The 57,671-nt window shown below is 45.3% G+C and carries 36 protein-coding genes (1 of these 36 only partly in view); 19 read left to right on the forward strand and 17 right to left on the reverse strand.

The window, feature by feature from the left end:
- The first annotated feature begins 360 nt into the window (after positions 1-360).
- From QUA27_RS11745 to QUA27_RS11775, 7 genes are all read left to right on the forward strand, one after another.
- Positions 361-2,376: a DICT sensory domain-containing protein gene (locus QUA27_RS11745; protein WP_333068141.1), complete on the forward strand. Its 2,016-nt coding sequence runs from the start codon at positions 361-363 to the stop codon at positions 2,374-2,376.
- 1,106 nt (positions 2,377-3,482) lie between these two features.
- Entirely contained in the window at positions 3,483-3,983 is a 501-nt protein-coding gene (locus QUA27_RS11750) for a peptidoglycan-binding domain-containing protein (RefSeq protein WP_333068142.1), read from the forward strand.
- A gap of 300 nt (positions 3,984-4,283) precedes the next feature.
- Complete coding sequence (locus tag QUA27_RS11755) at positions 4,284-4,709, forward strand: photosystem I reaction center subunit II PsaD (protein WP_332949173.1); 426 nt, start codon at positions 4,284-4,286, stop codon at positions 4,707-4,709.
- A 163-nt stretch (positions 4,710-4,872) separates the two neighbouring features.
- Positions 4,873-5,733, forward strand: a complete 861-nt coding sequence (locus QUA27_RS11760) for a GNAT family N-acetyltransferase (RefSeq protein WP_333068143.1) — start codon at positions 4,873-4,875, stop codon at positions 5,731-5,733.
- Positions 5,734-5,858: 125 nt separating this feature from the next.
- Complete coding sequence (gene trpE, locus QUA27_RS11765; protein WP_333068144.1) at positions 5,859-7,406, forward strand: anthranilate synthase component I; 1,548 nt, start codon at positions 5,859-5,861, stop codon at positions 7,404-7,406.
- A 76-nt stretch (positions 7,407-7,482) separates the two neighbouring features.
- The gene (locus tag QUA27_RS11770; protein WP_333068196.1) at positions 7,483-8,367 is read left to right on the forward strand and encodes a PhzF family protein; all 885 of its coding nucleotides are present in this window, start codon (positions 7,483-7,485) and stop codon (positions 8,365-8,367) included.
- A 160-nt stretch (positions 8,368-8,527) separates the two neighbouring features.
- A complete protein-coding gene (locus tag QUA27_RS11775) occupies positions 8,528-9,004 on the forward strand; it encodes a hypothetical protein (RefSeq protein WP_333068145.1) in 477 nt (158 codons plus the stop codon).
- Positions 9,005-9,021: 17 nt separating this feature from the next.
- Here QUA27_RS11775 and QUA27_RS11780 read toward each other — a convergent pair whose 3' ends face one another.
- From QUA27_RS11780 to cpcD/petH, 3 genes are all read right to left on the reverse strand, one after another.
- Positions 9,022-9,873 (reverse strand): dienelactone hydrolase family protein, encoded by an 852-nt coding sequence (locus tag QUA27_RS11780; protein WP_333068146.1) that lies wholly within the window; start codon positions 9,871-9,873, stop codon positions 9,022-9,024.
- A 213-nt stretch (positions 9,874-10,086) separates the two neighbouring features.
- Entirely contained in the window at positions 10,087-11,403 is a 1,317-nt protein-coding gene (locus QUA27_RS11785) for a homoserine dehydrogenase (RefSeq protein WP_333068197.1), read from the reverse strand.
- Between the two features lie 182 nt (positions 11,404-11,585).
- Positions 11,586-12,791, reverse strand: a complete 1,206-nt coding sequence (cpcD/petH, locus tag QUA27_RS11790; RefSeq protein WP_333068147.1) for a bifunctional rod-capping linker CpcD/ferredoxin--NADP reductase PetH — start codon at positions 12,789-12,791, stop codon at positions 11,586-11,588.
- Between the two features lie 587 nt (positions 12,792-13,378).
- On the opposite strand from cpcD/petH, the gene QUA27_RS11795 reads away from it, so the two are divergent.
- Positions 13,379-14,383 carry a phosphoribulokinase gene (locus tag QUA27_RS11795; protein WP_333068148.1) on the forward strand — a complete coding sequence of 335 codons (1,005 nt, stop codon included), beginning with the start codon at positions 13,379-13,381 and terminating at the stop codon, positions 14,381-14,383.
- Positions 14,384-14,474: 91 nt separating this feature from the next.
- On the opposite strand, the gene QUA27_RS11800 is transcribed toward QUA27_RS11795, so the two are convergent.
- The 4 genes from QUA27_RS11800 to QUA27_RS11815 all read right to left on the reverse strand — a co-directional run bounded on the left by QUA27_RS11800 (position 14,475) and on the right by QUA27_RS11815 (position 18,159).
- Positions 14,475-15,668: an McrC family protein gene (locus tag QUA27_RS11800; RefSeq protein WP_333068149.1), complete on the reverse strand. Its 1,194-nt coding sequence runs from the start codon at positions 15,666-15,668 to the stop codon at positions 14,475-14,477.
- Between the two features lie 46 nt (positions 15,669-15,714).
- Positions 15,715-17,331: an McrB family protein gene (locus QUA27_RS11805; protein ID WP_333068150.1), complete on the reverse strand. Its 1,617-nt coding sequence runs from the start codon at positions 17,329-17,331 to the stop codon at positions 15,715-15,717.
- Positions 17,332-17,529: 198 nt separating this feature from the next.
- Positions 17,530-17,865, reverse strand: coding sequence for a type II toxin-antitoxin system VapC family toxin (locus tag QUA27_RS11810; RefSeq protein WP_333068151.1), 336 nt, complete (start codon positions 17,863-17,865; stop codon positions 17,530-17,532).
- A gap of 66 nt (positions 17,866-17,931) precedes the next feature.
- The gene (locus QUA27_RS11815) at positions 17,932-18,159 is read right to left on the reverse strand and encodes a hypothetical protein (protein WP_333068152.1); all 228 of its coding nucleotides are present in this window, start codon (positions 18,157-18,159) and stop codon (positions 17,932-17,934) included.
- Between the two features lie 208 nt (positions 18,160-18,367).
- Here QUA27_RS11815 and QUA27_RS11820 point away from each other — a divergent pair, with 208 nt between their 5' ends.
- Positions 18,368-20,020 (forward strand): FAD-dependent oxidoreductase, encoded by a 1,653-nt coding sequence (locus QUA27_RS11820; protein ID WP_333068153.1) that lies wholly within the window; start codon positions 18,368-18,370, stop codon positions 20,018-20,020.
- A gap of 253 nt (positions 20,021-20,273) precedes the next feature.
- Here the strand turns inward: QUA27_RS11820 and QUA27_RS11825 are convergent, their stop codons facing one another.
- Positions 20,274-20,636: a hypothetical protein gene (locus tag QUA27_RS11825; protein ID WP_333068154.1), complete on the reverse strand. Its 363-nt coding sequence runs from the start codon at positions 20,634-20,636 to the stop codon at positions 20,274-20,276.
- A 157-nt stretch (positions 20,637-20,793) separates the two neighbouring features.
- On the opposite strand from QUA27_RS11825, the gene QUA27_RS11830 reads away from it, so the two are divergent.
- Complete coding sequence (locus QUA27_RS11830; protein WP_333068155.1) at positions 20,794-23,517, forward strand: valine--tRNA ligase; 2,724 nt, start codon at positions 20,794-20,796, stop codon at positions 23,515-23,517.
- 267 nt (positions 23,518-23,784) lie between these two features.
- Here QUA27_RS11830 and QUA27_RS11835 read toward each other — a convergent pair whose 3' ends face one another.
- Together QUA27_RS11835 and QUA27_RS11840 are read right to left on the reverse strand one after the other, a co-directional pair.
- Entirely contained in the window at positions 23,785-25,176 is a 1,392-nt protein-coding gene (locus QUA27_RS11835; RefSeq protein WP_333068156.1) for a serine/threonine protein kinase, read from the reverse strand.
- Between the two features lie 29 nt (positions 25,177-25,205).
- Positions 25,206-27,719, reverse strand: coding sequence for an ankyrin repeat domain-containing protein (locus QUA27_RS11840; RefSeq protein WP_333068158.1), 2,514 nt, complete (start codon positions 27,717-27,719; stop codon positions 25,206-25,208).
- A gap of 629 nt (positions 27,720-28,348) precedes the next feature.
- Between QUA27_RS11840 and QUA27_RS11845 the strand changes: the two genes are divergently transcribed.
- Positions 28,349-28,846, forward strand: coding sequence for an HmpF-related protein (locus QUA27_RS11845; RefSeq protein WP_333068159.1), 498 nt, complete (start codon positions 28,349-28,351; stop codon positions 28,844-28,846).
- Between the two features lie 142 nt (positions 28,847-28,988).
- Here the strand turns inward: QUA27_RS11845 and crtB are convergent, their stop codons facing one another.
- The 6 genes from crtB to QUA27_RS11875 all read right to left on the reverse strand — a co-directional run bounded on the left by crtB (position 28,989) and on the right by QUA27_RS11875 (position 40,526).
- Positions 28,989-29,918 carry a 15-cis-phytoene synthase CrtB gene (crtB, locus tag QUA27_RS11850; RefSeq protein WP_242722403.1) on the reverse strand — a complete coding sequence of 310 codons (930 nt, stop codon included), beginning with the start codon at positions 29,916-29,918 and terminating at the stop codon, positions 28,989-28,991.
- Between the two features lie 91 nt (positions 29,919-30,009).
- Positions 30,010-31,383 (reverse strand): 15-cis-phytoene desaturase, encoded by a 1,374-nt coding sequence (gene pds, locus QUA27_RS11855; protein ID WP_333068161.1) that lies wholly within the window; start codon positions 31,381-31,383, stop codon positions 30,010-30,012.
- Between the two features lie 464 nt (positions 31,384-31,847).
- Positions 31,848-35,276: an Eco57I restriction-modification methylase domain-containing protein gene (locus QUA27_RS11860; RefSeq protein ID WP_333068163.1), complete on the reverse strand. Its 3,429-nt coding sequence runs from the start codon at positions 35,274-35,276 to the stop codon at positions 31,848-31,850.
- 229 nt (positions 35,277-35,505) lie between these two features.
- Positions 35,506-38,904, reverse strand: coding sequence for a helicase-related protein (locus QUA27_RS11865; protein WP_333068164.1), 3,399 nt, complete (start codon positions 38,902-38,904; stop codon positions 35,506-35,508).
- 111 nt (positions 38,905-39,015) lie between these two features.
- A complete protein-coding gene (locus QUA27_RS11870; protein ID WP_333068165.1) occupies positions 39,016-40,266 on the reverse strand; it encodes an FAD-dependent oxidoreductase in 1,251 nt (416 codons plus the stop codon).
- Between the two features lie 131 nt (positions 40,267-40,397).
- Positions 40,398-40,526 carry a hypothetical protein gene (locus tag QUA27_RS11875; protein WP_333068166.1) on the reverse strand — a complete coding sequence of 43 codons (129 nt, stop codon included), beginning with the start codon at positions 40,524-40,526 and terminating at the stop codon, positions 40,398-40,400.
- Positions 40,527-40,581: 55 nt separating this feature from the next.
- Here QUA27_RS11875 and dnaK point away from each other — a divergent pair, with 55 nt between their 5' ends.
- The 7 genes from dnaK (at position 40,582) to QUA27_RS11910 (ending at position 48,475) form a co-directional block, all read left to right on the forward strand.
- Positions 40,582-42,702 carry a molecular chaperone DnaK gene (dnaK, locus tag QUA27_RS11880; RefSeq protein ID WP_333068168.1) on the forward strand — a complete coding sequence of 707 codons (2,121 nt, stop codon included), beginning with the start codon at positions 40,582-40,584 and terminating at the stop codon, positions 42,700-42,702.
- A gap of 182 nt (positions 42,703-42,884) precedes the next feature.
- Positions 42,885-43,235, forward strand: a complete 351-nt coding sequence (locus QUA27_RS11885; RefSeq protein WP_333068169.1) for a four helix bundle protein — start codon at positions 42,885-42,887, stop codon at positions 43,233-43,235.
- Between the two features lie 111 nt (positions 43,236-43,346).
- On the forward strand, positions 43,347-44,570 hold the full coding sequence (locus QUA27_RS11890) for a DnaJ C-terminal domain-containing protein (RefSeq protein ID WP_333068170.1): 1,224 nt from the start codon (positions 43,347-43,349) through the stop codon (positions 44,568-44,570).
- Between the two features lie 384 nt (positions 44,571-44,954).
- A complete protein-coding gene (locus QUA27_RS11895) occupies positions 44,955-47,390 on the forward strand; it encodes a dynamin family protein (RefSeq protein WP_333068171.1) in 2,436 nt (811 codons plus the stop codon).
- Positions 47,391-47,475: 85 nt separating this feature from the next.
- Positions 47,476-47,664, forward strand: coding sequence for a hypothetical protein (locus QUA27_RS11900; protein WP_333068173.1), 189 nt, complete (start codon positions 47,476-47,478; stop codon positions 47,662-47,664).
- Positions 47,665-47,744: 80 nt separating this feature from the next.
- Entirely contained in the window at positions 47,745-48,179 is a 435-nt protein-coding gene (locus QUA27_RS11905) for a KGK domain-containing protein (RefSeq protein WP_333068174.1), read from the forward strand.
- Positions 48,180-48,229: 50 nt separating this feature from the next.
- Complete coding sequence (locus tag QUA27_RS11910; RefSeq protein ID WP_015179287.1) at positions 48,230-48,475, forward strand: HNH endonuclease; 246 nt, start codon at positions 48,230-48,232, stop codon at positions 48,473-48,475.
- 51 nt (positions 48,476-48,526) lie between these two features.
- On the opposite strand, the gene QUA27_RS11915 is transcribed toward QUA27_RS11910, so the two are convergent.
- Positions 48,527-52,339: a glycoside hydrolase family 2 protein gene (locus QUA27_RS11915; RefSeq protein ID WP_333068175.1), complete on the reverse strand. Its 3,813-nt coding sequence runs from the start codon at positions 52,337-52,339 to the stop codon at positions 48,527-48,529.
- Between the two features lie 229 nt (positions 52,340-52,568).
- Between QUA27_RS11915 and QUA27_RS11920 the strand changes: the two genes are divergently transcribed.
- Positions 52,569-57,671, forward strand: the 5' portion of a protein-coding gene (locus QUA27_RS11920; protein WP_333068176.1) for a PAS domain S-box protein. Its footprint extends 423 nt past the window's final position; only the first 5,103 of its 5,526 coding nucleotides appear in the window; it begins with the start codon at positions 52,569-52,571; the stop codon falls past the right edge of the window.

Raw genomic sequence — 57,671 nt, forward strand, 5'->3', positions numbered from 1 at the left:
CCGGTTCGCCAAAAACCGATACTGATGGCACTGATATCAAATAGCTCAAGAATAGTATAATGCAAGAGATCAGCAAGCGGTGCCTAACAAGTCTGAATGGTGAGAGTGCTAACGCCCGAATCGAAGCCTGAATAGATGAGTTAGCGTCAAAACCTAGAGGTAAAAACAGGTGACTTTGGGATGAACTCAAGGTCTTGGAGGGATACCTCTGCTTAGATTCGTCTAAGTGCTATTGCTAGCATGATATGACTTAAACAGTCGTGTTATGCCGCATAAATGTATCAGATACTGAAAAGGGATCGCTCTAAACCTCCTATCGATCCTGTGTTGTCATCGGCAAAAATGCACGTTTAAGGCTAGATGATCGTCCCTATTTCGCTACTGGCAGAACTTCTGCAAGCTTTGCCCCAACTGCGGGCACAAATTTATTTCAAATCTTCCATGACAGCTTTGTCTCACGCTATGGAAGACTTGGTTTTGGCGGGTTCAGACGACGAACCGCTAGTCATTGCAAGCTTTCAGCGAGAGCGCTTCTACCGCCAGGAAGCTCACCGCTACCGGCGAATTGCCTCACGCTCGTCTCAGGTATACGTGCTGGCAGCACCGGAAACAGACTTTAAAAATGCTTCAGAGTGTCACGAAACTGTCGCGTTTGCACCGGAAGACGGATTAAGTAAAGAGTGGCACTTAGTGGTGCTGGGGCAAAACTACTCAACTTGCCTGATTTGTCAAGAAAAAATTGTGCCGATCGACAATCAGGACGATCGCGGGCAGCAGTTGATGGATCAAGCTCGCAGATTTGAAGGAATTTGGACGTTCGATCGCGAGGTAAGCTCCAAAGCTGCCGCATTGTTGCTCGATAGAATTGTCAAATATCGCCCGGAATTGGCCGAAAAGATTGATCGAGCCCGAACTGCTTACAAGCTCAAAACACCGAAAAAAACGAGGAAATCCGCCACTTCCAAAGCCACCAAACCCGACATAAGTACGGCAAAAAGCTCAAAAATTCCCAATCCCAAATTGAGCGATGCTTTTACCGAACGCTTAGTAACCTACTTGCAAGCAGGCCAGCACAAACTGCTCAAAGCATACAGCGCCATCGCCGCTCAGGAACGCAAAGAACGCCTGGTAAACTTAATTACCACGGCAATGCGGCAGTCTCTCAACCCACAAGAAATTGTCGAAGTCGCAGTGCAAGAACTGGGCACTGCCCTGTCGGCAAGCCGCTGTTTGATTTATCGGTGCAAGGCCACAGATGTGGCGGCCAAAATCGATCGCGAGTTTTTGGGACCCGGCGCTAGTTCCATGCTGGAGCAGACTTGGCTGTTGCAGGAAAATCAAATATGGAGCGACGCGGTGGCGCGGCAAGAGCGAGTTTACATTCAAGACACAGCACAACACCCGCTGATTGTCAATACACAATTCCTGGAAAAAACTGTAAAAAATTGGCAAATAGTCTCTTGGTTAATGGTGCCAGTGCTTTATCAGGGGCGGGTTTTGGGAATGGTGGAAATGCACCAGTGCCGATCGGTTTTGCCTTGGGAAGAAGACGAAATTGCATTAGTAGAGGCGATCGCCACCCAACTCGGAGCCGCCTTAATTCAAGCAGAAACTTACGCTCATTTAGAAGAACTCAACCAACAATTAGAAGCATTAGACCGCACTCGCAGCAATCTAATTGCCATCACCGGACACGAACTCCGCACTCCGCTTTCTACGATTCAAGTTTGTTTGGAAAGTTTGAACTCCGAACCTGATATGCCCGCAGAATTGCGGCAAATCATGTTAGAAACTGCCCTCGGTGATGCCGATAGAATGCGGAAACTCGTGCAGGATTTCTTAACTCTTTCTCACTTAGAAAGCGGGCGAGTTCAATGGAATGTAGAATCGCTGACGCTGCAAGAATGCGTTGATTTGGCCCTCAGCAGCGTGCGATCGCGCACTGTCGATCAACAGTTACCGGAAATTATCGCCGAAGTGTCCGCAGATTTGCCTTTAGTACAAGCTGACGGAGAGTGGTTGGTGGAGGTGCTCTCCAAACTGCTAGACAACGCTTGCAAATTCACCACACCTCAAGGAAGCGTGACAGTGCGAGCCAAATGCAACGGTTCTCGGATGGTGGAAGTGCTCGTAGCTGATACGGGGAGGGGAATAGAGGCTAATAGTTTAAAAGTAGTGTTCGATCGATTTTATCAAGAAGAAGGAGCTTTGCGCCGCAGCGCCGGGGGTACCGGTTTGGGATTGGCAATTTGCAAGCAGATTGTTGCTGGCTGGGGCGGTAAAATTTGGGTAGATTCCGCAGGGAAAGACCGAGGAAGTGAATTTCACTTTACTATTCCCACTGTTGAGAATCAATTGACAAGTGTTAACTCATGACTAATCACTAATGATTAATTACTAATGACTGGAAACTACCCCTCAGTCTATCCTACATTGGAATACCGATCGCAAACTCTATTCCACCTTCTAGCGATGACAAACATTTCCAAGTTCCCCAATGTTTTTGAGTTACTATCTGATAGCCAATAGACAGTCCCAATCCCGTACCTTGGCCTTCTGCTTTAGTTATAAAAAATGCTGTAAATAATTTTTATATGACTAATATCAAATCTGTTACCAGCGGAATTATTTCTATCTCTCTTCTCGATTTTTGCGTTAATATGCGTCAATCCCTTGTCATCTGCGGTTAATACATTCTCTTTTTATGAACCGCAGATGAGGGCATATCAACACAGATTAACGCAGATGAATTAGATCGATTTCGGTTGCCCCATCCGTGATTGTTGACCGTTGACTGGATTATACAATTCCGATGCTACCGGGATTGATATGATTCCGGTATTTCCCGTCCGCTGTCAGCAATGCGAATCAAAATTGTGTGTATTATTTCCGGTTTTTTCAGGTAACGAAAATACTTGCTTAAAGCCCTGGGACAAAGTTAAAAAACCGGGTTTGTGAGTGTCAGATCGCGTAAGTATCGATCGAGTTAATCGATCGACCGAGACACGATAGCACAGAAAAGTTTTCACAAAACCAGCCTCGGCTGCTACACCCTTTCTCACCCTCAATCCTCACCCTGTGAGATCAGCCTTAAAGGTGATGTGACCACGCGGTGTTCAGCTTTAAAATCAAAAGTATCAAAGCAGATTCAGGATGCGCTTGCCGTCTTAAAGCCGGTTTGGCGACAGAATAGCTAGGGAGGCTGCCGAAAATTAATATCAGTTTAAAAAAAGAATCCAACTGTAGGTAAGCTACCAACCCCGATAGTAATCAGTCATGCCGAATCTAAAATCTAAAATCTAAAATCTAAAATGGTATAAGTCTCCTGTCCACAAGTCGTGAGATGGTAAAAGTCGCTCGAATCTGTTGAGGCACTGCCGACGCCAGTGTTGATTCGTGAAAATTTGAGAATGCAAATGTTTCGCCCGGAAAAACTTTTTTTCCAGAAGAATACTCAAACCTAGAGGTTAGGAAAATCGATTATGTCACCTACAACCCAGATGAAATCTACTCAACCTATGGCCAAAAAGCCACAACTACAATTAGGTTCTGAAGGTAAAGCGGTATTGGAACTAGAACAACTGCTAACCAAGTTGCAACTTTATCGGCATCCTGCTAAAGGAATTTTTAACAAAGCAGTTGAATTTTCTGTGAAACTGTTTCAGTTTCGGGTTTTCTTGTCGCCGGACGGTATTGTCGGGCCGCTGACTTGGGAGGCGCTTTATACTGGTGCTCCAGTTAATATGCCGGTACTCAGATTGGGCAGTTCTGGAGAAGCAGTCGCTACTGTTCAGGAAGTTCTCAAAATTTCCAAGCATTATGGCGGTAAAATTGACGGCGACTTTGCTACTTTGACGGACAAAGCTGTTCGGGCATTTCAAAAAAGCTTTGGGATTGAGGCCGACGGGATTGTCAATCAAGAAACTTGGACTGCTTTGAGCCAAATTCCGCGTGGCTATGACCCTAATTGGTTCTTGACTTAGGGTTGGCGCGGTAAATTGTTCGATCGTGTGTGGGGGGAAAGAGGGGGAATGTGCGATTATTCGGGTGCCCCACAAGCACCAGAATAATTGCTGTTTTTTTTTTGATTATTTTTTCGGGATTCGTGCTACCTAATTCTGTTTTCTAGCTTTGGTGAAAATTACCAATTATCAATTATTAATTACTAATTATCAATTATCAGAAAAGATCGATCGCCAAAAAACTGTTAATTTTCCTTACAATTTCGAGAACAGCGTGCAGTCTCAATGATACGATGCCGTAAAAATCCTTTGGATATATCTATGGCCGAACAACTTACTGGACAACCCCCAATCTTCGGCGGCAGCACAGGCGGCTTGCTGACCAAGGCGCTAGTTGAAGAGAAGTACGCTATCACTTGGACTAGCCCCAAGGAGCAGGTGTTTGAAATGCCTACGGGTGGCGCTGCGATTATGCGTCAAGGCGACAACTTGCTGCATCTGCCCCGGAAGGAGCAGTGCATCGCTTTGGGCGGCCAGCAACTGCGGGCTAAATTCAAAATCACCAACTACAAAATTTACCGCGTGTTTCCAGACGGTACTACTGAGTACCTGCATCCCAAGGATGGCGTGTTCCCTGAGAAGGTGAACGAAGGTCGTCCCTACAACGGTAAGATTGACCGCAATATTGGCAGCAATCCAAATCCGGCTAAGCTGAAGTTCAGCGGTAAGAAGACTTTCGATCCTTAGACCATGACTGCATGGCTGAGCAAAACATAGGTAATATTCCCTGTAAGGCTCAGCTTGTAAACTTGTTTTTGCAGTAGTATTCTGACGCAGCAGGCTAAGCCCGCAGCGCCAAAATACTACTGCAAACTTCTAATCTTATTAAAAGTTAATCGTTAAATTAAAAATGAATGTCGTAATCAGGCGAGCGCAGCCTTCTGATATCGATGTTTGCGCTGGCATTACTTATGAAGCTTTTAAAGATATTTCCGATCGCCACTTGTTCCCTACAGATTTTCCGACGCTGGAGTTTGCAACCGAAATAACGGGCTTGCTAATCGAAAGTCCGTTGTTTTTTGGCATCGTAGCCGAGAACTCCGATGCCGTTGTCGGCTGCGGGTTTATGGACGAACGCAACCAAATTCGCGGTATCGGGCCCGTCAGTGTAGATCGAACTTTTCAAGGTCGTGGCACGGGACGGGAAATCATGAAAGCTTTGCTGGAACACGGACACGACGCTGTGGGCATCCGTTTGGTTCATGAATCTTTTAATATGGCGTCGCTGTCGCTGTACGCTTCTTTGGGTTTTGAGGTGAAGGAACCTTTCGTGTTAATGGAGGGGAAGTTTCGCAGCCAGCCACAGAATGGGTTTGAGGTGCGACCGATGGCTAGTGAGGATGTTGGTGAATGTGCGGCTTTGTGCGAAAAAGTATGCGGGTGCGATCGAACTTCGGAGATTGAATACGCCCTGAATGACTTTTCTCCCTTCGTTGCCTGCCGGCAAGGTCAGATTGTGGCTTATACTTGTGCGGTGTCTGCTTTGGGCCACAGCGTCGCCCAAACCGAGGCGGATATGCAGGCTTTGCTCTTGGGTGCTGCTGCGTATAGTCCCGGGGAATTGCTGGCTTTTCACTTGCCGCTGAGGTACGCAAGTTTGTTTCGCTGGTGCTTGAAAGAGGGGCTGCGCGCCCTCAAGCCGATGGCGGTGATGGCAGTTGGCGAGTATCGGCCGCCGGAGGGATGTTGGTTTCCGTCTTTTGTTTATTGAACCCAAGACGGTTAGGACGCTTTTAATCGCTGAAATTATTGCCAGGATTGCATTTTCCTTCTTCTTTCTTTCTTCTTCCCTCTTCCTTCTTCCTTCTTCCTTCTTCCTTCTTCCTTCTGATATATATGATATTTCCCGATTTCTCACAATTTTCGGAACTGGCGAAACAAGGCAATTTTGTACCCGTGTATCAAGAATGGGTTGCTGATTTGGATACGCCGGTATCTGCGTGGTATCGGGTTTGTGCGGGTCAACCTTACAGTTTTCTGCTGGAGTCGGTGGAAGGTGGGGAAAAACTTGGGCGTTATAGTTTCTTAGGGTGCGATCCGTTGTGGATTTTGGAGGCAAGGGGATCTCGCACAACTCAAGTTTACCGTGACGGTTCCGAAAAAGTATTTACGGGCGATCCGTTTGTAGCTTTAACTGAATGTTTGGAGTCTTATCAACCGGTGAAATTGCCGCAGTTGCCGCCGGGAATTGGCGGGTTATTCGGTTTTTGGGGTTACGAGTTAATTAAGTGGATAGAACCGCGAGTTCCCGTGCATCCAGCCAGCGAGAATGATTTGCCGGATGGATTGTGGATGCAGGTGGATAATTTGCTGATTTTCGACCAGGTGAAGCGGAAAATTTGGGCCGTCGCCTATGCGGATTTGCGGGAGGTTGGCGTTGATTTGGCCGATGCTTATCAGCAAGCCTGCGATCGGGTTGGCAAGTTAGTTCAGAAGCTGCAATCGCCGCTTTCCCGCCAATCTACTCTCATAGAATGGACACCTCCCAATAACGGGCAAGATGCCCGTTCCACAACCGGAAATACAGAATTGGCTTACACGAGCAATATTACCCGTGAAAAGTATTGTGCTAATGTCTTAAAGGCTAAGGATTATATCAAAGCGGGAGATATTTTTCAAGTAGTTATTTCGCAGCGACTAGAGGCTGAATACAGCGGCGATTCTTTTGCACTTTACCGCTCTTTGCGTCTCATAAATCCTTCTCCGTACATGGCTTATTTTCATTTCGGAGATTGGCAGATTATCGGTTCGAGTCCCGAGATTATGGTGAAGGCGGAAAATACTGCTGATGGCAAAAAGATTGCCACTTTGCGACCGATTGCCGGCACTCGCCGCCGGGGTAAAACTCCTCAAGAAGATGATGCTTTGGCTGCTGAATTGCTGCAAGATCCGAAAGAAATTGCGGAACACGTCATGTTAGTTGATTTGGGCAGGAATGATTTAGGCAGAGTATGTCGAAACGGTACTGTAAAAGTTGACGAATTAATGGAAATTGAGCGTTATTCTCACGTCATGCACATTGTGAGCAATGTGGTGGGAGAATTGGCTGAGGATAAGACAGCTTGGGATTTGTTGAAAGCTGGTTTTCCTGCGGGTACGGTTAGCGGTGCTCCGAAGATTCGGGCGATGGAGATTGTGCACGAGTTGGAAGGTTGCCGCCGGGGGCCGTATTCTGGGGTTTACGGGTATTATGATTTTGAGGGACAATTGAATAGTGCGATCGCAATTCGGACTATGGTTGTTCGTTCTTTAGGTAGTGACAAACATTCGGTTTCTGTGCAAGCAGGTGCTGGTTTGGTTGCTGATTCTAACCCGGATATGGAGTACGAAGAAACGCTCAATAAAGCCCGGGGTATGTTGGAGGCAATTCGCTGTTTGAAATAGCAAGTTAAAAACTTCTTTTATAAGGAGGAGGCGGTTGAAACCGCTGCTACACAAACTACTGTTGAACGAGGGAAAGGTGAATTTTTATATAGTTGACGTGTTTGCGGAGTCAAAATATGCTGGCAATCAACTAGCTGTATTTTGCGGTGCGGGAGTTGCCGAACTATCTGAGGCCCAAATGCTGCTGATAGCGAGGGAAATCAATTATTCAGAAACTACGTTTATTCGATCGCCCGATCCGCGAGATTGCGGCTATGACGTGCGGATATTCACGCCCAAGAAGGAATTGCCTTTTGCCGGTCATCCGACTTTGGGCACTGCGTTTGTGTTGCAGCAAGAGATTATTCGCGCAAAGGTCGATCGAGTAATTCTCAATCTAGCCGTCGGTCAAATCCCCGTCACTTTTAATTATCACAATGAATCGGCAGATATTTTGTGGATGCGACAAAATCCGCCTAGTTTTGGTCAAGTTTTATCAGCCGAGACTCTGGCAAATGTCTTGAATTTAGAACCAGATGAAATTGATGCCAACTTCCCCATTCAAGAAGTTTCGACCGGAGTGCCTTTTATTATTGTACCGTTAAAAACTCTCGCCTCGCTCAAAAAAGCTCAAGTCAACTTAGATAGATATTTTGAGCTGATTGATACCACAGAAGCGAAAGAAATTTTGATATTTTGCCCAGAAACTTACAGCGACATTAATGATTTAAGCGTGCGAGTTTTTGCCCATTCATTAGGAATTCCAGAAGATCCGGCGACTGGCAGTGCTAACGGCTGCTTGGCGGCATATTTGGTAGAATATGCTTATTATGGGGAAGCAAAGATTGATGTGAGAGTTGAGCAAGGTTATGAAATCTATCGACCTTCTTTGCTGTTGTTACAAGCCACTAAGAATGAAGGGGAAATAGCAGTTTTGGTTGGCGGTAAGGTGGTGATGGTTGCTAAGGGAGAATTTGTGTAGAATATTTGATGGCAAATTATTAACCGCAGATGCAGACAGCTAGATTTAGATGCTTCTTTGGCGATCGAGATGTTACAATTTTGCTACTATGAGGTAGCTCATATTCATTGATTCGCGTGATTGTTAGGCTAAAAAAGTCATCGATACCAGAGACTTTCCAATGCTGCAAACATTTTCGCGGACTTTAAATGTATCCCCTGACGCTTCTGAAGCGCTGCTTTCACTTCCATTAACCACCTTGCTGGATTCACCGGAATTCAATCAAGTCTTGGAAAGCCTGGATACTAATTTGCTCAAAGAAACTTTGCCAACTGCTGGAACTGTTTTAGCTCAAAAGCTGCCGCCTTTTTACGACTGGTTGCAAACAGAACTAGGAATTAAAAACGTCCCTGAGAGTCCCGATCATACTACGAAATGGGTAGTCGGTTTTTTGAAGAATCAAGAAAGTTTAACTCGTTTAGTCGATCTGCACAAATCAATTCCCAGACAGGCCTTAGAACGAGCGATCCCTCGTTTAGTTAGCGCCTTTGATGAAGTTCAACCCACCGCTGTAAAGCAAGAATGGGAAAAAGCGATCGCAGCACTTTGTCTGCTTCTGGCCGTCGCAGCGCGGGAAAACCAGCCATCTGCGGCCTGAAGCAATTCTGTCTGAGTTTAAACAAAGCGCTTTTTTCGGAAAATTTGCAATTGAGTGCGATCGATCTGAACGACTACTGGCCGTCGCTTGTTGAGGACGATCGCATTGTGTCTGTTTACCAAAAGCAACTGAGCCAATATTGCCACAATCGCGCGTCTTTTGAGAAACTTGCCTTCAAAACGCGCCATTCGGACGATCGCCTCTTCGATTTTATAACAACAGTTGTTGCCTTTCTGGGAAATCACAAAAATCGTTCCCGGTATGTAATCGCCTTCATTCGCCCAGAAAGCATACCTTTCGCCTAAAGTAAAGTAGTGAAAAACATTGTTAGCCGTGGAAGCTTTCGCTAACTTTTCCGAAACGCCCAAAGAATTAAAAATTACAGTGCATCTAATATAATCCGGGTATTTTGCGGCTATTTGCTGAGCAACTTTGCCGCCCAAACTTTCTCCGATGACATCCGGCGGATTTCCGCTGTAAAATTGTTGCTTGATCCAATCAATAGCACCCACAGTTTGCGCCGAGTTTAACTGGCGTTCTAGTTTGGCCATAAATACATCGGGCGTATCTTCCAAAACGCGCTCGAAAGGATACCAAGAACCGTAGCCGCGAATCACAAAAACAGGCGGATTATTGCCAGAAATGGGGATGCGACTTTCAGCATAAAAACCAGTGCGAGAGTCTTCAAACACTTTTTTTATGATATAATTTCCATCAACAACTTGCCCTTCTTCGTGTCGAATGTAAATTGAAGGATTATTGGGTTTAAAAGTATCGTGCAGTTGGGGTTTGGCAAACTTTTCATAGAGGGAATCTAGCAAGTGCCTTCCCGTTTGGCGATCGACAAAATCGAATTCTGTTCCTTTCATTATCGCGTAGCCGCCGATTTTACCAACAATATTTAATTACCACAAACAATCTACATAAACCCGCCCGCACACAACAGATAGCCCACATCAAATTTTACTTATATCAAAGGCGAAAAATGTACGTCGGGATTTACCGTTGGGCGAGGGCGGGTTTTAGAGATTGTCAATTATTGGCACATATTGTCGGTGAAACCCGCCCCTAGCAAATCACTTTTACAAAACTCGCAACGTGCTAGCAACACTATCGACTGCTTCCAGGGCGCGAATTTCATCGAGTGCTTGTTGAAAATTTCCTTCCCTAACATCGTGAGTCACGACGACAATTTCTGCTAAATCGCCGCGAATTCCCGTCTGCACAACAGATTCTAAACTAACTTTGTGGTTGCCGAAACAAGTGCCGAGTTTGCCAATTACCCCCGGAGTATCGCGCGTCAGAAAACGGGCGTAAAAGCGAGTAACAAGTTCCTGCATCGGAGCAATTTTGCAGTAGTGTTGGTGACTGCAACTCAGCAAAGGATGGGGAATCGGAACAGTTTCGGTTTTCAGGATGGCCGCCACATTCATAATGTCGGATACTACGGCGCTAGCTGTTGGGCCTGCACCGGCGCCGCGCCCGTACAGCATCAATTGCCCGATCGGCTCTCCTTCAACTAAAATTGCATTGTAAACCCCGTTGACACTCGCCAGCGGATGAGTTTTTGGCACAAAAGTAGGATGCACTCGAATTGATAGCAGTTCGCTTTCTGCCTCCGCTTGCTTGCCATTGTAGCGGGAGGTTTCTTGAGCAATAGCCAACAATTTAATCACAAATCCCAGCTTGTCGGCGTAGTTAATATCCGCCGCACTAACTTTTCTAATACCTTCGCAGTGAACATCGGCTAATTTGATGCGTCCGCCAAAAGCTAGCGAGGCTAAAATAGCAATTTTATCGGCAGCATCTAATCCATCTACATCTGCTGTGGGGTCAGCTTCAGCATAACCTAATTGCTGAGCGTCGGCGAGCACTTCGGCAAAGTCTGCGCCTTCTGTTTGCATCCGCGTCAGGATGTAATTAGTTGTGCCGTTGACGATGCCGGTGACAGTTTGAATGCGGTTTGCACCTAAAGATTGTTTGAGGCTTTGAATGACCGGAATGCCGCCGCCGACAGCAGCTTCTAGCATTACGTAAACGCCTTTTTTGTTGGCGGCCTCGAAGATTTCATTCCCGTAGCGGGCGATAACTGCTTTGTTGGCAGTGACGACGTGCTTGCCGCTGGCAATAGCTTGCAGAATGAGCGATCGCGCCGGTTCCAATCCGCCTATCAGTTCTACTACAATATCAATTTCCGGGTCAGTTGCGATCGCTTCCAGGTCAGTTGTCAGCACATTTTCTGGCAATTGTAAAGACCGAGTTCGAGAAATATCGCGCACTCCCACCCGATAGATTTCCAATTCCTGCAACAGCGGATGGCGGCCATCTGGGGAGAGCAAAATCTCTGCTGTTCCCGCGCCAACTGTACCCAAACCTAACAAACCAATTTTGAAAGCCACGACTTTGACCCGTAGAAACTCAATTAAGCCACAACCATTGTAGGCTATTCCCGTACCGGAGCAATCAAAATAGTATTGTAGGGTACGCATTCCCTACCTTACAAGTTGGATACAATTGCCCTACAAACAATTGTAGGGCGAGCCAAGCCCACCCTACAAATCAGATTAAATCAGGTAACACATTAATAAGTTTCAACGTGCCAACGGTGTTCTTTCTTCAACTGTTTCTGATAGCCAGCCCAGTCAACACCGTGCTTGCTAGACGCGGCCGACATTCCCTCATCAATTCCGCCTTCCATGCCCTTCAAACCGCAGATATAAGTGTGAGTATTCGGCTTTTGAACCAATTCCCACAATTGGTCTGCGTTCTCTTGAATCCGGTTTTGAATGTACATCTTGCCGCCGTCAACATTCTTTTGCTCGCGGCTGATGGCATAAGTCAACCGGAAATTATCGGGGAACTCGCGCTGCAATTGCTCCAACTCTTCCTTATAGAGAATGTTGGGAGTGTAAGCAACTCCAAAGAACAGCCAAGCTAAACCTCTGAACTTGTAATCTGGATTGTTTTCTTTAAACATCCGCCACAAGTAAGCCCGGAAAGGAGCAATACCCGTACCGGTAGCCATCATAATAATGGTGGCTTCTTCGTCGTCGGGTAACAGCATTTCCTTGCCTACGGGGCCGGTGATTTTGACATCATCTCCAGGTTGCAAACCGGTGAGAAAAGTCGAACAAACACCAAAGACTTTTTCACCGGTTTCTGGGCTTTTGTACTCTAGGCGGCGGACGCACAGAGAGACTGTTTTGTCGTCTACATCGTCTCCGTGACGGGTGGAGGCGATCGAATACAGCCGGATTTTGTGAGGTTTGCCGTTTTTATCTGTGCCATCGGGAATAATCCCGATACTTTGACCTTCGAGATAGTGTAACTTGCCTCCAGAAATGTCAAATTTGACGTGACGGACTGTACCCTCGCCGCCTTCTCTGACTAATTCTTCTGTAGAAATGCACTTACCAATATAGGGATTGGCGGGCTTGTAGAGGTTAACAGGAACCTGAACTTTTTCCTTGGCTTGAGTCATGGGCTTAGTTTTTTCTCCAGATTTCTGACTCTGTAGCCCTGCTTCTGGTGCGACTTTGCCATTTGTTTCGGGAGCGCTGTTTGAGGGGCGAATGCTGACAATTCTTCCACCCATGCGAGCAATTCTACGCATTTCCTGATTCATGCGCTCGTAGGGCACGGAGATAAATACGCTGCCACTACGGCGAATCGGGCTACTTGTTTGGTCAGTTGCTTGGCTCTGACGCATACCCTCCACTTCGTAAACAAAGATGCGGCTGCCTGATTCTGAGTTGGCCGCCACACCAGATATGCTTGGGCTGTACATTTGTTGATTTTCCTTCACGATACAGAGTTATAAAGAAAGAGAATGTGACGTTAGACTCAATTTACTTTTTTCTTAAGGCCATCGGGACTAATTGGCCTCGCCAATTTTTGGGCCTCGCCACGCCGGCGGGAGTGTTGAAGTTGCGATCGCTCGCGTATCAAATCCCTACTAGCCGAACGCCGCGCTCACCGAGCCCTATTGCGTTCGGCTGTTGACCTATAGCTATTGTTGTCTGCGTACTGCCAATATTTTACCCGATCGGGGGATCTGCCCCGATAAGTCATTCTGATTTGGGGAGCGCCCCACCAGAGAAAGGAATATTCCAGCAGTTTAATGAGGTTGAGCTTGTAGGGGGCGGACGCATTCTGGTAAGATTAATCGCTAAAGTTAGTATTAATTACTTGCCTTGAAGATTGCTTGGGTCTTTCCGGGCAGGCAGTCAACTCACTGCTGTATGCTGGTGAGAACTCGATCCTCTCGGGGTAGCAAAGCAGCATAAAGCCTGCTTGTCGCTACCTGCGGGCTGAAATTTTGTGGAATCTAGACTTGAGTTAGTTAGTAAACAGTGATTTTGTTAGAGGGAAACTATGACCAGTAAGCCGGATCGCGTGGTTTTAATTGGCGTTGCCGGAGATTCCGGATGCGGAAAATCTACTTTTTTACGCCGATTGACAGATTTGTTCGGGGAAGATTTCGTGACTGTAATCTGCCTCGACGACTATCACAGTCTCGATCGCAAGCAGCGCAAGGAAACAGGGATTACAGCCCTTGACCCCAGAGCGAACAATTTTGACCTGATGGCCGAGCAAATGAAGGCGCTCAAAGAAGGTCACGCGATCGACAAGCCGATCTACAACCACGAAACCGGTATGATCGACCCGCCCGAAAGGGTAGAGCCGAATCACGTGATTGTGATTGAGGGGCTGCATCCCCTGTACGACGAGCGAGTTCGATCGCTCATCGACTTCAGCGTCTACCTCGACATCAGCGACGAGGTAAAAATTGCTTGGAAAATCCAGCGCGATATGGCGGAACGGGGCCACCGTTACGAAGACGTGCTGTTTGCGATCAATGCTCGCAAACCGGATTTTACCGCCTACATCGACCCGCAAAAGCAATATGCTGATGTGGTAATTCAAGTGTTGCCGACCAACTTGATCAAAGATGACAAAGAGCGGAAGGTTCTGCGCGTGCAGATGATCCAGCGCGAAGGCATCGCCAATTTTGAGCCTGCGTATTTGTTTGACGAAGGTTCAACAATTAACTGGGTTCCTTGCGGCCGCAAGCTGACTTGTTCCTATCCCGGAATTAAGATGTACTACGGGCCCGATGCTTTCTACGGTCACGAAGTCTCGATTTTGGAAGTAGATGGTCAATTCGAGAATCTCGAAGAAGTTATTTACATCGAAAGCCATTTGAGCAAGACTTCAACGAAGTATGAAGGCGAGTTAACTCACCTGTTGCTCCAGCACCGCGAATATCCTGGTTCCAACAATGGAACTGGTTTGTTCCAAGTGTTAGTCGGATTGAAGATGCGGGCGACTTACGAGAAGTTGACTGCAAAAGAAGCGAAAGTGGCTGTTAGTGTTTAGAACCCTGACATGAAAGATTTGAGAGGCGCAATTGCGCCTCTTTTTTTGTGGGAAAATGCATCGCAGAGGGCGCAGAGGGCGCAGAGTAGAGTTAGGGGAGGGTGTTTGGAAGTAGAGAGGTTAAGAAGGTTTTTCCTGCTTCATTGAGGTCGCTATCTAGGGAAAAAGTTAGACTGCGAACTCGGGTATCGTCATATTTTATATCTAGTGGCTGTTTGAGGTTTTGCGGGTAGACGAGAATTGCATTTTGGCACTTTAAGGCCTTTGCGTAAGCAACTATTTGATGACGGTCATCACTGTCTACTTTATCGGCAGCTTTGTATTTTGTATCGAGGACGTATTGAACTTTTTTTGTTTCACTATCGCCTAGGAGTAAGTCAATGCGATCGAAATAGTTTTGGTCATGGGTGACTCGGTGCTGTTGTTTGACAAAAAAGCCTTTTGGTGTATTTGCTTTGAGCCATTCAGCGACAAATTGTTCATATAAATTAGCCATGTCTATGAGAAAAGGAAGCATTTCGCGATCGCCTGTTTCGTGACTCGGCCCTGTGTTATCTAAAAAAAATCGACATAAAGCGTGTAAAAGTTGATAATCTTGATTCAAACGGTGATAATTTCTATCAATACAAGCTTCTGATTTAAAAGGTTTTAATGTGACAAATCCTTGGAGTGCGTGAAAGGCTTTTCGCACAGTGGATGAAACAGATTCACGGCACAAACCGCTGCGGCCAATGATGAAGAGTGTCCAAGCGAGTATTTGATTGTCTTCGATATCGCCTGTTTGTTCGTTATAGTGGCATTTTAGTTTAACATCCCAAGGTTTTTGCAGGGCTGACCGCAAATCGACGCGGCCGCGAATGTAGGCGAGTCTTTCGGTTTTGGATAAGTAATCGCGATATAATCCTTTGCGACAGCGTTCTATAATTTTTTGGGCAAGAATGTTAGCTAATCTCTCGTAACTTTGTTCTAAAGATTCGCACTGAATCGAGCCTTGGGGAAATTTTATCTTAAGGTTGTAGGCATAGTCAATCATTCCGAAGAGGTCTTTTATGGGAACCTTGGGCCGGATGGCGATGTGAAATTCTGAAGTGATGGGAATGTTGCCAACTCTGCCTTTAGATTTTAAGTGCCATTTATCTTGTGTTTTATGGTTGGGAAAATCTATCTCGATTTCCTTGGCATAATTATGGTGTATTTTTTTTCCTACTGATTCGGGGATTAAGTCTCGATCTAAAATTCGTAATTCATATTCTTTCAGTTCGATGGGGGTTGATTCTCGTTTCATAAAATTATCACTTGATCAATTTATCTTGGATTTTATTCCAGAGAAATTACTTCATTTTTGCTTGGTTATCAAAGAAGTATTCTTCGAGGTATGGCTCGATTTCCATTTGCCAAATATCTTGGATATCTTTAGCTAAGGTTTTTGTCAAAAAGAAGGAGATGCCGAGTTCATAGTGTTTGTTGTTAATTGCGCGATTGACATCTTCTAGAATGCTAGTTAATTTATCAACTGGAAAACGAGTTTGCCATTTTAGGTGATAGTGTTGGAGGACTTCATAGTTTGGATAGACGGGAATGAATGCGAAGCGGCGACGGAGCGCGTTATCGACTAAGGCAATAGAACGGTCTGCGGTGTTCATTGTGCCGATAATGCGGACATTTGTAGGGATTCTAAATAGTTTACCGCTGGCTAGTGTAATAAAGCGTTTTGTGTCTTGTCGGTCATCTAGGAGATACATTAATTCGCCAAAGACTTGAGATAGATTTGCGCGATTAATTTCATCAATAATGAGAACACAAATGTCTTCACAGACTTCGGCTTTTTCGCAGAATTCTAGGAACCTACCGGGAACTATTGAGTAGGTTAATTGTCCGTTTTGAGTTATTGGGCGGAGGCCTTCGATAAAGTCTTCGTAGGTGTAGGCGGGGTGAAATTGGATAATGTCTGAGAAACCGTCACGGCCGCCGATTAAGTGTTTGGCTAGTTTTTCGGCTATGAAGGTTTTTCCGGTTCCGGGTGGGCCTTGGATGATGGCTTGGCCTTTGCGGTTAATGGCCTGTATCCATTGGGTTAGTTGGGTTGTTTGAAAACCAGTAATTTGTGAAATTTTTTCGAGTTGATACTCTGGATTAAATTTATTTTCATAGACTGAAAGATATTCACTAATACGAAAAGGTGAGCGATCATCGCACTGATTGAATAATAAAAACAATGGAAAGACTTTTTTAAATGCTTGTGTGATTTTATGAATTAACTGTTGAGCAGAATATCCTAATATTTCTTCTGATTCAAGTGAGACACTCACCTGAATACTATTAATGTTATGTCTGGATGGAAAGTCTGGTTGTTGTTGTAACTTAAACAAGTAGAGTAATAATTCATTAATACATTTAATTTTTTCATATTTTTCTATATGGGTAGCAAATAGCCCGTTTTGGTTATCTCTGGGTTCTATTTTGTGAGTCAAATAGCAATAAGCCTTATTGGGAAATTTATATATTTGAAGCAGTTCGTGAAGGCGTGTTTTAGGTTTATTATTAGAATAATAATTGTCAATAATTTCCGGAATATTTTTTATATTTGAGTAAAAACCAAAAGTTAATTTTTGGTTTTCAAACTTTATCATTAACTGAGGATTATTATCCAGAGAAGAGAGATCTTCTAAACCCAAAGCTACACTGTACGCTATTGATTGCGAATCGTTGATTGCAATGCTCTCCCCAACTTTCTCATACTTGATATTTATATATTTTTTAATAAAATCAGGCAACAGATCTTCCACCTGGCTTAAAATATACTTGACTGGCTCTTCTACATATTTTAAGAAATCTTTTTTGTGTTCGCGGTAAAAATCTGATCGGGGATTTTTTTTATAAAATTGTGCCAATAGGTTAAATGTGTTTTCTGAAAAAGGACATTCAGGATGTACAAAAACTTTTTCCATTTTTTCTGTATGTTTAAGGTGACTCAATTGTTGTTCTTAAATTATTGTAGCCGATCGCCCTTCCCGACACCAGATATCTGAGATGCGATCGCACCCGCCATCCTTACACACATCAATAGCCCTCCCAAACCAGTAACACAGGCAAAACCCCTAACAACAGTTCCCGGAACATTTAAACTTGCGCCGAGTGACTCAGATTTACCAAATTGTGTCTATACTAGATAATTGAATCCGGCGATCGGGACTAATAACGGGTACATTAAGATACAAAGCAGTAGCAGCAATCATGCGATCGGGTAAATCGGGAATTTGCGATCGGTCAACTTGCCTTAAAGTCACAGCTATATTGCGATCGAAAGGAATTTCAACCAATAAGGCATCATCGCTCTCAACTTCTCTCAATAATAGATCGAGAGTAGTTGAATTAATCCGCCCTCTCTCGCTCAGATAGACAATTTCTGCTAATGTAATTGATGAAAAAGCCACCTGATTTCCTTCGGCAGCTATCTCTTCTATTGTCGTTCTAGCAGTCACCGAAAGTCGCTTTATCGGCAAAGATATACCAGATCACAGCATGAGTATCCGCTACAGCACGCAGCATTAGAAATCCTCCCTTGGGAAATTCGCCCATTCTTCGCTGCGAGCTTCATCTATATCAGCGGCAGAAGGTGCAATTCCCAAGTCAGCACATAAACCCCACAATGATTTGCGGGGAGCGGGCAGAACAACTAATTCTCGTTCTATTTCAGGAACTATCCACTTAATCAATCGTAACTTTTCGGCTAGAGACAAGTGCTTAACAAGATTTAAAACCGCCTCAAAAGTCATGTTTTTTATGTTTCAATTTGTGATTGATGTAATTGTAGCATTTGGGCTGCCAAGGACAGCATCACCAGGTTTGGGTTGAGAAGATTCGTTTACCACAGTTCCCGGAAAATTTAAACTTGTGTTGAAACTATCTAAACGTGCTATATTCAATTCCGTAAACCCTGAACTACGCTTTCAGGTATTGCAAATTTATAAACGAGTCAACTGAATGCTCTCTAATTTCAAGAAATTAGCTTCAATTGCAATCTTCTTTGTCGCCGTAAAACTTTTAGTTAACTATCCCCCTTTCAGAGAAGTAGAAAATTATATCGCAAATAGAAACCCAGCAAGTGCCACCTTAGACACAGGAACTCAGCAGCAAAAATCCAGCAGCCCGCCTCCGGTAGTTCCAAAAAAATCACCGGAACAAAAGTTTGATGTAGTAGTATATGGTGATGAAGTACCGGGGATATGTGCAGCAATATGGGCTAAGAAAACTTTAGGCGCAAAGGGCAAAGTTGCGATCGTGCGATCGAACTACGGAAGTGCTCCTTTGGGCGGCTTACTCACCCGCGGCGGTTTAGCTTACATCGATGTAGATAAAATCCCCGGTTGGTATCGCCAACCTTACGCCCAATGTTTTAAGGAATTCTTAGATAAAGCCGATGCGCCCGAATCTTGCTTAGACCCAAAAAAGGCAGATAGAGCTCTCAAACAGATGGTTTCAGCAGCCGGAATCAAAGTTATTTCCAACTCAACTCTTACTCCCCGCGTCGTAGATAAAAAAATTGAATATGCCGAAGTAAAAGGCAGAAATTTAATAATTAAAGCCAACTCTTTTATTGACGTAACTCAAGACGCCGAATTAGCTAGAAAAGCAGGATTATCTTATTATACAGGATATGAATCTCAAAATATAAAATCCAAAAATGAAACTTTAGCTGTCTCTGTAGTTCCGAGAATTACGGGTATAACGATGTCCGATTTCCGCAGAATAGAAGATGAAATTCTTTACAACAGGCTTTTAGTAAAAAAAATTAAAGAAAGCATTACAAAATCTAAAGATCCTGCCAGTACAAAATTCTGGATGAGGAATTTCTTGAGTACGATTTATCAGCCATATACAGACGGTTACGACATCAGAAGCGTAGCCATAGGTGCAGCGTATCACATAGACAGAAATCTGCCATTTAGTCAAAATAAAGGATTCTTTTTCGATAAGGGCAATGTCTGCGTTTATAACAAAAATGTGCTGTCCTGGAACGGATTTCTGTTTAAATACCAAGTTAACCAAATCATGAAGATGGAAGCTAACGGCAGAAAACCGACTCCTGAAATGATTAAAGAAATGTCATATCTCCAATACTGGCTACAAAAGAAGTCTGGTAAAGATGTGAGAGTATTTCTTCCGGACGAAATTTATATCAGGCAAACTTTGAACGTTCGCGATGTGGTAGATCCGCTGACAGGGCAGGAGATTATCAAAGGGGGAACAGTACCCGAAAAGTCGATCGGCAGTTTTTCCTACGATTTCGATATGCGGGGCGGAGTCAAGAATTTATCTGCGAGAATTCCGCCGCTGCCAGTCTATAATTTCGGGATAGAAAGTGCTTTAGCTAGCAAAGTGAAGAATTTAGCCATTGTCGGGCGATCGTCCGGTTATGTCGGTATGGCGGTATCTGTCGGGCGAATTGCGACGGTGAATATTTATCAAGGACAAGGTGTGGGCGTGGCGGCTGGCTTGGCTAGCAAGTTCGGCGTACCTCTGAATTCGATTACTTCGGCTGAAACGAAAAAAACTCTGGAGACTTTAACCGGGAAAACTACGTATTTGTCGGGGAGAGATACAAGTTATGGAGTTGATTATAAGGAGGTGAAATAATCGAGGTATAGCAGTCGCCCGTGTTGCTATACTATTGTAAATCCCGCCTACAAACTAGAAATTTTTGTTTGACTTTAAGAACAAAAAACGCAATTACTGGAGTTTGATAACTGTTATTCATTGCGAACCTTAATTATTGCAATTTGTTTTACCAGGAGGAGTAAGGCAAAAAGAAAACCGGTGTTTCTGCAAAATCGTGGCTTTCTCCGAGATAATGCGGGTTTGGGATTAGGGCTTTCTGTCAAATAAGATATTAAAAGGATTTTACCACTGAAGATGTCGAAACCTCTTCAATTCCTTCCCACATTTGAGCAACCGAAATGGTTTGCCCAGTCATGGCTTCGTGCCAAGCTTGCCGAAAATCTTGTAGAAGCGCTGCTTTAGATTGGCCCTCTCCGTCAATTTCTGAGGGTTCTGGAATACTAAAAGAATTAGCAGGAGGCATCTCTTGAATTTCTGCTGAGAAAACCTCTGGCAGATTATTTTGCGAAATGATTACCCCCTGACGTTGCTTTTGGCTTAGAAACTCTATAAAACTCGCAACTAATGCCAGATGTTCTGGAGAGAGTCGATCGAGCCATCGATCGATTTGATGTCGAAGTGCTGCTACATTCATAATGCCATCAAACCTTTTAATTTTACCTTCATTTTAACGTAAGCCCGCCCCGCCTTGAATATCGCTCTTCCCTCTGCCTCTGACGCGGATGCGGTTCAAAACTCTTCTCCTCCCTTCTATGGCACAATCATAAATAAGATCAAACTCTCAAGCCACCATGACCGCAAACCTACCCCCGCAATACGACCCCAAAGCCACCGAAGCGAAGTGGCAAAAATACTGGGAAGACAACCAAACCTTCAAAGCTGACCCAGAAGCCGGCGGCGAACCTTACTGCGTAGTTATCCCGCCGCCCAACGTGACCGGCAGCCTCCACATGGGACACGCTTTTGAAGAGACGCTGATTGATGTCCTCGTCCGCTATCACCGCATGACTGGACGCAATACGCTGTGGTTGCCGGGAACGGATCATGCTAGCATCGCAGTTCAAACTATTCTCGAAAAGCAACTCAAATCAGAAGGCAAAACTCGCCACGATTTAGGTAGAGAAAAATTCTTGGAACGGGCCTGGGAGTGGAAAGCTGAATCGGGCAATACTATTACTAATCAATTACGCAGTTTGGGCGTGTCTGTCGATTGGTCGCGTGAACGCTTTACGATGGATGAAGGCTTATCCGCTGCGGTTTTAGAAGCGTTTGTCCGTCTGTACGATGAGGGGCTGATTTATCGCGGCAATTACTTGGTGAATTGGTGTCCGGCCAGTCAGTCTGCCGTGTCGGATTTGGAGGTAGACCAGCAGGAAGTTGACGGGCATTTGTGGCATTTCCGCTATCCTTTGACGGACGGTTCTGGTTATTTGGAGGTGGCGACGACTCGGCCGGAAACGATGTTGGGCGATACTGGGGTGGCGGTGAATCCCAAGGACGATCGCTACAAGCATCTTATCGGTAAAACTGTGACTTTGCCGATCGTAAATCGGGAAATCCCGATCGTTGCTGATGAGTTTGTCGATCCAACTTTCGGAACAGGTTGCGTCAAAGTAACTCCCGCCCACGATCCGAATGACTTCGAGATGGGTAAGCGTCACAATTTGCCGTTTATTAACATCATGAATAAGGACGGCACTTTAAATGAAAATGCCGGAGAGTTCCAGGGGCAAGACCGATTTGTTGCGCGAAAAAATGTGGTGCAGCGGTTAGAAACTGACGGGGTTTTGGTTAAAATAGAAGATTATAAGCATACAGTTCCCTACAGCGAACGCGGCAAAGTTCCTGTCGAACCGTTGCTATCTACGCAATGGTTTGTGAAGATCGAGCCTCTTTCTCAACGTGCTTTAGAAGCATTAGATCAAAGTAACTCACCAGTCTTTGTTCCTGACAGATGGACAAAGGTTTATCGGGATTGGTTGGTGAAGCTGAAGGATTGGTGTATCTCCCGACAATTGTGGTGGGGACACCAAATCCCGGCTTGGTATGCTGTTAACGAAACTAACGGCGAAATTACTGACACGACGCCGTTTGTGGTGGCGAAAACTGAAGCTGAGGCTAGGGAAAAAGCAGAGGCTAAATTTGGTAATGACGTGCAGTTAGCAAGAGATCCAGACGTATTGGATACTTGGTTTTCGTCCGGCTTGTGGCCTTTCTCAACTTTGGGATGGCCTGACGAAACTAAAGATTTGGAGTTTTACTATCCGACAACTACTTTGGTTACTGGTTTTGATATCATCTTTTTCTGGGTTGCTAGAATGACGATGATGGCAGGAAATTTTACTGGAAAGATGCCTTTTGATACTGTTTACATTCACGGTTTGGTGTTGGATGAAAACGGTCAGAAAATGTCTAAGAGTAAAAATAACGGTATCGATCCACTGCTGTTGATTGGCAAGTACGGTACTGATGCTTTGCGCTACACTTTGGTTAAGGAAGTGGTTGGGGCCGGTCAAAATATTCGCATGGAGTACGATCGCAAAACTGATGAATCGAAATCAGTGGAAGCTTCGCGGAACTTCACGAATAAGTTGTGGAATGCGGCCAGGTTTGTGATGATGAATTTAGAGGGACAGACTCCGCAGCATTTGGGAAGTCCTTCTGTGGAAGCTGGTTTGGAATTGTGCGATCGCTGGATTCTGTCTCGCTATTATCAAGTTGTGCGAGAAAGCCGCAATTGTTTGGAAAATTACGGTTTGGGGGAAGCGGCGAAGGGACTTTATGAGTTTATTTGGGGCGATTTCTGTGACTGGTATATTGAGTTAGTCAAGTCTCGCTTGCAGCAGGATGCTCAACCCAATTCTAAGAAAGTGGCACAGCAAACTTTTGCTTTTGTGTTAGAAGGGATTCTGAAACTGCTGCATCCTTTTATGCCGCACATTACTGAGGAGATTTGGCACACTCTGACTCAAACAGGTGATGATAAATGTTTGGCTTTGCAAGCTTATCCTGAAGCTGATGTTTCGCTAATTGATGCTGAATTAGAACAGCAGTTTGAGTTGTTGTTCGGTACAATTCGCACTATTCGCAATTTGCGGGCAGATTCTGATATCAAACCCAGTGTGAAGGTGACGGCGATTTTGCAAAGCGAAAACGAGAAAGAACGCCAAATAATCTCAGATGGAGGCGTTTACATTCAGGATTTGGCAAAAGTCGAAAATCTGACAGTTACTGCTAGTTTGGATGCAGATTTGGGACAGACAATTGCTGGGGTTGTCGGTACTGTGCAAGTATTGATTCCTCTGGCTGGGGTGGTCGATTTGGCTGCTTTACGTGCTAAGTTAGAGAAGAAGCTGAGCAAGGTGGAAGCTGAAATTAAGCATACTGCGGCGCGCTTGACTAATCAGAAGTTTGTGGATAAGGCTACTCCTGATGTGGTTCAGGGCGCGAGGGATGCTTTGGCGGAAGCGGAAAAACAAGCGGAGATTTTGCGCGATCGGCTAAAGGTGTTTTAATGGTTGACTAGCGATCGCGGAATATGATTTGAAGTTGTGGGTATACGACCCAACTCATGAGGTGATTGTGGATTGGTGCAGTGTTTCCAGCACTGCATCAAGGCGTACCCGATCTGATAAAATTGTTTTTGGCTATAGGATTAATGATCTCGCAATCCTTATGTTTCAACACAACCTAGTATGAAATCCTTGTCTAGCAAGGGTTTAATTGATTATAGTCATTTAACAGACTTACTTTAGGGAGCGACAAGCGCCCTCTGAAATGATTTACTTGAGTTTACTTAAACAAGCATTTAATTCCCCTACCAACCATTCTTTCTCCGCTTGCGGCAAAAATAAGCCAAAACAATAGTTACGCGACTTGGTGCGAATCCCGCAAAAAGTAATCCATTTTTTGAGCAATGGCAGATGAATTCCCCTCAACTTTACCCGCTGGATATCTTGAGGGCTGATTTGAATTGGTCTTGGTCTAGTGAATAGATAATAATCAATCCAACACAAGCACATCAAAGCATAAAATACGGTAAATATTATTACAGCTATGATTGATATAAATACAAATAGCTGAAATAATTTACCTAGCCAGTCGGCTACAGTGTATTTAAACAAGCTAACTGTCGAGCCCAGCGGTGCGGGTATCACCCCTAGTGATAAGTGGAAAATTGGAAGGAGCAAAGAGCAGGGAAGTAAAACTTTACAAGTCAGATGAATGAAGTGGAAAAACCCTTTGAGTCTGCTAGGTGAACGATCGGGGTGTATATGGATGAATAACCACCGTTTAGCGTCAATTAAAGTAATTCGGGATTGGGGCGAGCGCTTAAACATTTTTTCGGGATTAATCCCGCTTGGCTGTTCCCCTCGCAGCGCTAATAAAGCATCTTTTGCTGATTGAAATCGATCTTCAACTGCGGGTTCAATTATCTTCTCCAACCAGTCGGCAAACTCTGGAGAAATAGAGACGCGATCGCGGAATTTTACCTTCAGCTTTTGTCTGGGTAAATCCGATGGAAATTTCTGGGTTAACAGGAAAAGCAGCGTTGTTCCTAATCCATACAAATCTGTTGACAATACAGCTTTTCCTCGGAATTGTTCTGGTGCCATGTAACCGTAGGTCCCGACAACGGTACTGCCTCCAGTAACGGTATGATGGTAAGTATTTTGAACTGCGCCAAAATCAACTAGGAAGACTCGCCCATTTTTTTGCAGAATAATATTTTGGGGTTTAATATCTCGGTGGATTGCAGGAGGTAACAGCGATTGCAGGTAAGTTAGAATTTCTAGCAATTGATAGGCGATATGACGAACTTGCGCTTCATTTGGTTTCCAGCCATTTTCTATCAACTGTGCGAGAGATTTTCCCGGTGCGAGTTGTTGGGCGATATAAAAACAACGCTCTTGGGAAGTATCAACTTGAAAGTAGTCAATGTAGTGAGGAATTCCCGGATGATTCAATCCCGATAAAGTTTTTGCTTCTCGTTCAAATAACTCGACTTTCTTCCATTCAGTTGTCAGGCGCAGGGATAAAGCTTTGAGTGCAACTTTTTGATTGCTGTTTAAATCTACAGCAGCATAGGTGATTCCAACTCCACCCTGTCCTAATTTGCCGAGAATGCGATATCTTTCAGCAATGATTTTTTCCGAGTGTTGTAGTGTTTCCATATTTTTCTGCCTGGGTTTGTTTTGGATAATTAGTGTGTTGCGCCGTGATCTCTGAGTATTTGGGCTGCTGCTTCTCGGTCGGGGTTCCAGTTGGTTTCTGCTATCTTGAGCGGCGTGTCGCCCTCGCAGTTTGTAGCGTCAATTTTTGCACCTTTAGCAATCAGTAATTTTAAAATTTCTACAGTGCCATAATGTGCTGCTTTGTGGAGTGGAGTTGTGTTACACATATCTCTATTATTAACATCTGCACCGTTTTTAATTAGCAGTGCAGCAATATCATTGTGTCCGATCGCGATCGCTTGATACAATGGAGTTTGACCGTTCGCATTTCTAGCGTTAACCCTTGCGCCATTAGCAATTAGCAGTTCAGCGATATCTTGAGATCCTTGAGCAACAGCAAGATGCAGGGGAGTTTGAAGCAAGTTATTTTTGGCATTAACGAATGCACCTTTGGCAATGAGTTGTTTGGCTACATCCTCAAGTTTGAAATCGACAGCGATATGCAGTAAAGTTCTGCCTTCTTTGTCTTCACTATTAACATCTGGGTTTTTACTAATTAGCAGCGCCACTGTATCGTGAAGTTGCAGGTCTACGGCGATATCCAGTGGAGTTTTTATTTGATTATCCTGGATATTAATTTCTGCACCTTTAGCAATCAGCAATTTTAAGATTTTTACATTGCCATAATGTGCGGCTTTGTGCAGTGGAGTTGTGCCAGATCCATCTATATTATTGACATCTGTACCGTTGTTAATTAGCAGTGCAGCAATCTCATTGTGTCCGATCGCGATCGCTCGATACAATGGAGTTTGACCCTTCGCATTTCTAACGTTAACCCTTGCGCCATTAGCAATTAGCAGTTCAGCGATATCTTGAGATCCTCGATCGACAGCTAGGTGTAACGGAGTATTTCCAAATTTGTCCCTAGCATTGACATCCAGCATTAGCAAAGCAGCAACTTCTTTGGTGGCTGCATAGTGCAGTGGAGTTCTTTGTTTACTATCCCTGATAACCACATTCGCGCCGTTGTTAATTAGCTGTTGTACCAACTCCTTAAAGCCTATTTTTGCTGCGTTATGTAATAAAGCTGTACTCTTGCCATATTGGGCATTGTCTTCTTTGATGTTAATTTTTGCGCCCGCAGCAAGTAGTATTTGTGCGATCGCCTTCGATCCCGCCGTATGTAGAGGAGTCAAGCCATTTGTGTTTTTGGCATTGACATCCGCACCTTTAGCAATCAGCAACTTGGCCATTTCAGGCGATCGGGCAAAAAACAGAGGAGTTCCATCAAAATATTGACTTCTTGTCCTGGCGTTAATATCTGCACCTTTAGCAATTAGCGTCTGTGCTACTTTTATGCGATCACACATAGCAGCCCAGTGTAACGGGGTACAGCCATGTGTATCCTTAGCGTTGACATCTGCACCTTTGGCAATTAACAATTCTGCCACCTCTTTTGAGCCAGCAAAGTGTAGTAAATTTACATTGCCTATCCTGCTATTGGCACTAATACCAAGATCCAGATAATGCCTAACAGTTTTAGTATCTCCGTGTCTGACAGCCTCGGAAACTGCATAGGGTGTAAATCCAATCCGGTTGAGGATGGGATATTTAAAGTGATTTAAAACAGCAACAGTAGCAATAGCAGCAATTCCTATTTTGAGGCGTTTTTCCCATTGCATCGATCGATCGGATTTAACGCTAACTATTCGAGGATTTCGCAGCAATTCAAGCGCTTCTTTTGCCGAGTTAAAGCGGTTTTCTAAATCTGGCGCGATCGCTTCTTCTAACCAATCGGCAAATGCTGCTGAAATCTGAATTTGAGAGCGAAAATCTTTCTCTAGTATATTTGTTGGTAATTCGGCGGGGGAACGGTGGGTTAGTAAATACAACAATGTCGCTCCCAAACCATATAAATCTGTTGCAGGTACCGCTTGTCCGAGACATTGTTCGGGAGCCATATAACCATAGGTTCCCACTACGGTACTTCCTCGCATTAAAGTATTGTAATAAGTGTTTTGCACTGCTCCAAAATCTACTAAGCAAACTTCCCAATCTTTTGGTTGGTGGGAATTAATGGGGGATTTAAAAACAATATTTTCTGGTTTAATATCCCGGTGGATAACAGGTGGTGTCTGTGAATGGAGATAAACTAAAATCTCCAAAATTTGTGCGGCAATGCGTTGAATTTCGGATTCGCTAGCGTGCCAGCCATTTTCCACTAAACTTGCTAGAGATTGCCCTTGGGCCAGTTCTTGTACTATATAAAAACAACGGTTATCGGGAGTATCGACATAAAAATAATCTAAATAACGCGGAATTCCCGGATGATTCAATTTTGATAAAACATTGGCTTCTCGTTCAAATAGTTCCAGAACTTTCCAGTCATTCATCTTCTGTAAAGACAAAGCTTTGAGTGCGACTCGCTGGTGTGTTTTGAGGTCAACGGCTTCATAAGTTGTGCTACTACCGCCTTCTCCGAGTAGCTTTTTAATTTGATAGTGTTTGACTAAGTTATGGGGAATTTGTTCAACAATATCCATAGCATTATCCTGGCTTGATGAGTACCAACAAACATTTTCTATTTGGGTTTTTGCAACCCAGATTTTGAGAAATTTATGCAATGGGAATCGAGCGTTTGAGTCAATTTCAAACAAATCGATCGAAAGTCAATGACTGACTCTGTATATGTGCTTAAATTTCAATGACCGTATTCCTACGGATAGCTTACCCAGAATTTTGGAGTGTCATATCACCTTTAGCGAAAATTTGCGGTTGACAGATATTGAGTGAAAGAATTTCTGGCTGTGCGAGTAAGTTTTCTATGCCTATTAAAACCAATTTTTTGTATCAACTTAAGCCTAAAACCCTTGAGAAATATCGTTTTTATGCCAAGTCTAGATCCCCCTAAGTCCCTTTGATTGTTGGGGGAACGAAAGAGTAAGTTCTTGTCCCCCGAACAATCAGGGGGAGTAGAGGACAAAAATGCGGGGGGATTTTGCGTTTAATGGTCTTGCCAGCAATCTGTGACTGTATTTGAGCTGGTTGTTGACACCAATGGCCCCTCTCCCATCCCGGAGATCAAAGGGCGATCGCCATTCGCTAGGTTAAAATATAAATTGTCAGAGCGCTATCGGGCGAATGATACAATTCCCAATTCCCAATAACCCTTATGTTATATTTAGCTAAAGTCCAAAGTCAGGAAGTTTTAGGCGAAGCTTCCCTGCAATTGCTGGCTTGTCAAAATGCTGATGGTACTTGGGCGATTATTGGTGAACAAAATGTGTTGACATTAGCGACAGATTTTGTTAAAAACCCAAATAACTCCGCCGCTAATTTCTTAAATGAAGGTGTTTTAGTATTAGCAAATGTTGACGAAAAGAGCCAGGTTTTGCATATTCAAGCAGCGACCAACTGGGTGCTACAATTAGTAGAGAAATATTTAACAACAGGCTTTACTCCCGATTTTTTGCAGCAAGAAGCCCAGAAAGCAGAAGATTGGAGGCAATCTCTCACTTTGCAAAGTCAAGAATTGTCTCGCCGCTTGATTGAAGTTGAAGCCCGCCGAGAACAAATTCAAAATTTAGAAGCAAAACTCCAGCAGGAAAAGCAATTGTTGGAAAGTTCGATCGCCCAATTGCAAATTCCGCCAGCTACTCCACTAATTTGACTTAAATTAACACACCAAACGTAGGGACACGGCACTAGCGCATCCCCACAAACCTAATATGCAATTTGCTGGACATCATATAATTTGTAACTTGACAAATACCCCTTACCAGTTGCCCAATCGCCAGCAAAATTGCCTGCGGCTAAAGCACTTTTGACTTCATCCAAGCGGCGGGGAGACACAGCAGTTTCTGAGAATTGCTAACATAAGCCCGCTTCTGAAACACATCGTATTGATTGCGTTCGATCGCATTTAAGATTCTGCTGTACAGCATGGTAGCAGCCCAAACAGTCCAGCGGATATCGGGACTGAGCACTTTAATTCCCGGTTCGGCGCTGGCGTATAATTTGCGAGCTCGCTGAATTTGAAACCGCATCAATTCCCGCCAGCGGTTGTCAATTACACCATTGAATAAATCTTCTTCGGTGTAGTTAAACAAGGCTAAGTCTTCTAAGGGTATGTAAATGCGGCCGCGGCGGGCGTCTTCTCCGACATCGCGCAGAATATTAGTCAACTGCTTGGCAATACCCAGGGCTATCGCTTCTTCTTTGGGAATTCTATTCCCCCAGTGCCAATTCCAGTTAGCAGCGGAGCTCGATTCGCCTACACCCATGACAGACATCGACATCAGCCCTACAGTACCCGCTACTCGATAACAGTAAAGATTGAGCTCTTCAAAAGTTTCGTAGCGGCTGCGGTACAAGTCCATTTGCTGGCCCGCAATCATCTCTCGAAACGGCCCAATGTCGATCGGGAAACGAGACAGCGTATCCACCAACGCTACGTCGTAGTCGTCGTGAGGATGGCCGGCAAACACAGATTCTAGCCGTTTTTCCCACAGATTGAGGGTTTCAGGGGTCGTTGCATCAGAACCCGGCCCGTCTACGAGTTCGTCGGTGCGGCGGCACCAGACGTAAATCGCCCAAATCGCCCGACGCTTGGCTTCGGGCATGAGTTGAGTGCCTAAATAAAAATTTTTGGCATAACTCGCCGTGACTTGGCGGCACAGTTCGTAAGAGTCATCCACAGAGGCCAGAGTTCTCATGCACTGGAGTTTTGACAGTTGCAGCATCCGAGAATAAGAAATTTAAAGATTAGAACTGATTTTCCCCCGTTTAGAAAACGGGAGATTTTTTACGTCTTTATGAAAAATTCTTAATTTTTCATTGGTTATTGGCCGTTGAAATAGCCTGCGCTGTCAGCTTACCAGAAAGCACGGCACCTTCCATACTCGCAAGATAACGCTGCATCGTATAATCCCCCGTTAGATAGAAATTGCTAATCGGAGTTGTTTGTGTGGGACGGCACTGCTGGCGTCCGGGAGTGGCTTTGTAGACGGAACGAGGGGTTTTGACTACGTGATATTTGAGCAGTTTGGCTGGTTCTGGGATTTGATCGGGAAAGAGTTTTTCTAACTCGACCATTGTGGCTGCGACGATATCTTCGTCAGACTTGCCTATCCAGTCTTTGGCCGGTGCTAAAACCAGTTCCAGCATTGATTTGTCTGGGTTGGCATATTCGCGGCAGGTGTTGCTCATGTCGGCGTAGACGCTCAGCAGGGGCGATCGCGAGAACAGCAAATGGTCGATGTCAGTTAATTTGCGATCGAACCACAAGTGTACATTAATGACGGGTACTCCCTCCAAGCCTTCGAGCTGTTTGAAATAATCCATTTCGCCCCAAGGTTTCGGCATCATCAACTTCAGCGGGTCAACCGGCATCGCGGAAACGTAAATATCGGCCGTCAGAATTTCTGACTCTGCCCCTTTTACTCCCCGAATCTGGAAGCCGCGCACCGTGTTGTCATCGTTGAGCAAAAACTCCCCGATGGGTGCATTCAGCCGTACTTCACCGCCGCGCTCAGTTATGTAGTCTACCATCGGCTGACACAACCTCTCTGTGGGGGAACCGTCTAAAAAGGCCATTTTCGAGCCGTTTTTCTCTTGCAAGAAGCGGTTGAGGGCTGTCAGCAGTATGGTTGCAGATATTTCGTGGGGGTCAATGAAGTTGAGCGCCTTGGACATGGCGATGAATACTTCTTTTTCGACTCTGGGGGGGACGTTTTGCTTTTTGAGCCAGTCGGAAAACGAGTATTTGTCCATTGCTTCGACATAGTTTTGACCCTGAAGCATCGCCGGAATCAAACCGATGCCAAAGCGGATTTTTTCGGGCCAGGTGAGCATATCGTTGTTGCTCAAGATGGCTGCGACGCCGTTGAAGGGGGCGGGAAGGTCGGGAAAGTCAAAGCGGGAATAGGTTCCGGGGGTTTCCGGCTGATTGAAAATCATCGAGTGCTCTTTCCATTGCAGCCGGTCTTCAATGTCAAGTTCTTTGAAGAGTTGGAGCATATTCGGGTATGCGCCGAAGAAGATGTGGAGGCCGGTTTCGTACCAGTCGCCGTCTGCATCTTTCCAGGCGGCTACTTTGCCGCCGAGTACGTCTCGACTTTCTAGGACTATGGGGGTGTGGCCCGCGTCGGTGAGATATTTAGCGCAGGAAAGTCCTGCTAAGCCTGCTCCGGCGATCGCAACTCGCATTTGATACTACTTGGCCTCTGTGTTCGCTTCGGTTTAATTATACTTTACAACTCGTTACATTTTTTTGGGAAATCTGTAGGGAGACGGCTGTGCTTGGAGGTGTCAACAAACACGTTAAACCGACAGTCCGGCAAGGGTTGAAACCCCTGCCTCAAAGCGAAAGTCCTCTCAAAGAGGACTAATGAGTTGTTCTTCAGTCCTCTTTCAGAGGACTTTCGCTATTAGACAGGGAATTCATTCCCTGGCGGACTGGCGGGTAGGCGGGAGGACTGGCGGAGGAAAAGAGGACACGGCAATGCCGTTTCCCTAGCGCAAAATCATCAATTTTCATGCACGAGATATGTAACTACCGCCCAATTATTTGTAGGGAAACGGCACTGCCGTCTCCTCTTCTTTCCCCCTGCAAACGTGCGATAGGCTTCCTGTCCCCCCCTTGTTAAGGAGGGTTAGGGGGGATCTCCAGATTATCCCGCAAAGGTGCGATAGGCTTCCAAAGCTGCTTGTTTGACGGTTTCTGGCACAATCGGAAAAGTAGTCAAAATATAGGCAAATTCGGCTTCGGTTAAGCCGTAAAGGTGGGCGATGATGCCGTCTAATTCGGCTCGCAATTGAGCGCGTTCTGTTTCATCTGTAACACCTTCTCGGTGGGAGTTTAAGCCGACTTCTTGGGCTAATTCGTCAAATTCTGGGGCGGTGCAGATTAGTTTGGCGGCGCGCTGTACGATGTCGAAGAAGTATTTATCGCCTGATGTTAATCTCGGCATCGGTAGCTGGTAAAAAATAAATGCTGAGAATGAGCTTGTCACTCTTGGTCGAGCAATAAAATCAAAAGTAAATGAATTTAATACTCCACAAACTAGCAAAAGCTCCTGATTATTAATTTGGGATTTGACCAAGCTACTTGTGGTAAGCTTATGATTAGCAAATACATTTTTCGAGAGTAAAGTAGCGATGACAGTTCGTATATCTGTATTTCTCGCTATTTCACGAAATACTAATCGATACTTTTGGTAATCCAACGCTTGCTCACTATCTTCTTTTTTACCTAATAAATCTTGTCGCCCTTCATCCTCATTTATCCAATATTTAGGTTTAGCATAAAGATGAGTAAACTGATGAATCATCTTACCTTCATAAAGTGGCAGTCTCCCTTTCCCTGGTTCTTGCTTGAATAAATGACTGTCATTAGTCATGTGAAATTCAGCAGTTAGCCGCAGATTCCATTTCCCCTCAATCTGTTCCCCCAGCAAAGGGAATTGCAGCATTTTCTCAGCAATCCGAATATCTCCCTGATTTTTAAACTCCATCACCGACAGAGAGTCAGGAGACAACTTCCGCACTAATTCAACGTTAACTTGCAAGCTATCAGCACTAGGAAACCTTTGTAGTTCATCCACATCAAGACGCATAAAAGCTGAGGGAAACTCAGTTGTTATCCCATCCTTCTCAAAAGTAAGGACAACTATTTTGAAACTCTTATGAACTCCTTCAAAAATTGTTTTCCGATTTTCTAAACAAAATAACCCCGTGACTTTGGTTTGACTAAATAACATCTGCCGCAGTTGCTTAGTACCCAAGTCAGTGTAAATTCCACTAGGAATCACAATCCCACACTCGCCACCGCTGCGTAAGAGATTAAAACATTGCTCTACAAAAAGTTTATAGAGGTTAATATCAGTACCTGCTTTTTTACCATTGACAATCGAAATCTGATTTTTGTACTGTTCCGCTGAACGATAGTAAGCACTGATATGGGGAAAATTGCTCTGATATTCCAACCAAGCATTAGAAACCTCTGTATCTTGCAAGAGTTTCTTTTGCTCTTTTTCAAAACTCTTAATATCCATCTTTTTTTTAGTCACTAAGTTGCTATAATTAGCAAAAAATTCTTTAGCATCTGGCTTAAAAATTTCCCAAGGTGGATTGGTAATAATCGCATCAAAACCGCCCCGTTGATGCAAAATTTCATCAAACTCATAGCCCCAGTGAAAAGGCTTCAAAGCTTCTATATCAGCGAGACTCAGGCTACGCTTAATCGGCTTACCGCTAATCTGTGCTTGTTCAAACTTAATTTTTAACTGCTTAAAATCTTCCAACAAAATCTTATTAATATTTTCGATAGCCGAGGCTTTCTTTTCGGCAATTTCATCTCGCAAACTCTGCAAGTTTTGGCTATAGGTAGTCGCATGACGGTAAATAGAAATCAGACGGTTTTTCTCGTCTAAGACTTGTCTGTATGTCTTGTGAAACAAATTTAACTGAGCTCGACTTCCTTCATATTCTGCGTCATCCACCCGCAGTAATCCAATTAAGGAATTCCCCGCCATGATGTTAAAGTCAATATTCGGCAGCGGTTCCAAGTCGTTGACATTCTGCGCGGCAGAAACCAAGGCCAAAAACAGTCGCAGTTTAGCAATTTCCACTGCTTCCGGCATGATATCCACGCCGTAGAGGTTGTCGCTAATAATCTTTTTTTTGATATAGTAGTTGAGTGATGAATGCTCTTTTTCGATTGTTTTGAGGTAATTATTGAGGTAGTTATCGGTTAAAAATTTGCTTGTACCGATGACTGTTGAATAGATGTAAATCAGCGTTTTCATGGCTGCGACTAAAAAGGCGCCGGAACCGCAGGCTGGGTCTAATAATGTTAAGTTTGGGAGGATTTCTGTTAGCAGGCGGCGACAGAGATTGGCATCGAGATTGGTGAGGAGTTCGGTGATGGTTTCAAAGTGACGGGGAATCGGGCATTGGGCATCGGGCATGGGGAATTGGGCATGGGAGGAAGAGTTAAGGGATTGGTTGACTCTATCGAGGATTAGTTTGTTGATTGTGCGATCGCACAAATATTCAGTAATCTCCGGTCTGGTATAATAAGCACCAAAGGCTTTTTGGTTAATGTATTTCTCAAAAATGTATCCCAAAACCGCCGGATTAATTTCGTTTTCGTTCCCACCCACTGTATCGTCGAGATTCCAAGAATAGCGCCCAAATAAATCTAAGATTTTCTCAAAAGCAGCATCGGGTATGGCGATATTCGGATAATTTTGTTCGATGGGATGTTCTAGAAACAGTCCCCCATTCAAATATTTAACATCGCCGATTAATTCTTTAACGCCTTCCTCCCGCAAATCCCGAGGTTTAGCAAATCCATCAAAAAACAGTGTTTTCAAGAATTGCGAGTAAAATAAATCCGTTCCCCGCTGCTTGCTTTCGACTAACTTTTCCTGCAAATACAGCATTTTTCCGCTGTCGATAAATCCTTTGCGCTGCAAAAAATAAACAAACATCAAGCGGTTGAGTAAAACCGAAGTATACCAGCGTCTATCTGTTTCCTTGTCAATGCCGCGAATCACACTTAAAAATTCAACGTGTTGCTGTTTAAACTCTTCAAAAAACTTTTTAGTTACTCGTTCGACATCCAATCCAGCCTGCAATCTTTGGGCGACATCAATCACCGAAAGCGTGTCTAATTCTTCTAAATCAACCTTTAAAGCTGTCACTTTACTCAGCAGCAAATCGCAAGGTTCCCGTTTCACGTACACATGATCGCGGGGATAAAGTTTTGTACCTTCGCGCTTTACCCAATACCACAGACATTTAGTGCGATTTTTGTCAATAAAAATCAATAGATTTTCGGCGGAAATTTGGACGATTTCGCGATAAATCGTCAGTCTTTCGGGGCTGTTGGGGATATTTCCGCTAGCGCTGGTAATTTCATATACAACTACTCCGTTAAGTTGGGAAATGGCTTTTCGGAAATAAGTCTCGCCTTCTATTTCTAGAGGTACGGTTTTGTGGGAAGATGGATTATCCCAACCGAGTTTTTGGACGAATAATTTATTAAATTCAAAGTCTTGGAGAAGTTGGCGGGATTCTTTAAGTGTTTGTGACATAGTTATATATGAAAGAAGAAGGAAGTTCGGCAACGGATTCTGTAACGGATGTAACGGATGTAACGGATGGAACAGATTTCAGTCCGAAGGAAGAAGGAAGAAGGAAGAAGGAGGTTAAATCTGAGATGTTGTACTCTTTTCAATAACGGGCAAGATGCCCGTTCCACAAGGCTTAATTTGATTGTGGAATGGGCATCTTGCCCGTTCCCGGTTTCTCGACTCCCAATAATTATATCTCCTGAAACAAGCCTAAAGAACAAATAATCATGGGTTCCCGTTTGTCTTCGTCTTCATTGACTATACACAAACGATCATCCATCCGCAAACCCACGACTAATTCTGCTAATTGTCGATCGCCAATACCGCTTTTTAACTGCCGATTCAAGGTGTCAATTGCCGACTGGCGCAGGGGATAGCGGTAAATTTCATCGATTGCCTTTGCCAATTCATCGGATGCAAATATTGTACCATCCATTTCCTTAAAGTAACTCTTCAAACGTTCATAGGTTCGGAACCTGGCCCCGGAAGGCCGGCCCAATTGTCCGCCCGCATTTTGCTCTTCTTCTGCTATCAACTCTGCACCTTTTGTGACTAATTCGTGATGCTGTTTGTCTTTCGGAATAGCTGGGGTCGATTCGTCGCAAGCTGCAATTCTTAAAATTGCCAGTTGCGATTGAGTAACGCTATTGCCATCGCGATCGACCCAAATTAACGAATCATTTCCCTCGGCGGTTTTCATGTACAATAAAACTCCTTCTGGTTGCAACGGTGCGGGAGTATGATTGCGAGTGGAATAAACTACATTTGGCATTGACTCAATCGTTTTTTTCAAAATAGGGTTGTTGTCAGTGGCATTTTTCCAGATTTGAAAAGCTTCGGATGTTAAGTCAACTTCGGCATCTTCTTCGCCATCTAAAATCCCTGATTTTTCATTGTAAATATCTAGAATGACTTGAGGTGAGTCATCCTCAAAAAATGTCTCATCGGTTCCGACAACCTCGGCATTTTCTTGCAAGCGCCGGCGCAGTCTTTCGCGCAGGTTGATAATGCGATCGACTCCTTCATCCGGCAAGAATGAATAACACAAAATCTGCTCAGCTTTTTGACCGATTCTGTCCACCCTTCCCGCCCGCTGAATCAACCGAATAATTGCCCAAGGTAAGTCATAATTAACGATAATCGCGCTGTCTTGCAAGTTGTGACCTTCACTCAAAATATCGGTAGCAATTAAGATTCGCAATTCTTGTTCTGGCGAGATTTGATCCACCTTGCCGCTGCTAGTCGGACTAAACCGGAATGTCAGTTCGGTGGGGTCTTTTGATTTACCTGTCACCGAGGCAACGCCCCCAATATTTAGGGCCGTTAAATTATCAGTTATATAGCGGACTGTATCGGCAAACTGAGTAAAAATTAATACTTTATCATGGGGGTGAGTTTCTGTGAGCAATTTCACCAAAGCAGCTAACTTTTCATCTGGTTGAGAATGCCATGCACCGCAAGTTTGCAATACTTCTATCAGACAGTGGGCATCGGCTAGCAAATCCCGTTTTAACTTCTTGGTATCAAAGAAGTCAGATTTTAGCCATTTAAACCTGCGTTTATAGCGCGTTTGATATTCTTGATAAACTACTTCTGCGCGCTGTTTAAAACTCTTTTCGTTTAACAGTAATTGGGCTTCGATATCTAAAACTTCGCCCGCATCATCTTCGATTTCTTCGCTTTCAAAACTGCTAACCACCACTGAATCAGCATCTTCATCGCTGTTGCGGGTATCCAACAAGTCTGCATCCTGAGTGCCGATCGGAATATCGCAGTTGTGGTCGATCGCATATAAGTAGATAAAATTCCGCAGGATATGTCGCTCGATCGACTGAATAAAGGCACTGCCGCTGCTTTCTAGGCGCTTAAACAAGTTTGTCCGCGAAAATCCCATTAACCGACGACCCCCACGGAATAAGGCATTTAACTGCCGCTGTTCTGCTTCAGTCGGCTTTTGTTTGGGTTTTTTGGCAATGTAATTTCCGAGTCCGTAACGCGGCAGATTTAGTGCATTGATGACTTCGACAATTTCCTCAAAGTCAAGCTGCGTATGGGATTTAGCTGCTGAGACTTCCGAAGAAAACTTAATAGTTTTTGGAATGCGATCGGGAAAATAGGAGCGCGTGCGATCGGCAAATTCTAAATATTTGCGCCCCTTCTCTGCGTCAGTTTCCGCATAATTTTCTTTGATAAACGAGCGAGTGCGCCTCACCATGTAGCGCTTCATCAAATCTCGCCAATCATCAGGATGTTCGCTTTTTTCAAAAGCAGCTAAAGAGCGCACGGAACATTGATGCCGCTTAATAAATTCTAACTCTCCTTGACTGCCTCCGCCCAATTGATTCAGCAAAGCTTCGGGCCGCAGTCCTAAATTTTGATCTTCAGGAATAAACAGCCGCAACTGAGAAGATAAATCTAAATAGGTTTTGTTGTAGGGAGTTGCTGAAAGCAAAATACATTTACTTTCGTTGATAGCAATATATTCTTGAATCGCTCGATATCGCTTGCCTTCTCGGTTTCTCAGGTTGTGACTTTCATCAATTAACACAACTCGATAGCGGCGTAATTCTGGCAATTCTTGCTGCACCCGACTGATGGATAAGACTTTCGCAAGCAGGCGAAAGTTATCTGCATATTCCTGCCACATTTTGACTAAGTTTTTGGGACAAATAATCAGGGTTTCCAAGAGACAGTCTTCTTGTAAAATTTTGGCGATCGCCGTACCGACTAAAGTTTTACCCAACCCTACAACGTCGCCAATAATCACGCCTCCCCGTTTGGTAATGTGACGGGCTGCTAGCTTAACGGCTTCTTCTTGAAATTTAAATAAACCCTTAAAATCGCGGGGAATCTGAAACTCAGCAATACCTGCGATCGCCTCGCGGGACAAATGATAGACAATGTTTAGATAGATGTGATAAGGGGGAATTAGTTCGGATCTCGCCCAACTGCGATCGATAATTTCTGCGAGTTCTTTAGAAATATCAATACAGCCGTATTCTTCCCAGCGATCGTCAAACCATTTTTGTAACTTATTACAAGCATCAAAATCTAAAATATCAATATTCAATTCCCCTTGTTTCGATAGTCCCGATAAAGTCAGATTGCTGCTGCCCAAAAAACCTACAATTGGGCTGTTGGGGTCTTGACGGTGAACGAGATATAGCTTAGCGTGAAGCGGATAAGCTAAGAAAAATTTAACAATGACTTTTCCGGTTTTAATCTGATAGCTTAACCTGCGTAATCCTGCTTCATCAATATCACTGGGAGCGCCGATAGTCAACTGCTGACGAAATTCCTCAGCCATCCGTTTTTTGAGCCGAATAATGGCATTATTGTCAATCCCGCTGTGATGGGAAATTAGGCTAAAACTAGCATTCAATTCATCGGTCGGCAAACTTTGCATTCCCACCAAAAGGCGGCAGCAGGCTCCTGGATTTCCCACATAAGCTTCGATTAAATCGCCAATTCTCCGCCATCCCCGAAGATTGAAATAGCCAACGCAAAAATCTGCCCGATAGGAGAGTTTAATGGTGTCTCGCAATGCTGGTAGCAGTGGCAGTTCGATGTTGTCAAAAATGCGTGGCACTGGGTTTCCTCTGTTATATTATGGGTGAGTGCGAAAGATTTTCGTCAAAAAACCCGGTTTCTGACCACCCGTGCGTCATTCTACCTCTATATTTAGGATTGGTGTATCTGATTAATTTCGCAGCCGAACCCGGTTTAATCCAAAACCAATTAATCGCGCTGGAATATTTCGCAAAATTGGTAACTGCAACAAAAGTGGCGGTGTAAACGGTCGATTTGTATCTAATGCCCCTTTAATAATTCGCTCCTGTACAAACGACTGAAATGCTTGAATGATGCGTGTGGGCAACTCCCGCTGTCGCTGCACCTCGGCCAAATCCCACAGATGCAAGTGATTGTTTTTCAGGGGGGCGCTGAGTACATTGGCCGCCACGACAGCATCTTGAATAGCATAGTTAATTCCCACACCGCCTACGGGCGACATGACGTGAGCGGCATCCCCAATTAAGAGTAAACCGGGACGATACCAGCGGGGAAGGCGACTCGATTCAACGGACAGAAAAGAAATTTGCGACCAATCTTTTAGTTGCTCGACCCTATCTGCAAATTCTGGTGCTAATTCAGCAACAGATTTTTGCAAAGCTTCTATTCCTGATTCGCGCAATTTCTGATACCTGCCTTTCAGAATAATGTAACCGAGTTGCCAATAATCCAAGCGGTCAATTATGGCTAATAAATGACCTCCACCAGCTCGACCTCCCACGCCGAAATCTTTGACATCATGGGGACTGCGCGGCAAACGAAACCAAAGGACATCCATCGGCGGGGAAGTTTTAATCGGTTCAAAACCTGCTAATTGGCGAAGGCGAGAAAAGCGACCGTCTGCACCGACAGTGAGGGTCGATCGCACTTCATGCCATCCCCCGCGTCCCCGGTATCGAATTCCGCACACAACCCCATTTTCTACGATCGTTTCTTGGACATTAGCTCCCGTTACTAGCTGAAAACTGGGGTAGCGCTGCGCTTGGGCAGTAATGAATTCGAGAAACTTGACTTGAGGAAGGATAGTGATGTAAGGATACTTGGTTTTGAGACAGGCCAAATCTACGAGTGTGGCGGTATTCCCAGCAGCTTGGATGGTGAGGCGGCGCATTTTTGTATGGGGCAATTCCAGCAATTTTTCTGCTAAACCCAATTGATCCATAATTTCCATTACTGACGGATGCAGCGTATCGCCCCGAAATTCTCGATCGAAATCTTTGTGTAGTTCTAGCAGGATGACTGGAATGTTTTGCCGCGCTAAAAGTAATGCTAAAACAGCACCGGCGGGCCCACCTCCGACAATGCAGCAGCTTGTCTGCTGCACGTCAACGATCGAGTGTTCTTGAGAGGATTCTGAATTTTGAACAGAGTTGACAGTCATATTTTTATGTTCCTGTTTGCTCAACAATCCTGCTAGCTGCTTTTAGTTTAGCAAAACGCATTAGTTAATCAATTCTCTATTTTTTTTGCTGTCAAAAGATGGACATACACGGCTTTCCCACGTTGACACTCCTACTTCTCAAGCCGATCGCCAATCCACCAGGCGAGCGATCGCACCCAGCCAACCCCAGCCGCTAGCCCCAAGTGAGGCAATCCCCCCGCAGCCCCCGCTTCTCGACGCGGTACAATAAGTGCAATCATACTTAACGCTTATATTGAAAAAGTTACACACAACGCCACAGGAGACAACAGACGCATGGGTAAAGTAGTTGGCATTGACCTCGGAACAACAAACTCAGTAGTAGCCGTCATGGAAGGCGGCAAACCGGTTGTGATTGCCAATGCAGAAGGGATGCGGACAACTCCCTCGGTAGTCGCTTTCACAAAGGAAGGAGAACGCCTGGTGGGACAGATGGCCCGACGCCAGACTGTGCTCAACCCGCAAAACACCTTTTACGCTGTCAAGCGGTACATCGGACGCAAATATACCGAACTGACTCCAGAATCAAAGCGCGTCCCTTACACAACTCGCCGCGACGAAAACGGGAACATCAAAATCAAGTGTCCCCGCCTGAAAAAAGATTTTGCCCCAGAGGAAATTTCGGCGATGGTGTTGCGGAAACTGGCTGATGAAGCCAGCCGCTATCTGGGACAAGAGGTGACGGGGGCTGTAATTACTGTTCCCGCTTATTTCAACGACTCGCAGCGACAGGCGACGCGCGATGCGGGACGAATTGCCGGACTTGAGGTCAAACGGATTTTAAATGAGCCGACGGCTGCTTCTTTGGCTTACGGTTTGGAGAGGCGAGAAAGTCAAACTATTTTAGTGTTTGATTTGGGCGGCGGTACTTTTGATGTCTCTATCTTAGATGTAGGAGACGGAGTATTTGAAGTTAAAGCAACTAGCGGCGATACTCAATTAGGTGGCAATGATTTTGACTCTAAAATTGTTGATTGGTTGGCAGAACAATTCTTAGAAAAAGAAGGAATTGATTTGCGGAAAAATCGCCAAGCTTTGCAGCGCTTGATCGAAGCGGCTGAAAAAGCCAAGATTGAGCTGTCGGGAGTCGGTGTCACCGAGATTAATTTGCCGTTTATCGATGCCAATGAAGACGGGCCTTTGCATCTGGAAACGCGACTGACTCGCGGTCAATTTGAGGGGCTGTGCACTGATTTGGTGCAGCGGTTGCGGCGACCGGTGAAACAAGCTTTGGCTGATGCAAGTTTGAGTCCTTCTCGCATTGATGAAGTTGTGCTAGTCGGCGGTTCGACTCGCATTCCTTTGGTGCAGGAAGTTGTTCGCAGTTTGATCGATCGAGAACCGAATCAAAATGTCAATCCCGATGAAGTTGTGGCGGTGGGTGCGGCCATTCAAGCGGGGATTTTGGGTGGCGATGTCCGCGATGTGCTGCTGTTGGATGTGACGCCACTTTCGTTGGGTTTGGAAACTATCGGCGGGGTGATGAAAAAACTGATTCCTCGGAATACTACTATTCCCGTCAGGCGATCGGATATTTTTTCGACTGCTGAAAACAACCAAACTGTGGTAGAAATTCATGTCATCCAAGGGGAACGGGAATTAGGCAGAGATAATAAGTCTTTGGGACGGTTTAAACTAACTGGAATTCCACCGGCACCGCGAGGGATTCCGCAGGTACAAGTAGCTTTTGATATTGATGCTAACGGGATGCTGTTAGTGACTGCTTTGGACAAAACTACCGGCAGGGAACAAAGCATTACTGTGCAAGGTGCTTCGACGCTGACTCAGCAGGAAGTGAATCAAATGATTCGCGATGCGGAACAGTTTGCTCAAGCTGATAAGTTGCAGCGGGAAAAGGTAGAAAAACGCAATCGCGCTGAAGCTTTAGCTTATCAAGCTGAGCGGCAATTGCGAGAAGTTGCCCTCGATCGCGGAATGCAGTTTGCTCAAAGAAGCCGCCAGCGAATTGAAACTTTAATTCGGGAATTGCGAGACAGTTTGGAACGCAATGATGAGCGCGGAGTTGACCAAGTTGGTTCGGATTTGCAGGATGCTCTTTACGATTTGAGCCGGGAAGTTTCCGCGTTTGCGATGGATGATGATGATGACGATTTCTTTGAGTCTGTGAAGCGGACTTTTACGGGCGACGGTACCAAGCGGCGCAGCGATGACAGCAGCTATTATACCAATCCTAAGCCGTACAGGCGATCGACAGTCGATCCAATTCCCGATCGCCCATACGATCGTATGAACGATCGTATGGGTGATCGCATGGGCGATCGTATGGGCGATCGTATGGGCGATCGTATGGGCGATCGTAGAAGCAGTGCTAATCGCCCCACTCGCCCTTATCAAAATCAAAGCGACGATTGGGATGATGACGACGATTGGCTGTAATTGAAGGAAGAATGAAGAAGGAAGAGGGAAGAAGGAAGAAGGAAAATAACGGATTTTCAGCAGAGAATTTGTGACAGCTCTTTTCCGAATTCTTCTCAGATCCTTTCTTTCTTCTCTCCTACACTAGACTTCTTTGAATTAGATAAAGATTACTATGATAAGTAAGGAGAAAATTATGTTGTATGACCCATAGAGAACAATACATCTGGCAGCGGGGTATTTATCTTTGTCAAGTTTGCTACGAATTAACTAAATCTTTTCATTCGTCTGAACTTTATGGTATTACCAGTCAAATTCGCCGTGCATCTGTATCAGTACCAGCTAACATTGCGGAGGGATATGGGCGTGTTACTAGACAAGAGTATATTCGATATTTGCGAATAGCTCTCGGTTCGCTCAGAGAACTGGATACTCATCTAGTGATTTCTGATAGAGTAGGGTTAGCAGCGCCAGAAAAAATCTCACCAGTTATCAAAGAAGTAGATGAACTCACACGATTAATTGTCAGTACAATCAACAAACTAGAAGGATAAAACATCATCCTTCTTCCTTCTTCCTTCTTCCCTCATCCTTTATCCCTCATCTCTCATCCTTCATCCTTCTTCCCTCATCCCTCTTCCTTCTTCCTTCTTCCTTCTCCAACTATGCAGAATTTTCGCAATTACTATCTAATTTTGGGAGTGCCCAAAGATGCCACGGCTGATGAGATAAAAAAAGCCTATCGACGGCTAGCCAGACAGTTGCACCCTGACGTAAATCCGGGGGACAAATCTGCTGAAGATAGGTTTAAGGATATTAATGAAGCTTACGATATTCTTTCCGATATTGACAAGCGAGCTCAATACGATCAGTTTAGTAAGTTCTGGAAACAAAAGGGATTTCAAGGAAAGCAAGGGGTGCGACTTCCCAATTTTAAAACTTGGGGAAATGGTAAAGCTACCCGCAAAAAACCGGCCGAAGATGTCGATTTTAGTGATTACTCAGATTTTAATAAATTTCTCGACCAAGTGCTCGGAAGGCGCCGGGAAGTGAGGATGGCGACAGCGAATGATACAGCGGGAGTAGCCTCCTCTGAACCGTGGAGTACGGCTTCTAAGAAAACGAGTTATGTTGCTAATTCTCGCCCACCTAGAAGGGATTTCGACGATCGCGAAATGCGACGAGAAACAGACGATCGCGAAATGCGACGAGAAACAGACGATCGCGAAATGCGACGGGAAACAGTCGATCGCGAAATGCGACGGGAAACAGTCGATCGAGAAATGCGACGGGAGATAGTCGATCGAGAAATCAGAAGGGATATAGCCGATCGCGAAATGCGACGGGAAATTAGGGAAACAGTCGATCGCGAAACGAGAAGAGACATTGAGGCCAGGCTAACTCTACCTTTGGAAAGGGCTTATTCGGGCGGTACCGAGCGAATTCGTCTGGAAGATGGGCGAGCGATCGAGGTAAATCTGCCTCCTGCTATGGTATCAGGCCAGCGAATTCGCTTGCGAAATCAAGGTATTGGCGGCGGAGATTTATATTTGAAAATCACGGTTTCTCTCCATCCATTTTTTCGATTGGAAATGTCGGATGTTTGCTGCGAATTGCCACTGACTCCCAGCGAAGCGGTGTTAGGCGGAGATATTGAAGTACCGACGCTGGACGGCTTGGTAAAGATGAAATTGCCACCGGGAGTAACGTCTGGAAAGCGGTTGCGGCTGGCTAACAAGGGCTATCCGACAGGAAATGGCGATCGGGGCGATCAATTGGTAGAAATCCAGGTGTTAATTCCCAAAGAAATTAGTCAAGAGGAACGGGAATTATACGAAAAGTTGCGGCAGGTTGAGTCTTTTAAACCGCGTCAGGATTTATCGGTTTAATCTAGAGTACGCAATGCGCTAGTTTAATTTTGTAGGGGCGCAATAATGCGCGCCTTACTACTAATTTTATGGGAAAATCTAGCAGATGCGTTGTTAACTTTTAACGACCTCTGAGATTTAGCGACTTGGTTGTAAATAGATGATATCAAATCCGTGGGTATCGGAATTATTCATCTCTCTCTTCTCTTCCTCAGCGCCCTCTGCGGCCTCTGCGGTTTAATCCTTCCGAAATAACCGTAAACGATATGATTTGTAGCCAGAATAGCCGATCGCACTTTCAGCAATCCTGGATCGCATAAGTAAAATTACTGTTGTGATTATTCCTGAACTAGCAGAGAATTAAAACTAAGGTAATTTTCCCACAATCAGGAGCAGTGTGCAGCGATGACTCAAATGCCCCCTCAATGCAACAATCTGCAAGAGCAAGTTGACTCTTTACTGCAACTGCTGCGTCAGGAACCGTCTTTGCGACAACAAGATATCACGGCGGTACAAGCTTCTCTGAAAAAGGCAATTTCTCCCGAGTTTGAAATTGTGTTTGCAGGCGCTTTCAGTGCGGGTAAATCGATGCTGATTAATGCTTTGCTGGAGCGGGAATTGCTCTACAGTGCTGAAGGACACGCGACAGGTACTGAATGTTATATCGCCTTTGCTGAGCCGGAAAAAGAGCGCGTTGTTCTCACTTTTTTGAGCGAGTTTGAGATTAGCCAGCAAGCTTCTGTGCTTTGCCATCAGTTAGGTTTAACTACTGAACTTAATATTAATCAAACAGATGTAGTGTCGCTGTTGTCTCAGGGATGTAACATAATTATTCAAACGGAAGGCGGCGAAAATAAATCGGAACTAGCCAAAAAAGCTAAGGCTTTGATGCTGCTGTTAGAAGGTTTTGAGGCAAATCGCGAGCGCATCCAAACTCTCGACAACGCTACCTATTCGATGGAACAGTTTAACTTTTCCAATCTCAAGGAAGCTGCTAGTTATGCCCGTCGCGGTAGCAACAGTGCTGTACTCAAGCGAGTAGAATATTACTGTTATCATCCCTTGCTACAAGATGGCAATATTATTATTGATACGCCGGGAATTGATGCGCCGGTGCAGCGGGATGCAGAATTGACTTATGATAAGATTGAAAGCCCGGATACTTCGGCGGTTGTCTGCGTTTTGAAAGCAGCTTCGTCTGGGGAAATGACGACGGAAGAAACCGAGCTGATGGAAAAAACACGGGGAAATCCGGGAATTCGCGATCGGCTTTTTTACATTTTCAACCGCATTGACGAAACTTGGTACAACACGCAACTGCGACAGCGCTTAGAAAATCTGATTAATTCCGACTTTCGCGATACTGCGAGAGTTTATAAAACTAGCGGATTGTTGGGATTTTACGGGAGTTTGATTCGCGGGACAACAGGGCGCGATCGCTTTGGTTTAAATACAATCTTTGCCAGCAGTCAAGGGCGAGTTTCTGGAGATGATAAATTAGATTCAGAGTTTCTCGGTAATAGTGAAGAAACACCGCAATTTGTCAGCGAGTTTAACCGATACTGTGCGAATTCGGGCAAGCTATCTCCGAGCAAATTTCGCATTTCAGTTAACAGCTACGAAACACCCAATGAAAACTACGTGCGGATTCTTGCAGAGCAAGGACAACCATTAATTGCTCAATTAATTCAAGATAGCGGTATCGAAGATTTTCGCACAGCCATCACCCGTTACCTCACCGAAGAAAAACGCCCGCAACTCTTCAAAAATCTTGCTGACGATTTAGAAGATTTGTGCATTCAACTGCGGAAACATTACCAAACAATTCAGCGGAATTTGGACAGCCAGCCCCGCGAAATTGAAGCAATGAAAGCACAGGAACTTTTGCGGCTAAATCAAGAATTGCAGCAAGTCGGACAGGATTTTCGGGAACATATCGCCGAAGAAGTCAATGAAATGATTATGAATAAATGCGATATTTTCGATACAGACTTTCGGCAACTGCAATCTCGGATGATCCGGCGCTTGGATGAGTTGTTAGACGGATTTTCTGTTGAGGCGGCTTACGGACGCACTTTGCGGAATCATCCCCGGAATGCGACAGCACCTTTAATTGCTGTTTTAGTTGAAGCACTTTATTATTTAGCGAATCAGTTGGAAGATATTTTAGTAGAGGCTACTAAGTCACTGGTTGATAATTATTTCCAGTATTTGAAAGATAGCGTTCGCAAGTCAGAATACTATCGATTACTTTATCGGTTGTTGGGGAACGACGGGGGAATTGAACAGCAGTTAGAGGAGTTATCAAAGCGGGTTTCTGATGCTTTGGTAAATGCGGCGGGTGTTGAGTGCGATCGCTACGTGCGAGAAAGTCCCCGTTTTTACGACGAAGGCACATTTTCAATTTATCAATTCCGGGAAACATTGCAGCAAACTTCTCAAGGTTACGACTGCGAAAACATGGTAGACGCCCAACCCGCAATTCGGCAATTATTGCGGCTGGATTTTGAGCCGAAAGTATCTAGAACTATTCGGCAAACTTTCCGTCAAACTGTCAACCAAACGCTGAAAGAGCATTTGTTGCCGCTGGCCCAAAAGCAAGCTGATGATATTTTGCAGAAATACAGTCAAGCCCGCGATTATTTGGAGCAAACTTTGGCACAGGAAGCGGAGGAAAAGATTGCTGGGAATCTGCGGCGGCAAGCTGAGAATGAAGAAAAGATCAAAGAGTACGATCGGGCGGTTTCAGGGATTAATAGTTGTTTGCAGGCGATGAAGTTGCACGAGCATTTGTTGCCTGTAATCGGACAAAATGATGGTGTTTCGGTGGATGGTGAATGATTGCAATTTTGGCGAATTCTATTCACCGGGTCTTTTTATTGTGTTTATTGTGCTATAATAGCCAACAAAGAGCGACTTTAATCCTATGAACATTCGCCAAAAAATTTTAACAATAATCGAACAACTTCCAGAGGATAAGTTAGAAACACTTCTGAACCTAGCCCTATTCTTGAAAAGTGGAAAAGAATCTGTTCAACCGATGCTTGTATCCCAAGCTTATCAAGATTGGCTGAGTGCGGAAAATGACATTTATGACGAAATATTTGCCGAGTGAGCCATCAAACATCCGCGTTCATTCGCGTTCATCTGCGGTTAAAACTCATGGCTAAAAAACCTATTAGGTGAGATATCAACATGGAAGATAAATTTGATTTTCACAACTGCGGTAATGAGGATGCTTTATCTTTCGGTAACGCAATGCTTAAAGTTGAAAAACTCAAGGAAACAGTAAATGGAGTTTTGCCTGAATATGGGTTAGGAGAGAAACTAACTCACTTGTTGAATCAACAAAAACTCTACATTTATGTAGGTTCAAATACTGACCAACAACCTAATGCTTATGAGAACTGGTTTGGTGAAGGTATAGATTGTGAAATTCTCAGAGTGGGTGCTAATGGCTGGAAGAAAGGAAAGATGAAGCTTAAACTCAATGTCACTATAGAGTTTTGCCCCGACGAACCTGAAGTAGAAGAAACACCAGAAAACAACGAATCAGAAACTAGCAAACCCGAATCTCCCCTTGACGATTTGCGTCGCCAACTTCTCAATCAAGAAAACTCACCCAGCTAATCCATCAAACATCCGGGTTAATTCGCGTTCATCTGCGGTTAAAAATCATCATGTCTAAAACCCCAAGAATTCCCATTCCCCCAGAAGTCAGAAAATACGTATTTACTCGCAATAAATACCAGTGCCAAAGCTGCGGCCAAACCAAACTAGAAACCCAACTGACGATCGATCATATCATCCCCCTAGCGCGCGGCGGCAGCAACGACATCAGCAACTTGCAAACCCTCTGCGGCACCTGCAACCAAAAGAAAACCGACAAACTAGACCCCCGCTTCCGCCGTCACTTTGACCTGTAATATCCTCCATAAAATCCGCGTTAATCCGCGTTCATCTGCGGTTAAAAACTTCTACCATCGATAATACCGATAAGGATCGTCCCCATTCTCAAAATCCGCCTTGTAATCCCAGTGATAAAAATCCCGACTCGCACCGTTAAAAATATCTCTATCCGCCTTAAAACTCGCCCCTAAATTAGCCAAAATCTGAGCATTTGCCCTGGTTTGCCGCCAGCGAGTAAAACGCAAATAAGTCTTAGTATCAGCATTCAAACTGTCCGGTTCAATCTGAGAAAAAATCGCCACACCCTTGCCCACTTGTACCCGACTTAACAAACCGTCAGCGCCGATTTCTCCCCCAGACTTAATCAACCAAGTATCATAAAAAGAGCGCGATCGCACATCTGAGGCACTAACCCCCTTCACCTCATCCCAACTCGGAACCGCCAGCGAACCGCCGAAATCCTGCGCTTGCTGCAAACCCACGCCCAAACCCGCAGCAGGCACTTGACGCGGCAAGAAAAATGCCTTTCCGCCAGCATTCAAATAATCGCGCAAATCTGCATCTTTCAGATTCGCTTCTCTCCCCACAATTGCCAAACCAACATCATTAGAAAGCGAACTAGCGCGGTGATAAATTACCCCCAAACTGTCCAACTTTTGGGCATCTCCATCTCCCCCAATTAAAACCACTTTATCCGGCTTTCCAAGTACCGGAGAATTCATCCCGTAACTCACAATTTGTTGCACTAACTGCGCCGCCCCAGCATCTACAGAATAATGGTCTTCCAAATCCAACTCGTTTAAAATCAGCCGCCCTTTTCCGTAATCCAATTCCATCAGCGGCGAATAAGCTAAATCAAACTCTGATTCCAAAATAGGGCGCCAACCGCTGCGGTGCGGTTTCTCAATTGAAGCGCTGCTGACACCGCCGCGGTTTCCCCAACGCCAGCCATACCAAGGTTTATTTGCCGGACTTAAATTAGGGCCAGTTTGGATCGTATCTGGATAAGCTTCAACCAGCGTGCTTTCCCCCACCCAATCCCGCAAATCTTCACTGTCTAAACCGCTAATTGCCGGGTGGTTGCTGTCAAGTGGATAAGCGCGGCGGCTGACGTGGGCAGCAACCCGGAAACCCGTATTTTCCAGCCATTCCCTGCGCTGAGGAAACACAATTGCTTTGCCGCCGTTTCGCACAAAACTTTCTAAACTTCCCGGCAATTTTTCCCCGCTATAAAACGCTTCCCTACCGATAATTAATAGCGATGAAACTTGCGAACCATTCCACGGTACAAGCTGATAACCTAATTGTTTTAACATTGCCGATGTTTTGCCCACTGGATCGAAAATTGTCACCGAATCTTTGATGTTAGATTGTTTGGGAAAAACGCGGAAAGCAAATGTATCAGAATGCGATCGATCGCCCACCCGTGCAGTTAAGCGTATTTCGCCGTCAGCCTTGCTAGAAATGGTATTTTGCAAATTTACGTTTATTGGGAAAAATAGGGTGCCTGCCGGAGCAATTATCCCTTTGTTATCGCCTTTTTTTACTTCTTTTCCCCCCACTAAAACCCGCCAATTAAACGAAAATTCTTGCGCCGCCCGCGTATCGTTAATTAACACTACTTGCTTTTCCAGTTTTCCGCCCACAAACAAATTGTGATCTTTGGCAGTAAAAACCGGGCTAGCACCCGCAATCCAAGCCAAAGTCGAGCTATTATTATTAATAATTGCCTCGCCCCCAGGATGAACAATATAAGCTTCGGGCTGCAAATAATTCAAAAGATTATTCGAGACTTGCTTCAAATAAACTCCCCGGTCACCAGGTTGAAATGCCCCAATATCCACCTTTTTTCTGCCAGCTTCGGAAACTTCCCAACCGTGCCCGTCATTCCAAGGAATCATCCCCCCGGACATTCCAAAAGTCCGCCAACTCCGCCAAGTATTTGTACTGAATAACTGCTGCAACTTTTGAAAAGCGGGTGCAAAATCTAACTCTTTTTTACCATGCCAGCTTTGATACTCCTGACCCTTGACAAACTGATCGCGAATTTTAGATTTATAAGCCGCCGTTTCCAACTCGTAAGCCTGCTTGCCAAAATAAATGGCCGCAAACTCAGTCATCCAAGGTTCGCTGAGAATCGCCTGACCAAACCCTTTGCGGCCCCGCATCATAGTTGCGTGCAGAGGAGTCCCAAACTCGACTGCCATGTAGGGTATTTCTCCGGTTTTACTCCACTCAGAAATCCACTCTTCCCGTTCTTGCAAGGGAATCATATTTAAATAAGTATTCAGCGCATAAACATCACCGAAGTGGGCGCCTTGGTGTACCATCACAGGTCTGGTTGGGTCTGCCGATTTAATCCCAGCTATAGCGTCATTTCCTAGGGGAGTGTTCACCCGCAAACGCTGGTTTTCGGGGGGGCTGAGAGTTCCTTCTACTTTGCTTTTGCCGATGCGACGGGGATTTAGGTCGTCAGCGTTGCCGAAAAAATTAGGACTTGTCGCCCACATTAATACTGATGGATGATTGCGGTAGCGGCGCATTTCAGTCACCATTCGGGCTTTCCAGCGGTCGTTCCAGTAAGGGTTTTTCCACTTGCCGTTCCAAGCGATAGGACTAATATCTAAAGCGGGAGCCATAATGGGCAAACCTTTGAGGTCTGCTCTTTCGGAAAATAACTCTCGGAAGTGCCACCTACCCCGCTCGTCGTGATTCCAAGGCCACATTTCTGTTATGTTAAAACCTGCTTTTACGTAGCCATCAATTAGGCTATCAGAAACTTCTAGTATCCCGCCTTGCCAAGAATCGAAGTGCAAGTTTGGTCGCAGCCGAAATTCGGTTCCGTTTAAGAAAAATTTGCGCCCTTCTATCCAAAATTCCCGGAAGCCAAAAGGTTGGTGGTATTGCGTGTCTATGCCGCTGCCTTTTACTTCTAATTGCAGGGTGTAAAGGTTTGGTTGCCCGATATCCCAAAGACGGGGATTTGGCCAATTCCACTGAACTTGTATGGTTTGAATGGGTTTAGCTTGAACCTTGGCATTTGCGGTGAATTTTTGTTGTACTTTGCCTTTTTCGTCGAGCATTTCCGCGATTAATTCAACTTGACCGTTTTGGGCAACGTCTTTGAGTTCTACATCTAATTTAACTTGCTTTTTTCGGGTGGAAGTTTGGACGAATACGTCGCTAATTAGCGGACCTGGGGGAAGGCTCAGAAGTCGTACCTCGCCGATAATTCCCCGCGATTGCAACTGGGATTTTTCTGTGTAGATTTCTGTGGGACCCATGATGACGGCTTTTTCCTTTTCATCGGATACTGCCACCACTAAAATAGATAGGGTGTTTTGACCTGGTTTTGCTACTTTGGTAAGTTCAATAGTGCCGTAGGGCCAGGGAATTTCACCGCAGTTAATGCCGTTGACAAAGATGACTGCATCCGTGCTGACTCTGGCTAAGTCGAGAAAAATTCTGCGGTTTTTCCAGTCGCCGGGAATGTCTATATTTCTCTGATACCAAGCTTTTGAAAGTTGTTGGCTGTTGAAGTTTTCCCAATCTTTGCCGTTGCCGCGAGTGATGATTCCGGGTACGGATTGGTTGTTTTCTTTTTGCCAATCTCCGGGTACTTGGATGGAACCCCAACTTGGAGAGACGGGGGGGTTTTTGGGGTTGCCAACTGCGGGGACAAATTGCCAAGTTCCGTTGAGATAAATTTGGGATCGTTTGTTGTCGATCGCCCCGACGGCCAGGGTGGTAAGATTTGGGAAGCCGATCGATATCGCTGAGTTGCTGGCTAAGTTGGGATTTTGCAGCGCGTAACCGACGAATCCAAAAAGGGTGGCGGCTGCGAAAAATAATCCAATAATTTTGGCCAGCTTGTGATTCACTCGCTTATTGCTCCCAGAAATTAGATAATCTAATTTGTCCCTGGATCTATGATAGCAGTTGATTCAGCAGAAATTCCGCAGCCAATCTGTCTGTGGGAAGATGGCAGAGAACCGACAAATGTGGTTTTGTATAGAAAAAATAAATACTTAGTTTTAACTAAGTTTTAACAAGGTTGTTTCATCGACATCAGCAATAGTGCGATCGCGCCATCGCTACAGGTCAACAAAAATGAGCCAGTTTGAGGTCTTGCCCTTACCCATTAAATCTTACAGTATTGCTACATTTAGTGCCGGCACGGCTTTACTGCTGACAACTCTGTTACTGTTTTCCTTCCAGGCAGCTCCTGCAATCTTACTTTTGGCCGCTGCAATGGTTAGCGCTTGGTATGCTGGCTTAAAGTCCGCAGCACAAGAACTAGAAATAGAACGTAATATTATTTCCAAAGTAATTGACACGACGGCTTGCTTAATTGTAGTTCTCGACAGCCAAGGACGGATTGTCCGCTTTAACCAAGCTTGCGAAAAAACTACAGGCTACTCGACAGCAGAAGTAATCAATAAATATGTGTGGGATTTGTTCTTAATCCCCGAAGAAATAGATCCTGTTAAAACTGTTTTTACCAAGCTAAAGGTAGAAAATTATAACAGCGAATATCAAAACTATTGGCGCACTAAAAACGGCGAGAAACGCTTAATTTCATGGTTGAATACTGTGACAACAGATGGCGAGGGTTTGGTAGAATATGTGATAGCAACTGGCATTGATATTACTGAGCGCAAAGAAGCAGAAAGAGCCCTGGCTTTATCCTACACTAAGCTAGAAAGTCGTGTTAAAGAACGCACAGCAGAACTAACAGTAGCTAAAGAAGCGCTGCAAGCTCAAGAAGAACGATTTCGCTGTTTAAGTTCGTGTTCGCCAGTCGGCATTTTTATGGCAGATTTTGAGGGGCGCTACACCTATGCAAACCCTCGCTTTCAGGCTATTTGCGGCTTGAGTTTGACAGAAATTTTAGGAGACGGTTGGGAGAATTGCATCCACCCGGAAGACAGCGATCGCGTATTGGCCCGATGGTTGGATTATACTCGGCAAGGTGGGGAATATGCGATCGAGTATCGCCTGCAAACACCACAGGGGATTGTGCGCTGGATTAACGTTTGTTCCTCGCCGATGTTCTCCGACTCCGGCGAACTCATCGGACACGTGGGCACGGTGAGAGATGTCACGGAAAGACAACAAGCGCAAGCAGCTTTAGCAAGCAGCGAACAGCAACTGAGAACGCTGCTAGAAAATACGCCAGACATCATTATCCGCACGGACAAAGAACTGCGTTATATGTATGTCAATAAAGCAGTGGAAAGAAGCCAAGGAAAACCGCTTTCATTCTTTTTGGGTAAAACCAGTCAAGAAATAGGAATGCCGCCGGAACTGTGCCAAATGTGGGATGAAACCCTGCACAAAGTGTTAGAAACGGGTCGAGAAGAAATTGTCGAATTTCAGGCATTCTCAATCAACGGCATCCGAAGTTATCAATCCCGCGTAGTTCCCGAATTGGACAAAAATGGCGTACCAGAATCCGCCTTAATTGTAGCCCGCGATATTACAGAAATAAAACTTGCAGAAACTCAAAGATTGCAGTTAACAATCGAGCAAACAGCGAGGGAAAAAGCGGAAATAGAACAGCAGCGCTCGGCTTTTTTAGCAGAAGTCAGCAAAATGCTGGCTGATGCGTTTGACGGGGAAAGGGTGCTGCAAAAGGTAGCAGAATTAGCAATAAATTCGATCGCCGACGGGTGCTGCATTCATTTGACCGAAAGCGACTCAAAACTGCGCCGAGTGGCTGTGGCTCACGCAGAAGCCTCTATAGTTGATAGTCTGAATAACTTGAGAATCCGAAGTTTGAGCGCCGACAATGCTGTTAACGGCTATCCGCTGGTAATCCGCACCGGAACATCCGAACTAATTACCGAAGTGGATGAGCAGATTTTAGCAGCAGGAGCCGAAAATGCAGCAGAAATGGAAAAATTGCGATCGCTCAATATCGGATCTCACGCTTGCGTACCGCTGAAAGCCCGCGGGCGGGTAATGGGTTCGATCACTTGCTTTACGTCAAAGTTTGGCCGCCGCTACAGTGCAGAAGACTTGGCAATGCTAGAAGATTTAGCATATCGCGTGGCGATCGCCCTAGACAACGCCAGACTTTACACAGAAGCGCAAGAAGCACTATCTAAAACATCGCAATCCTTCGCCTTAATTGACTCGCTATTAGAAGCATCTCCCCTAGCGATTTGCTTTCTGGATAGCGAAATGCGCTTCATTCGTATCAATCAAGTTTTAGCCGAACTCCACGGTTTGCCCGCCGAACAGCATATTGGTAAAGACTTCCGGCAATTGTTGCCAGAACATGCAGCCAAATTTGCGCCGATAATTAAGCAAGTTTTAGCAACCGGTCAGCCTGTTTTAAACTTAGAAATGAGCGGCGAACATGATGGAAAACCGGGATATTTCGGCTACTGGCTCGCCAACTACTACCCGGTGAAAAATGAAAGAGAAGAAATAATCGGAGTAGGCCTAATTATCACAGATATTACCGCAGCAAAACAAACCGAATTAGCTTTGCGGGAAAGCGAAATGCGCTGCCGCAGCGTGGTAGAATCTAACATGATCGGCATCGGTTTCTGGGATGTCAGCGGCGAAGTTACTGACGCTAACGACGCCTTACTGGAAATGATCGGATATACGAGGGAAGACTTAGTTTCGGGACTGATTCGCTGGAGCGAACTTACGGCGCCGGAATATCTAGAACTCGATCGCATCGCCCTCGCGCAAGTCGAAGCAGAAGGAAGTTGCGCGCCTTTTGAAAAAGAATATCTCCGCAAAGACGGCACGCGCTTCCCAGTTTTAGTCGGCGGCGGAAACTTCCAAGGATGCACAGACAAAGGAGCATTCTTCGTACTCGATATCACCGATCGCAAACAAGCTCAAAATCAACTTCGAGAAAACGAAATACGCATTCGCCGCCAACTAGCAGAACTCGACTTAGTTTACAAGACAACACCGGTTGGGCTGTGCTTTGTCGATACCAATTTGCGCTACATCCGCCTGAACGAATGCCTCGCTGCGATCAACGGGCGATCGATCGCGGATCACATCGGGCGCACCGTTAGAGAAGTAATTCCCGAAATGGCCGATATGGTAGAGCGGATTTACCGCCAAGTGCTGGCGACGCAAACCCCCGTGCTCGACTTGGAAATTAAGGCCGAAACCAAGCAACAGCCGGGAGTTTTGCGGGATTGGCAAATCAGCTTTTACCCAGTGAGCGATGAATCAGGAACACTGCTGGGAGTCAGCAGCGTGGTTGCCGAAATTACCGATCGCAAACAAGCAAAACGGCTAGTGCAGCAAAGCGAAGCCATATTCCGGCGGCTGTTTGAGTCAAATATTTTCGGAGTCGCGATCGGCGATTTTAGCGGCCGCATCGCCTACGCCAACCAATCCCTGCTCAACATGGTCGGCTACACCCGCTCAGAGTTGCTCTCGGGTCAAATGCGGTGGGACAGGATGACCCCCCCCGAATACCTGCACCTCGACGCCCTGGCGGCCGGGGAACTGCGGGCTAAGGGAGTCGCAACTCCTTTCAAGAAAGAGTACATCCGCAAAGATGGCAGCCGCGTGCCGATTCTGATGGGCGGAACCACTCTGAACCCTGACGCTCGCGAACCAGAGACGATCGTCGCATTCTACATCGACTTGACCGAGATCTCGCGGGTGGAAGCAGAACTCAAATACAATCAAGAACGGCTGCAAATCGCTCAGCAAGCAGGGAAAATCGGAACTTTTGAATGGAACATCCAAACCGGCGAAATCGCTTGTACGCCGGAGTTAGAGGCTTTGTACGGGCTGCCGGCCGGTGGTATCGACAGCTATCAAAATTGGGTGGAAATGGTGCATCCAGACGATCGCGCTTTGACTCAACAGCAGGTAAAAGCTGCGGCGGTGTCCGGGGAGGAATTAAACATAGAGTTCCGCATCTGCCGCCCGGACAAAAGCGTGGGCTGGATTGCTTGCAGGGCTAAGGTGTTTCAGGACGATCGGGGTTTGCCTTTGCGGATGATCGGGGTGAACGTCGATATCACCGATCGCAAACAAGCAGAAGCCGCGCGATCGCACATCCATCAAACTTTAGAAGCCTTGATTCAGGCTTGTCCCCTAGCAATTACCGTTTTGGACTGCGACGACGGCACTGTGAAAATGTGGAACCCAGCCGCCGAGAGGATTTTTGGCTGGCATGAATCAGAAGCGGTAGGTCAATTTGTGCCCTGCGTTCCCGCAGACAAGCGGGAGGAATTCACGGCTAATTTGAAAAGAATTCGCGAAGGAAACGCGATCGCCGGCATGGAAACCCACCGCCAAAGGAAAGACGGCAGCTCGATCGACATCAGTTTGTGGGCAACTCCAGTCCGCGACAGCAACGGCAATATCAACTGTATGTCGATCGTCGCCGACATCAGCGATCGCAAGCAAGTCGAGGCCCAACGCGCTCAGTTGCTCGATCGCGAACAGGCCGCGCGGGCGGAAGCAGAAGCGATCAGCCGCCGGAAAGACGAGTTTCTAGACTCTCTTTCCCACGAATTGCGAACGCCTATAAATGTGATTCAGGGGTGGGCACAGATCCTGCGCGCCCACCCCTACAACCAAGATAAATTAGCTTGCGGTTTGGAAGCCATCGAGCGTCAGTCGAAGGTGCAGATCCAGCTAGTGGAAGATTTGCTCGACGTTTCCCGGATTATTCAAGGCAAGCTGGCTCTGAAACCCGGCTGGTTCTACATGGTAAGGACGATCGAGGCGGCTCATAATTCAGTTCGTTTGGCAGCCGAGGCCAAGTCTGTCACCGTTTCGTTAGAACTTGACCCCGCAGTCGGCTTGATGTGGGGCGACGCCCAGAGGTTGCAGCAGGTAGTGTGGAATTTGCTGACTAACGCCGTGAAGTTTACGCCTTCGGGGGGAAATGTCGAACTGCGCTTGTCTGCGGTGGCTCTTAGCGATTCCTCATCACCCAATTACGTGCAAATTACTGTCAGCGATACCGGAAAGGGCATTCCTGCTGATTTTCTGCCCTACGTGTTCGATCGCTTCCGACAAGCAGACGCCTCGAAAACTAAGGCTGAGGGCGGTTTGGGACTGGGATTGGCGATCGTCGAGCACTTGGTGCAACTCCACGGGGGCACTGTGACTGCGGAAAGTCCCGGTAAAAACCAGGGTTCGACATTTACGGTGACACTGCCACTCAAACAGCCTCGGAGTCAGCAGTCCCAGTTTAGAGGAGAAAGGAAA

This window comes from Microcoleus harperi Pol14_C6, assembly GCF_036701295.1.
Taxonomy (GTDB): Bacteria; Cyanobacteriota; Cyanobacteriia; order Cyanobacteriales; family Microcoleaceae; genus Microcoleus.

Excerpts from the sequence above, each read along its gene's own strand:
- QUA27_RS11755 (WP_332949173.1), top strand. The coding sequence starts at position 4,284 with ATGGCCGAACAACTTACTGGACAACCCCCAATCTTCGGCGGCAGCACA.
- QUA27_RS11910 (WP_015179287.1), top strand. The coding sequence starts at position 48,230 with ATGTCTAAAACCCCAAGAATTCCCATTCCCCCAGAAGTCAGAAAATAC.
- QUA27_RS11895 (WP_333068171.1), top strand. The coding sequence starts at position 44,955 with ATGACTCAAATGCCCCCTCAATGCAACAATCTGCAAGAGCAAGTTGAC.
- QUA27_RS11820 (WP_333068153.1), top strand. The coding sequence starts at position 18,368 with ATGCTCTCTAATTTCAAGAAATTAGCTTCAATTGCAATCTTCTTTGTC.
- QUA27_RS11875 (WP_333068166.1), bottom strand. The coding sequence starts at position 40,526 with ATGATTGCACTTATTGTACCGCGTCGAGAAGCGGGGGCTGCGGGGGGA.
- QUA27_RS11905 (WP_333068174.1), top strand. The coding sequence starts at position 47,745 with ATGGAAGATAAATTTGATTTTCACAACTGCGGTAATGAGGATGCTTTA.
- QUA27_RS11815 (WP_333068152.1), bottom strand. The coding sequence starts at position 18,159 with ATGACTTTTGAGGCGGTTTTAAATCTTGTTAAGCACTTGTCTCTAGCC.
- QUA27_RS11885 (WP_333068169.1), top strand. The coding sequence starts at position 42,885 with ATGACCCATAGAGAACAATACATCTGGCAGCGGGGTATTTATCTTTGT.
- QUA27_RS11845 (WP_333068159.1), top strand. The coding sequence starts at position 28,349 with ATGTTATATTTAGCTAAAGTCCAAAGTCAGGAAGTTTTAGGCGAAGCT.
- trpE (WP_333068144.1), top strand. The coding sequence starts at position 5,859 with ATGATATTTCCCGATTTCTCACAATTTTCGGAACTGGCGAAACAAGGC.
- QUA27_RS11830 (WP_333068155.1), top strand. The coding sequence starts at position 20,794 with ATGACCGCAAACCTACCCCCGCAATACGACCCCAAAGCCACCGAAGCG.
- QUA27_RS11860 (WP_333068163.1), bottom strand. The coding sequence starts at position 35,276 with ATGTCACAAACACTTAAAGAATCCCGCCAACTTCTCCAAGACTTTGAA.
- QUA27_RS11760 (WP_333068143.1), top strand. The coding sequence starts at position 4,873 with ATGAATGTCGTAATCAGGCGAGCGCAGCCTTCTGATATCGATGTTTGC.
- QUA27_RS11870 (WP_333068165.1), bottom strand. The coding sequence starts at position 40,266 with ATGACTGTCAACTCTGTTCAAAATTCAGAATCCTCTCAAGAACACTCG.
- dnaK (WP_333068168.1), top strand. The coding sequence starts at position 40,582 with ATGGGTAAAGTAGTTGGCATTGACCTCGGAACAACAAACTCAGTAGTA.
- QUA27_RS11745 (WP_333068141.1), top strand. The coding sequence starts at position 361 with ATGATCGTCCCTATTTCGCTACTGGCAGAACTTCTGCAAGCTTTGCCC.
- QUA27_RS11825 (WP_333068154.1), bottom strand. The coding sequence starts at position 20,636 with ATGAATGTAGCAGCACTTCGACATCAAATCGATCGATGGCTCGATCGA.
- QUA27_RS11795 (WP_333068148.1), top strand. The coding sequence starts at position 13,379 with ATGACCAGTAAGCCGGATCGCGTGGTTTTAATTGGCGTTGCCGGAGAT.
- pds (WP_333068161.1), bottom strand. The coding sequence starts at position 31,383 with ATGCGAGTTGCGATCGCCGGAGCAGGCTTAGCAGGACTTTCCTGCGCT.
- crtB (WP_242722403.1), bottom strand. The coding sequence starts at position 29,918 with ATGCTGCAACTGTCAAAACTCCAGTGCATGAGAACTCTGGCCTCTGTG.
- QUA27_RS11805 (WP_333068150.1), bottom strand. The coding sequence starts at position 17,331 with ATGGAAAAAGTTTTTGTACATCCTGAATGTCCTTTTTCAGAAAACACA.
- QUA27_RS11890 (WP_333068170.1), top strand. The coding sequence starts at position 43,347 with ATGCAGAATTTTCGCAATTACTATCTAATTTTGGGAGTGCCCAAAGAT.
- QUA27_RS11750 (WP_333068142.1), top strand. The coding sequence starts at position 3,483 with ATGTCACCTACAACCCAGATGAAATCTACTCAACCTATGGCCAAAAAG.
- QUA27_RS11840 (WP_333068158.1), bottom strand. The coding sequence starts at position 27,719 with ATGGATATTGTTGAACAAATTCCCCATAACTTAGTCAAACACTATCAA.
- cpcD/petH (WP_333068147.1), bottom strand. The coding sequence starts at position 12,791 with ATGTACAGCCCAAGCATATCTGGTGTGGCGGCCAACTCAGAATCAGGC.
- QUA27_RS11900 (WP_333068173.1), top strand. The coding sequence starts at position 47,476 with ATGAACATTCGCCAAAAAATTTTAACAATAATCGAACAACTTCCAGAG.
- QUA27_RS11800 (WP_333068149.1), bottom strand. The coding sequence starts at position 15,668 with ATGAAACGAGAATCAACCCCCATCGAACTGAAAGAATATGAATTACGA.
- QUA27_RS11780 (WP_333068146.1), bottom strand. The coding sequence starts at position 9,873 with ATGAAAGGAACAGAATTCGATTTTGTCGATCGCCAAACGGGAAGGCAC.
- QUA27_RS11775 (WP_333068145.1), top strand. The coding sequence starts at position 8,528 with ATGCTGCAAACATTTTCGCGGACTTTAAATGTATCCCCTGACGCTTCT.
- QUA27_RS11835 (WP_333068156.1), bottom strand. The coding sequence starts at position 25,176 with ATGGAAACACTACAACACTCGGAAAAAATCATTGCTGAAAGATATCGC.